Source organism: Shewanella baltica, from assembly GCF_900456975.1.
Taxonomy (GTDB): domain Bacteria; phylum Pseudomonadota; class Gammaproteobacteria; order Enterobacterales; family Shewanellaceae; genus Shewanella; species Shewanella baltica.
In genome coordinates this window covers 4,151,380-4,209,050 of record NZ_UGYM01000002.1, presented here as the reverse complement: position 1 = coordinate 4,209,050, position 57,671 = coordinate 4,151,380, and the positions used below count along the sequence as shown (strand labels likewise).

Genomic DNA, 57,671 nt, shown 5'->3' with positions numbered 1-57,671 from the left:
TGCATATGACTCGGACGCAGCCTTACCTGCGAAGGGGCAATAGGATGAATATGTGGCGACTGATATTAACTGAACTTAAGGCCATTATTAGCGATAAAGCGATCGCAGTGACCTTGTTTGGTGGTGTGCTGTTTTATTCGATTTTATATCCTTTACCTTATCTGAACCAAGTGCCGACCGAGCAACAACTGATCGTGGTAGATTTAGATCATTCCTCCCTAAGCCGCCAGTTGATCCGCCATGCTGACGCCAGTGCAAAAATCCAAGTCATAGGCCAAGTGGGTTCGATTACCGAGGCGAAGCGTTTTATTGAGACGCGCAAGGCCCACGGCTTACTGGTGATCCCAGAAGGTTTCCGCCGCGACTTAATGCTGGGTAAGGGAGTGACGTTAAGTTATGGCGGTGACGCCAGTTATTTCCTGATTTACTCCGCGGTTGTCGAAGGCTTAGTGAGCGCGGGTATGGACGCGGGCAAGCAAGTGCAATTGATTGGCATGTTGGCCCAAGGCACAAACCCTAAACAGGCTGAGCAGAGTGTCAACTCGATTCACCTCAATAGCGTGCCTGCCTTTAACCCAAGCCTAGGTTATACGCCCTATGTAGTACCTGGACTATTTTTGCTGATCTTGCATCAAACCTTGCTCATAGGCACAGGTATTTTAGGGGCAGGGCAATGGCGCCAGAAAGGCTATTGGCAGCAGGTCTCGCCCGTACAACTTTTATGTGGGCGAATACTCGCCTTCATATTGATTTATCTCTTCTTTACTAGTTTTTACGTCGGCTATTGTTATCACTGGTATCACGTCAGCATTCAGGCAAGTCTGGGTGTTGTCGCGTTATGGTTGTTGCCTTTTTTATTGGCTACCGCCGCCGCTGGGGTCGCCATGAGCACTTTGTTTACCCGCCGCGATTTACCGACCCAAGTATTGTTGTTGATTTCAATGCCGATTCTATTCGTGTCAGGTTTTGTCTGGCCGATAGCACTGATCCCCGAACCGTTAGTATTAGGTTCGCAGTTTATTCCTGCCGTACCCGCAATTATGGGCATGCTAGAACTCAATCAAATGGGCGCAAGTTGGGCAAGTGTGATGCCCAAGTGGCTACAACTCTGGGGCTTATTTGCCGTCTTTTTTGGCTTAGCGATCTTGGGTATTAAGCGCAGAGCGAGATTGTTGGCTGAAGTGGGTTAGTATTTTCTGGCTCATCAATTAAACATCATTCTCTCAGATACTTAATGGCGGCATGCATCCCACATGCGCGCCTTCAGGGTTAAAAATTAATATCTCATCACGCTTTCAAAATCGCGTTAGTCCCCCATCGTTACCTCTTTTATTCAGTTAACTTAATGCTCTCATCGCGCAGATAGCCAGCAAAGTGTCCTTGTTGGGTTGTCTTCTTGCGGGTTTTGGGGGAGAATGCGCGCCGAAAAAATGGCCGAGGTACTCAGTATCTCGGTTATTTTTATTTAGAGAGTATGCGTTTTAAAACAATTGAGGCCGGTAAACATCCGGAAATGATATGAGGTTCGGCTGAACCTATTTTAATGAGGACAAATCAATGGGGCTGTTGTGCACCGAATTTTCGGTCATTGCCGTAAATCAAGTTGTTGAGTTAGCCATTAAGCCTAAAGTGCTGATGGTGAGTCACATGCCAGAACCAATTGCAGATGCATGGTTAGCTGTTCACCCCTGTGCAATGGGGGCGTGCTCATGAGTCAACACAAACCGGGTTTGAAGCAGACCCTCAATTTATGGCAAGTGGTAGTGATGGGGCTCGCCTATCTCACACCTATGGCTGTTTTTGACACCTTTGGTATTGTTTCTGAGATTACCTCTGGCCATGTGGCTACGTCTTATCTATTCGCGCTGGCGGGAGTTTTGTTTACCGCATTCAGTTATGGCCACTTAGTGTGTAAATATCCCTACGCAGGATCAGCCTACACTTACGCCCAGAAAACCTTTAGTCCGAATGTCGGTTTTATGGTGGGCTGGTCGTCGCTACTTGATTATATGTTTATGCCAATGATCAACATGTTGCTGGCAAAAATCTATTTAACTGCCATGTTCCCCACTGTTGAACCTTGGATCTTCATTTTTGCACTCGTGACCATAATGACCCTGCTCAATCTTAAAGGGATTGATCTGGTGGCTAACTTTAATGGGGTGATAGTATTTGTGCAAATCGCCATTATCCTCGTGTTTATTGCATTAATGGCCTATAGCATTTCCCTTGGTGAAGGCGAAGGTGCGATTGCAAGCGTGCGACCATTTTATGCCGAGAATATGGCGATTGTGCCGTTATTTACTGGCGCCACTATTCTGTGTTTTTCCTTCCTCGGCTTTGACGGTTTGAGTTCGCTGACCGAAGAAACGAAGGATGCGCAGCGTGTTATTCCGCGGGCGATTGTGTTGACCGCCTTTATTGGTGGGGTGATTTTTGTCGGCGTGTCTTATTTCCTTCAGCTTTATTTTCCCGATATTTCCCGCTTCCAGGAGCTTGATGCGGTATTACCCGAAATCGCACTCTACGTTGGAGGAAACCTATTCCAGTCCATCGTATTAGTGGCGACTACAGTGGCGGTGTTGGCATCCGGTATGGCTGCCCATGCTGGGGTTGCACGGATTTTGTATGTGATGGGACGGGACAACATGCTGCCACGTAAAGGGTTTGCTTATATCCACCCTAAGTGGCGCACCCCTGCATTTAATGTTTTGTTGGTGGGGGCACTAGCGCTGTCTGCGGTATCATTTGATTTGGAAATGGCCTTAGCCTTAGTTAACTTTGGCGCCTTAGTGGCGTTCACCTTCGTGAACTTAGCCGTCATTGTGCAGTTTTATGTGAGGGAGCGACGTAATCAATCCTTTAAGGATCACCTGCAATACTTAGTATTGCCCCTGTGTGGCGCTGGCACTATTGGGGTACTTTGGGCGAACTTAGAGCCACAGTCTTTAGAATTGGGATTGATTTGGGCTGCAGTGGGAGCCTTATATCTAGCCCTGCGTAGCTTACGTTTACGCCGAACTGTAGAGTTACACAATTAGTTGCAGCATAGGATTGTAGAGTCGCAGCTATTGCTAACAACTGACAACGGTTTGATTGAGGCATCATAGTCTTCTAATAAAACGTCCAATTGAAAAGACCCGCATTCGCGGGTCTTTTCAGTTTGCTTAATCGAGTTTTAAAGCGATGGCACAGTGAAACCTAAGTTGTCAGTGACCACATTTTTAGGGGTTGTGACTTTCAGCGATACACTGGCGTTGGCCGATGCTGTAAATTTCAGCGGCGAACCTAGACTGCCTTTCGCATAAACAGTATTGGGCACTTCGAAGGTTTTAGGCGCTCCAGCACAATCGACGCAAAGTTCGATACTTGTGTTAGCAGGCATGATTTGATTCGCACTGTCGTGGACATAAACGACAAACTCAGAGCTAGCACCAACGGCGACAGGTTTGATGTCATTCACACTCGGCAATAACACACCGTCTTGCATCACACTGATATAAGCCTGTGAGCCTGACATGCTCATTACTAAGGCTTTGCGGATATAGGTTTTATTGGCTTGGCCTTTGCCGCAGAGTGCGCTTTCGCATTGTGGACCGTTAAATTTACCATCGGCAAAACTATATTCTTTTGCTTGAGTATTCCAAAATGGTTCGGCTGAATTCCTAATGCCATCTTCATTGTCATCCCTAAACGCATCACCTAGATCACTAAAACCACTAGGAAGATAGGCTTCGATGTCCATACCATTGCCTGTGCATTTTTTTGCAACGCCTGAATTTGTTAAACAAGCCAAGTCAGTCACGGGCGTGCCATTGATGTCTTTACTGATATCGGCATCATCAAAGATGTTATTGCCATTGGTATCGAAGAAGGTTTCGTGACCTAAGGCATAAGCGAGAATCGTGATGCGGTGATCGGGTACGCGTGCCGTTTGTGAAGTCCAAACAACGCTACAAGTCCCATTTTTAGTTAAACATGGAGAGGTTATGCTACCACCTTCTGTCGTGAAGTTGACAGCAGTATCATCGGGTGCTGGATTGCCAAAACTATCGGAGGCTCGAATGGTGATCGTTGCGGTTTCACCATTAAAGTCACCCGCTTCTGGATTGAATACTGTCGTTGATAGGCTAAACCCAAGCTGTTGCGGCAAGCCGGTATTGACTGTGAGTTGCTCTGACTGGCTAGTGATGACTTCTTTAGTATCAGTATCCACCGCAGTAGCGACCACGCGCACAGGTGTGGGGACAGTGCCGGATAATACGCGCACACTGGCGATACCTTGGGAGTTAGTCAGGCTTTGCGCATTCGCAGTGCCATTAGCAAAACTTAAACCACCAACCACAGTGTCTAAGGTAAAGCTGACTTCTTGCTGCGCTGCGGGTTGGCCATTGGCGCTGGTGACTTTGAAGCTGACTAAAGAGGATTCGCTTGCACCAGTGCCGCCCGCACCTTTAATGCGAATTTGTGCTGGCTCTGCTGACTCAAAACTTAAGCTGGCAAGCGTTTGGCGTTGCAGTGTGAACGGGAAATTTGCCGTTAGCGTCTGATTGCCTGCTACTGTCGTGGCGATGATTTGGTCGCTACGTTCACTGTTGCCACTGCAACTTGTGTCTTGGAAGGTTGAGCTCGCATTACCCGATAAGGTCGTAACTGGGGTATCGAGTGTCGCACTATTACTGCTGGTGCAATCTGAGCTAAAGCTGATGGAAGAGGGGGTTTGCACTCGGGTAATAGTACCGTCATTGGCCTCTAAGACTAAACTTGCGGTCACCCCAAAGCTGCCGCCTGCGCTGATCTTATATGCGCCATTGGCATCGGCGGTTAAGGTGCTCGCCAGTTTACCTTCAGTAAAGACAGCGCCATTGAATGAGCCGAGTTTCAGCGTACCTTCTTGATTGACGGCATCTTTACTCAAAACTTCATACAGACTGCTGGTTTGCAACGATTGACCTTGATAGTCCACTGTTACTGTGAGGGAGTTTGCCCCTAACTCAGTTGCACTTGGCGTATAGGGCACCTGCGCAATACCTTGGGTGTTGGTCAGCGCACTTGCAGGATTCAGCGCTGCAGAACCTGCGGCGAACGTCACTTTCGCGCCTTCGATGCCGTTGCTTTCACTATCGAGCAATATGGCTTGCAGTTGTACCGACTCATCGACTTTGAAGCGAGTCACTAAGGCTGAGCTATTTAAAATACTGGCGCTGAGTTTAGGAACGGCAGGAGAGGTACCATCGCTAACAACTAAAAACTCAAAATTGCGGGTAGCTGTTAGCGCCGTTGTGGAATCATTTGGGGTTGTCGTTGCAGTAATTATCCCTGCATTGACAAGTAAATCAGGATTACTAACGATAATAATGGCTTCACCGTTATTGTCTGTTAGTTTGCTATTAGGTGTTAATACACCAAGGTCTGTCGTAAAGTCGACTTTCTGCTTGCTCACTGTAGCTGAGCCTTTCTTTAACTTCGCGACTGCGCAAAAACCTGTGTCTTTAGGGAAACTTTGGAGTGAAGTAACACTGCCGCATTCAGAACCCGATAAGGTCTTAAAGTCGATAGACAGTTTATAGATACCGTCAGTGGCATCTGTGCCACCGTTATCTTCGTCCGCAGGGCCGTTACAGGCCCCGAGTCCAAATAGTCCAATAAAAAGCAAAGCTAGGCTACATAACGTTTTGCTAAGTCGCATAAGCAACATCCTTGTGGGGCTGAAGTTAATTAGTCTTGGATTTCGCTGCGTAGATATTTAAACAGCTCTTTAGATGATTTTGATTCTGGACCTTTGGCCAGTTCTTTGGTCGCTTGACGCACCAAAGTACGCAGTTTTTGTCTGTCTAATTGCGGATAATGCTCAACTAAGGTTTGAATTTCAGCATCACCTTGGCTGAGTAAGCGTTCACGCATTTTTTCGAACATCTGCAACTTCGCAGTTTCGTTGTTGTTTTTATTCAACACGATAGCGAGTGAAGCCTTAATAGGCTCGATATCAAAATTACGCATCAATTTGCCGATATACTGCATGTGGCGACGATACGCCTCAGTATTAACCTTGATTTTGCGTGTTTGCAGGATAGCGTCGTACAAAAACTCATCCAGCTCGATTTTATCTAGCTGAGTCTTGCTCAGTGAAACAAGCTCCATACCGACTTTTTGCACGGCTTCGCTATCACGCTTGTCCGTTGTTTTACTGCTGACATAATCTTCATCTATGTCGTAGGGCTGTTTAAAATGTTCTGAATCACCAACAATCTTCATATAGATAAAACCTCAAGTAAATAACTGGCTAATAATAACATCTCCAGCCAAAAATCGCCTAGGTGAATGTGTTGAAACAAAGACCAGAGCCCTTTTGCACCTTAGCCTAGTATTGAGCTGCGACTCAATGTTACGCTAATAATTAATGTGAATGGGATTTGTGTTTGTTATGCTAGCGTCATTGCCGACAACGAAAGAGTAGCTTTGTGTCTTTGAACAGAATCGATAGTGAATTGGGCGCGCTGAAAGATGCGGTGGCCGTGGCGCTGGAATATGCCAACAAATTAGGAACGAACGCTGCCGAAGTGGCGATCAGTAAACAACAAGGTTTGTCGGTTTCTACCCGTTTAAAAGAAGTTGAAACCGTTGAATTTAATAAAGATGGTGCCTTAGGCATTACGGTTTACCGCGATGGTTGCAAGGGCAGTTCATCAACGTCGGATTTAAGTCCAGAGGCCATCGCCTTAGCGGTGAAAGCGGCTGACGATATTGCCCGTTACACTTCGCCCGATCCTTTCAGTGGTCTTGCCGATAAAGCCTTGATGGCAACTCAGATCCGCGATCTTCAGCTGTATTATCCACAAGATATTTCCCCCGATGAGTTAGCCCAACTGGCGATCCGCGCCGAAACTGCGGCACTCGATGCCGATCCGCGCATTAATAATTCCGACGGCGCCAGTGCCAATGCCCACACTGCGGTTAAAGTGTATGGCAACAGCCACGGTTTCTTAAACGGGTATTGCAGCTCGCGTTATAGCTTAAGTTGCAGCGTGATCGGTGAAGATAGCGAAGGCAATATGCAACGGGATTACGATTACACTATCGCCCGTAAATTCAGCGAGATGCTTGCGCCTGAAACCGTCGGTTTAAAAACAGCCGAGAAGACAGTCAGTCGCCTCGGTGCGCGTAAGATTGCGACAACGCGTTTACCTATTTTATTGGCTCCAGATATCGCCACAGGGTTAATCGGCCACTTTATCGGTGCTATCAGCGGCGGCAGTTTATACCGTAAATCCAGTTTCTTATTGGATTCGATCAACACCCAAATCTTCCCCGATTGGTTCAATATTGAAGAACAGCCGCATTTACTGGGCGCACTGGCGAGCGCGAACTACGACAGCGAAGGCGTGTCGACTCAAGATAGACGTATCATCGATCGCGGCATGTTAGAAACCTATTTGCTGACCAGCTACTCGGCGCGCAAGTTAGGCTTAACCAACACGGGTCATGCGGGCGGTATCTATAACTGGACCCTTGGCCACACAGGCCAAACCTTCGACGAATTGGTAAAAGACATGGGCACAGGTTTGATTGTGACCGAAGTTATGGGCCAAGGTGTGAACATGGTAACGGGCGATTATTCCCGTGGTGCGGCAGGTTTCTACGTTGAAAACGGTGAGATCCAATATCCAGTGGAAGAGATCACTATCGCGGGTAACTTAAAAGAGATGTTCCGTGGCGTGCAAGCCGTGAGTAAGGATTTTGATTTGCGCTCATCGATTCGTACCGGCGGCATCTTGTTATCTGAAATGAAGATTGCGGGTAACTAATCCATAGTCTCACTCATTCAGCCGTGCTGCATAGCGCTTAAGTCGTCTCAGCGTTTTAGTGCCAGTGCTTTAGCGTCAGTAACATGAATATGGTTTGAGCATAAAAAAGGGCAAGCGATTAATCACTTAATCTGCTTGCCCTTTTTGTTTAACGCGCCGATTAGGGCTATTCGCCCTAATCAGCGGTATCGTCACAAATCCATGCCGTTAAAAATCAGTCGTTAAAACGCATAGCTTGCGCTGAGTTCGAACGAGCGACCTGCACCGGCAATCTGCTTAAAGCCATTGGTATTATCGGCCTTAAATTCCGCTACACTCACACCGCCTAGTGGCAGCTCATAGTAGCTGTCGAATAGGTTATTCACCGCGAAGGTGACAGTCAGATCCTGCCATTTCATGCTGCTGTTTAAGTTAAGCAAGGAGTAGCTATCGGTTTCATTTTCAAGGCGGCGGTCATCCACGCGATCTTTGGTCGCAACCCATTGCCATGAAAGACTATTTTCCCAGTTACCGAGTTGATGTTGCAGTGCCAGCTCGGTTTGCAGCGGCTTGATTTGATATAAAGGCTCATTGCCTTCATCTCGCTCACCACGGGTCACATTTACTTTGCCTAACACTTGCCATTTACCTGTGCTGGTTTCGGCAAACTGATAGAGCGCATTAAAACGTGCACCATAGAGATTGGCATCTAAGTTAGTGAATTGAAGAATATTGCGTTTGCCATCAGCTGAGCTAGTGCGACTGAAGCTACCAATCACTTCGGCATCGATATAGTCAGTCACCGCTGTGTACCAAGCTGTGGTCGAGACTTGCCAGCTATCACCGTTATATTTGTAGGCTGCGCTCAGGGTGTGGGCAGTTTCTGGCTTTAGATCTGGATTACCCACATAACCATTACCATCGCCATACCAACCTATCATAGTGGTTGCCATAGTGCCGCGGCCCCAACTGTAACGCTCGTACAGATTCGGTGCACGATTCTTGCGGGCTAAACCAAACTCAAGTTGTTGATTGGTCGATAATTGATAGCGAGCCAGTAAAGTGGCGTCAATCAGATCATCATTACGCTCTGTGTCCATCTCGTTAAAGGCCTGCGCCGCAGCGGCATCCATATTCGGCATGCCCATCATTGGCGCTCCTATCATAGAGCTAGGGCTATAAGCTTGGACTTCACCGGTATTGGTGGTGACATACTCAAAGCGAACACCCGCCGATAACCACCAGCTTGGACTCAAATCTTGCTGCCATTCGCCATAAACGGCGGCGCGACGACGTTCGCCATCATTGATGTTGATGTAATCATTCGGCGCCATCATAGTGCCTGGCACCGCAGGCCACACATCGTCGAGGTGGTAGCTATAGAATTCTTGGCCGACCAGTAAGGTACTGTCATCGCCCATTGGCAAGCGCCAGTGCAGTTGATAGCTGTAGTCATCGCCTTCTGTGTTCATCGGCATCTTGCCGGTTTTTTCTGGGGTGAAAAAGCCCATCTCGTGTTTCACGCCGTGCCAATTGAATTGGGCGCTGAACTCGCCGTCATCGTCGAGTTTAAGTTGATAATGGGCGAGGGCACCGTAACTCTTGTTATCCGTCATATCCATGTATTGGTTAGCAAAACCTTGAAATGGAATATTCTGATGGGTCAGTTTGATGGCGACTTGTTGAGTCTCATCGCGCCATGCGGCGGTCAATGCATGGTTTTGTGCGCGGTACAGGGTATCGATGACTTTATCGCCATTGCCATCTTTATAGCTGTTGGCATCTTCATAGGCGCCTTGATAGCTTAGGCTGATATTTTTGCTGGCAACTGTGGCATTGGTGCCCAGTAGCAAGGTATCACTCACGCTGCGGTATCCCGTTGAGATATCGCCGTTATTCCACTTGATGCTATCGCTTTCGCCAAATTTAGGATTAAGGCTGCTGACTTTGATCACACCCGCGATATTGTCGCCACCCGCGCTGACTGGCGATACACCCGCAATCACTTCGGCTGTGGTGACTTGATTGGCGGAAATATAGGACAGCGGTGGATTCATTTGATTGGCGCAGGAAGCTGTAATGTCCGCACCATCAACTAACACTTTAATGCGATCGCCCATCATGCCATTGAGAATAGGCAGAGCTGATACGCCACCCGCTTCGGAGAAATCTACTCCTTGTCCTTTCAGCAGGTTTTCAGCCGAACCTAGCGTGTTGCGGTTTTCGGTCTGTTGGCCGTGGACTTCTAAGCGTTCAATATTGGCTAATTCGCTGTCATCGGCCATTGCCTGTGGCGCTAGCGATAAGCCCATGGCGATTGCGAGGGATGAGGAAATTACTGAAGTTTTAAACGGGTGAGATAAATACGCAGAATTTGCAGCCATCTTATTGTCTTCCATTCACTTGGATTAATTGCGCTGCATTATAAAGAGCATCTATGAGTGACAGGTGCGGCATATTGTCGCAGAGGGCAACAAAGCGGGTTAAAAACAGAATTGAGCTTGAGCAGAAGGTAAATTCCTCGCACTTGAATCACTTAGGCCATGATTTTCTTTGACTCTTTAAACATTGTGCTCATCAATCATCGATAAGCACATCAATGGAATCCTGCTTTATCGGCCGTTAGAGGAGGCGTGAGTTTTTAAGACTTGAGCTAACCAAAATACTTGCTATACAGCCGCTGAGTTTCGCCTTGGGAATCCATGGCAGCGAGTGCTTTGGCAAACTGGAAAGCTTTAGAATCAGGCGCTAACACTGTGGGATTATTGTCTGGGCTGATGGGGTTTTCGGCGCGATAGTTAGGGTTGTGCCTACCGCGGTAGTGGCGGCTTTTTTTAGAGAAGCCGAGGTACATTTCCTGCGCTGATTGGCAGCAGTTATAGTGGAGTTTGAACTGAGTGGGGTCGCGATCGTTAAGGTAATAATGCAGTGTGGTTTGATCGTAGATGAAAAAATCCCCTTGGTTAGTAAGCAAATAATCCAAGGCTTTAGACACATTGAGTTCAGGCGGTTTACGTACTTGTATTTTGTCCGGCAGGCCGCCAAAGTCGTAACTGCCGGGGGCGATTAAGAGGGTCATCTTGTTGTTGACCAACTGCTCAATCGAGCGAATATCGGCGGCCCCCGCACGGCTAATGCCTATGGCGCGTTCTGAAAGTCCATTAGGGATAAAATGCGCGTATTTAGCCCGATCTTCGGTGAAGTTAAGCCCGGGATAAAAGTCGATATTGCCGAGCTTGAGATCCCGCAGTATGCGTAATTTAGGTGCGCGCACTACATTGAGTTTGCAGCCAATCTTGTCCGCTGCCGCTTGATAAAGGTCGTGATAAAATCCCGTGTTATTGGGCTCATCTTCAATAAAAGGTAAGCGTTCGCTGGTGCGATACCCCATGGTAATCACGCAGGCGTCTGAACTGGAAAAGGCATTGGCGAGCGGGGCTTGAAGCGTCATCAGCAAGAGCAGTGCGCCGAGCCAAGGTTGAGCGACTAAGGTGGATTTCAAATTGATCTCCTTATCTGTCGATTACAAAGTGTAACCTGAGTGCCAATAAAGGTTATGGCAAAATCCGTAAACTAATCTTAAAATTCATTAACTAAATCTTATTGATTATTAAGCTTAATATATTATTTTTGTTTGAATAATCTATCATACTTTCCTACTAGTCAACGCCATTTTTTATGTTGGAGTGCACAAACTCTGTACATCTGATTTGATTGCGTTATAGTTTGCGCTGTTAGGCCATGGGCTTAACTTTCATTAAGCAGTGAGGCATAAAATGACTAAGCAAAAACCGCAAAATATGACCTTAGAACACGAAAGTGGCCGAGGCACCATTACCGACAACGCACTTAAAGCGTTAGTGACGAGTCCCCTGTTTAGGACCCGCACCGAGAAAGCCAAAAAGGGCAAAGGGTCATATGACCGTAAGGCACAAAACCGAAAGGGGCATCAGCACAAGGGCGATGCCCCTTTTGACTTTCTACGTCTGAGCTTTTGTTAATCTGTTGTTTCCCCTGTTTTAGCCTGCTTGCTTTAGTCCCTCGTTAGTCCTGCCCGTTACTGCTACTTCGCCAGCCTCAACATCCGTCTTTACGCTTAAATCAGCCTTATTGTCGATAGTCGCTTTCCTTCTGAGAGCTTAGCTTGGAATGAATTGGTACTTTTACCCTGAGCGAGTATGGTGAACGCTTAGAGGGTTTTAGCGAAGGAGATGCGCATGGCACAGCAATATCGAATCGAACACGACACTATGGGTGAGATAAAAGTCCCCGCAGACTGTTATTGGGGCGCGCAAACCGAGCGTTCACGGCAGCACTTTCGTATCGGTGTCGAAGCGTCAATGCCGATTGAAGTGATCCATGCATTTGGTTATCTCAAAAAGGCCGCCGCCATCACCAATCAACAACTCGGCACTTTGACTCAAGCTAAAGCCCAACTGATTGCCCAAGTGTGCGATGAGCTGATTGCGGGCGAACTCGATACGCAATTTCCCTTGGTGATTTGGCAAACGGGCTCGGGCACGCAAACCAATATGAACGTCAATGAGGTGATCGCCTATCGCGGCCATGTGCTCTCAGGTGGGCAACTCACCGATGCGGTTAAATGTTTACATCCCAATGACGATGTTAATCGCTCGCAATCTTCCAACGATACTTTTCCCACCGCCATGCACATTGCCGCCTATCGTCAAGCCGTTGAGCTGGTTTTGCCCTGCATGAAGTCACTACAGCAGAGCTTGCAGCACAAGGCCGAGGAGTTTGCGCACCTAGTTAAAATCGGCCGCACGCATTTTATGGATGCGACACCGTTAACCTTAGGCCAAGAGTTTTCGGGTTACGCCGCGCAATTAAGTCATGGTATCGAAGGCATTGAGCACAGTCTCAAGCGGGTGGCCGAGTTAGCCTTAGGTGCGACCGCCGTGGGCACTGGGCTGAATACGCATAAGGATTACGCCGTTAAGGTGGCGGACAATATCGCAAAGCTCACAGGCTTGCCCTTAGTGACGGCGCCGAATAAGTTTGCCGCCCTTGCTGCCCACGATGAATTAGTCGCCCTGTCGGCGGCCTATAAAGTGGCGGCGGTCAGTTTAATGAAGATCGCAAATGATATTAGGATGTTAGGTTCTGGCCCGCGCTGCGGCATCGCTGAGTTATTCCTGCCTGAAAATGAACCGGGTTCGTCGATCATGCCGGGCAAAGTCAACCCGACTCAGGTTGAGGCCATGACTATGGTGTGCGCGCAAGTCATGGGCAATGATGTCGCCGTTAGCATTGGCGGCAGCAATGGTCAGTTTGAGCTCAATGTATTTAAGCCAATGATCATCGCCAATGTGCTGCAATCGGGGCGCTTATTGGGGGATGCTTGTCAGTCGTTTAACGATCACTGCGTGGTCGGCATAGTGGCGAACGAGCCGCAGATAGCTAAGCATGTGGAAAACTCACTCATGCTAGTGACGGCGCTGAATCAACATATCGGTTATGAAAAGGCCGCTAAGATCGCCAAAAAAGCCCATAGCGAACACAAGACACTGCGCCAAGCGGCATTAGAACTTGAGTTTGTCACGGCAGAAGAGTTCGAGCTTTGGGTCGATGCCAATAAGATGTTAGGGCCAGATGCTTAATGCTTAATTCATAACGTCTCAGCCTAGCTGCTGATAAATGAGCGGAAATGAGGCGGGCAATGAATTAAGATTGTGAGCCAAGATAATGAAAAGAAACAGTGTGATGAGATAGTGAGAAGAAATAGTGTGATGAGATAGTGAGGTGAAACAGTGGAGTAAGAATGCTGAAGCATTCGCAGTGTTAATGCTTACGAAATGTTAAAAACAAAAAGCGAACCAGAGGTTCGCTTTTTGAGTCATAGCCTGTCCTGTATCAGAACGGCTTAGTCTTGGGTGTCAGCGTCTACTACTTCAGCCCACAGATCGTGTTCGTCTGAATGGGTGATGCGAGCACGAACCAACATGCCTGGTTCCAGCTCAGTTTCACCATTGATAAACACCATACCGTCGATTTCTGGTGCATCGGCGAAGCTGCGGCCAATGGCGCCTTCTTCGTCAACATCGTCAATCAGAATGTCTAAGGTACGGCCAACGAAACGGGCTAAACGCTCGGCGCTGATCTCGGCTTGGACTTCCATAAATCTGTGGTATCTGTCTTCTTTAACATCTTCGCTGATAAGCTCGGTGATGGTGTTGGCGACAGCGCCATCGACTTCTGAATACTTAAAGCAACCGACGCGATCAAGACGTGCTTCTTTTAAGAAATCGAGCAGGATTTGGAAATCCTCTTCGGTTTCACCTGGGAAGCCGACGATGAAGGTTGAGCGGATCACTAGATCGGGGCAGATTTCACGCCAGCGTTGAATCGCTTCTAACTGACGGTCAACACGGCCTGGACGCTTCATCATCTTCAGGATACGTGGGCTTGCATGCTGCATTGGAATATCCAAATACGGCAGGATCAAACCTTCGGCCATCAGTGGGATCAAATCGTCAACCCATGGGTATGGATAGATATAATGCAGACGCACCCAAGCGCCCATTTTACCCAGTTGGCGCGCTAGGCTAGTAATGTCTTGCTTGACTGGCATACCGTTCCAAAAATCGGTACGACCGCCTTTGTCTTTGCCGTAGGCCGAGGTATCTTGGCTGACGACTAAAATTTCTTGTACGCCTGATTCCACTAAACGCTTAGCTTCATCTAAGATGCTGCCCGCTGGGCGGCTGTCGAGATCGCCACGTAGTGAAGGAATAATGCAGAAAGTACAACGGTTGTCGCAACCTTCTGAAATCTTTAAATAAGCGTAATGCTTAGGCGTTAACTTAACCCCAGTTTGTGGGATTAATGACGTGAAAGGGTTGTGTTCTGGCTTAGGCACATATTTGTGAACGTGCTTCAACACGGCTTCATAGCTGTGTGGGCCAGTGATTTCTAACACATCTGGATGTACTTCGCGGATTTGGTTTTCTTTGGCGCCAAGGCAGCCAGTTACGATCACTTTGCCGTTTTCTTCTAAGGCTTCACGCACAGCGTCCAGAGATTCTTCAACCGCAGCATCGATAAAGCCGCAGGTGTTGACGATAACCAGATCGGCATTGGCGTAGCTGTTAGTCACTTCGTAGCCGTCGATGCGTAACTGAGTCAGAATACGCTCTGAATCCACGAGGTTTTTTGGGCAGCCCAAAGACACAAAACCGATGCGATTCCCAGTGGTAACAGCATTAGTGCTTGCTGCTTCTAATGTTTTTACTGGGATATCAAGCGTGGTCGTTTGCTTGGGTTTAAAAGTTTCAACTGTCATGGTTTCTCGCTGAGGTTAGAGCAGCCTTAAAAAAGTTGGCGGATTATACCTGATGTGGTTAAAAGGTACAGTAGCTTTGGCTGAAAAGTGTACAACTGGGGCGCTGAATATGCCAGTTAACCCTAAGGCCTATTTTGAGTGTGGATATAGAAATATCCGCTAGAGATCCGCAGCCGAACTCATAGAGATAAAAAGAGCTAAATATTTTTCAGAAAAATTAACCCTTTTTAAAATCCGCCGCGTTTATAGCGAGCAAGAGACAGTTTGTTGATGCTGTTACATATTGGTACAGGTATTGGCACTTTTTACTGATAGCCTAAGCGCTAAATAAGCGACACAGTCGTGTTAGCCGTCTCGTTTTGAATATGCGTTCTATTTGAAGTGGTTTAGCTATAAGCACATTATTTTGGAGTAAGTTATGAAAAATTCTCTTTTAGCGGTATTGGTAGCGGGTGGTCTTTTTTCGAGTGCGTTTATGGCACCAGCAGTACTCGCCGCGGAGGTCGATTTCCCCCACATTGAAACCATGGGTGTCAGCCAAATCCAAGTCGAGCCCGATATGGCGGATGTGAATGTGGAAGTGGTCGTGACCGAAAAAACCGCTAAAGCCGCCAAAGATAATTCCGATGCCGCCGTGGCTAAGTTTATCGCCCGTCTCACCGCAGCGGGTGTGACTAAAGATCAGATCCAGAGCGCGAATTTAAATCTTCAACCGCAATACGTCTATGTGCAGGATAAAGCGCCAGAGCTGACGGGTTATACTGCCAGTCGCCAAATTACCGTGACGGTAACAGACTTAAGCCGCTTGAATGCTATTTTAGATTCTGCCTTAGAAGAGGGCATGAATCGGGTCAATAACATCGCCCTTAAGTCGAGCAAAGAAGCTGAATACGTCGCCAAAGCACGTCAAGCCGCGATTGTGGATGCCAAACAAAAAGCCGAATCTTTGGCTAAAGGCTTTGGTGAAAATCTCGGTAAGATTTGGCAGATCCGTTATTACGATCAACGCCCTGTGCAACCTGTCATGTTGCGTATGAGCGCTAAAGCCGATGCCATGGGCGCCGCCGAGAGTTATCAATATGGTCAAGTGAGCATAGAAGATAGAGTTGAAGTGATTTATAAACTGAAGTAAATCAGTCAGAGGCATATGGTGATGGATGAAGCTCCTATTGGGATTCATCCATTTTTTTATGCCGTTTACAATCGTTTTATATTTTTGGAAATAGCATTCTTCACTCTATATGTGATGGATTTTATTAGGATGATGAACAGTAAAAACTGGCAAATTTAAGTATTTATCCTCACACTAGTAAGGTGATGTTAAGGAGGCCGTTTATGGATTTCCCCGCTCGAATAAAGCAGCAAACATGCATGGATTGCTTAAGTGGTAAGTCATTAGGATTTGAAATTCGCATGGCATTTCAACCTATCATTCATTGGCCCAGCCGTGAGATTAGCGGTTATGAAGCCCTTGTTAGAGGTCCCGAAGGTGAAGGGGCCGCGTGGGTGTTTGCGCGAATTAACGATAGCAACAAGTACTATTTTGATCAGGCTTGCCGGGTTAAAGCGATAGAAACCGCTTCAAAGTTGGGACTCGATAAGATGCTCAGTATCAACTTTCTGCCCAATGCTGTGTATAACCCTGAAACCTGTATTCGCGCGACGATTGAAGCCGCCGACATGTATGGGTTTGATATCCACAAAATTATGTTCGAAGTGACAGAGGGTGAGCAAATTGTCGATCGGGCGAAATTAGTCCGCATCTTCGAGAGTTATGCTAAGCGTGGTTTTATCACCGCAATCGATGATTTTGGCAGTGGTTTTGCTGATTTAAGTTGGTTGGATGCCCTGCGTCCCCGAGTGCTAAAACTCGACATGACCTTGATCCGTGATATCGATGCCGATAAAGAAAAACAGCTGGCGGTGGATGAAATACTGCGTATTTGCCTAGAGCTTAATACCAGAGTTTTGGCCGAAGGCGTTGAAACCGAAGGTGAACTGAATTATCTCGCTGGAATTGGGATTGAGTATTTTCAGGGTTATTACTTTGCTAAACCTAAGCTCGAACATTTAAGCACCTATGAAGAGCTGAACTTTCATGCACCATAGCCGCGCTCGTTCAACATCTTAAACTACTTGGTTATTCTTCTGCTTTGTGCGTTTACCATCGAATCTAAAATATTTAATTAACAGACACTTGCCTGCACGTTAAGTGCGGCGAGTGTGTCTGTGCCTGTCAGTAAAAACGACAAACGCGATGATGGCTTAGTTTCAATTGGGGCGGATATTTGAATCGCCGCTCTTACCCTTGCGGGGTTAGCGCCGCTAAAAGGTGGTGATATCGACACATCTGACTAAGCTTACTCTGACTCAAACAAAGGAGGTGTTATGAAACAATTTACAGCTTTAACCCTATTGGTATCTTGTTCCCTGCTGCTTGCTAGCCCAGTATTTGCCCACGGTGAAATCGGTGAACCCTCGGATGGCGCCAAGGGAATGGCGGGTGCCATGGGCACCATAGAATTTAAACCCTCAGATTGGCAAGAGAATAAACAGAGCTGGTGGAAGGACAGTGATGGTGTTGCACCCGGTGTTGCAGGTTGCCATGTCGGCACCGATGCACAAGGTGTGCCTAATGGCAGAATGTTTGGCGAGGCGTGTTTGCCCGATGGCTTATTAGTCGAATCCAATCCCGGCAAAGATGTGATACACGGTCACAGTGACGACTTAGGTCATCCTGATACCTTTGACTGTAATGCTTGGTGTGTTGGCGAAGGCAAAACTGCGGGTATGTGTGAAGTGGCCGCTGCGCCGCCTTGCGAGCAATCCGCGAGATGCGCCTGCAAGTAGTTAATTGCGAGTGTGAGCTCGATGTGTGTTGTGAGTTCACTGCGATTTCATTTCTTTAGCTAACATATTCTTCTGCTGGTGATTATTGAGCTTAGCGCCTCTCCTACCCAACATACTTATTTGAATCCTTGAGTGCATAATTGGCCGCTTTAGCTTTAGCCGTACTGAGCTGTGGGGCAATTGTTTGTTTCTGATATCGGCTAACTGATATATCATGCGCCACCTAGAATTGCCCTTGTTACCTATTCGCTACTATGTCTTCCAACGCGCTCTATACCGATTTATCCGGCTATTACGATTTAATGTGTTCTGATATTAACTACCAGCAACAGAGTGCGAGCATTCATCGTCTGCATCAGTTCCTTGGCAATAACGGTAAACAACACCTTGATTTAGCTTGTGGTACGGGTCCGCATGTGCGGCATTTTATCGATCTTGGTTATCAATGCAGTGGCCTCGATATCAATCAGCCGATGCTCGACATGGCCATGCGCCGTTGTCCCGAAGCCCAGTTTAACCTGCAAGATATGACAGCATTCTATTTAGAAGAGCGCGTCGACTTGATCACCTGTTTTTTATATTCCATTCATTACAGTGCTTGTATCGAACGGCTTAAAAGTTGTATCGCCAGTGTGCACAGTGCGCTCAATGACGGCGGACTGTTTTGTTTTAACACGGTCGATAAACACAGAATCGATAACACTGCCTCGGTTAAGCATTTTGCCGAGTTTGATGGTAGCCATTTCGCCTTTGAATCCGGCTGGCATTACAGTGGTCAAGGCGAGAAACAATCCTTAAAGTTGAGTATTGCCAAAAGCAGTCTGCCGTTTACTGAGGTGTGAGCTTCGCCTTTACCAGTCTCTGATATGAAAGGTTTAGGCTCGCTGGAAGCGGGGTTACACGCCGCAGGTTTGCAGGACGTTGGCTTACAAGAACTACACAGCATTGAGCAATGGCAAGATCAACATGCCATGGTCGCGACTAGCTTCACAGAACTGCAGGAACTGTTAGCACCCTATTTTGAAGTACATGTTTTCGAACATGATTATGAAAGAATCGTCCCGTGGGATTTAGCATCCGGCAACGCGCTGTTTGTCTGCGTGAAGATTTGACCTTCTGTTGAAGGTTGGGCAATTGGGCAATCGTCTTCGAACTTCGTTTGAATTTTCATTCTTTTAACAAGAAAGTCAAAGTCGTTGGGCTCCATCCGTGATTATTCATTAAGCGCAGACCAAAAGGGGAGAAGTACCTGTTCTCCTTTTGGCTTATTTGTAAAATATGGCCGGCATTCTCAACGGATTTGAAAGCCTCTTTTACTCATGGCCAAAGGGGCTATGGCTTTCGAAGTCCTCGATTTACATCCATGTAAAATACTCCTGTTCGGCAATCCTCGTCTCGCTCACAAGCCAGAAAAACACCGATTTTTATTTATCTTGTGGCAACTCTGAGGGAAGGTGTATTTCTGGGTGCCAAGTACCGATGTTTAAATATGTTAGATATAAGAGCCTTACTTGCCCGATCATTTTGTACCCTTCAGCAAACCGCATTTAAACTAGCCAAAAGCGGGATTGGATCACGAAATCAAACCATCGCCAATGAAAGGGACAAAAGTCCGTTTCTTAGCCTTGATTATTGAGTATTTTTATTATCTCGATGTTTAACGGATAAAAAGGATCGCTATATGGACATTATTTCATGGTTTAGTATCAATAATACCTTTGTTAATATTCCTCTGGGCAGTGGCTATGCCATGTCATGGATTGAGATGGTTGGCACTGTATTTGGTTTATTGTGTATTTGGTGTGCAAGCAAAGAGAAAACGATTAACTATTTTTTTGGTTTAATTAATGTGACTTTGTTTGCAATCATCTTTTACCAAATCCAACTATATGGATTATTAATTCTGCAATTATTCTTTTTTGTCGCCAATATCTACGGTTGGTATGCGTGGACTCGTCCCAATACTATTGATGGCGAATCACTACAAGTGCGTTGGCTATCTAAACAAAAACTGCTCATTACTGGCGTAGTGAGTATTGTCGCTATTTGTTTGATGACTATCTTCATTGACCCTTTCTTTGCAGCGTTAGCTAAAATCGCCACTAACACACTCAACGCCTTCGGCAATGATATCGTCCTTAAACCTTTAGATCCTGATGCCTTCCCGTTTTGGGATGCCACAATGACTGTATTGTCAGTGGTCGCGCAAATTCTCATGACCCGCAAGTATGTTGAAAACTGGATTCTGTGGGTTGTGATAAACGTGATTAGTGTTGGTGTGTATGCTGCACAAGGTGTTTACGCCATGTCTATCGAATACGCAATTCTGCTATTCATCGCATTGAATGGCACGCGAGTATGGATGGCAACTGCAAAGTCTAACCAAGCCAAATCCTCAAAGCAGGCGGTGCTATGAACCTACAACCACACATTGGCGTCAGTGCTGACGATATAGCTTCTAGAGTGATTGTGTGTGGTGATCCTGCTCGTGCAGCGCGTATCGCGGGTTGGTGTGAAAACGGCAAACAAGTTGCCAGTAATCGTGAGTTTCAGTTATTTAATGCACGATTTAACGGTATAGATGTCACGATTTGTAGTACAGGCATAGGCGCTGCTTCAATGCTGATCGCATTAGAGGAGCTTAAACAGTGCGGAGTTACTACCATCATTCGTGTTGGATCTGCAGGAGCGTTGCAACACAATATTGGCCTAGGAGAATTGATTATTGCCGAAGGGGCCGTTCGTGACGAAGGGGGCTCCTTGAGCTATCTTCCTGCATCCTATCCTGCTGTAGCCGATCATGCCTTAGTTGCGGCCTTACTTAGTGCAGCTAAGCAACTTCAAAGTAAATATTACTTAGGCTTAGTGCGTTCCCATGACAGTTTTTATACCGACCAAGAGACGGAAATTTGTGAGTTTTGGCACCAGCGTGGTGTACTCGCTGCTGACATGGAAACCTCTGCACTGTTAACGGTCGGGCGTTTCCGTGGTTTGCAGGTTGCATCCATTCTTAATAACGTTGTTCTATTTGAGCAGGAAGTTAAAGAAGGTATTGGTCAGTTTAAACAAGTTAACGGCAGTATGATTGAGGGGGAAAAGCGTTCAGCAATGATTGCGTTGCAAGCGCTAACAAGCCATAGGAGTTAACTTCAACAATCGTAGTCAATGGCGCGCTACTCTATCGATGGAATCTATTTTATGTGCCTCGAATGAGTGGACGCGTTATTGCTGCGGCATGTAAAGTGATGCCATCACAATGATTGGTCACAACAAATGCAGATCGAGCCAAACCCTAATACTCGCTTTTATCCATTCCTTAAAGCACACAGTGAGCAATTTCGGCAGAAATTAATGCACTGTGCAGTCGCTACTCGTCACCTCATCAAAGGTTCTGCTCTGCTAACCCAAGGGCAAGTTGTAGACCATTTATACCTAGTGCCTCACGGCCGAGTCTCTATGAATATTACTGTCGCTAGTGGTAAGCGTTTTCAGCTTGGTGAGGTGCAGTGTACTGAACAAATCTTTGGTGAAATGGAGTTTTTAAATCAAAATCTTTGTCAGTGGAGTGTAGTCGCTGAACAAGATATTGATGTAACGGCTATTTCCGTGGCAAAACTGACGAGATCTTTACAGGCTCATCCTGAAATGGCGATGTTTTTTGCCAGTGCTTTAGCTGATGATTATCAAGACTCCATGGATATCTATACCCAACGATTATTACGGCCCATAGTGTATAACATTGCCTATGATCTATGGATACGAGATAGCAATACTGTTGTCCTTGGTGGTTTTGCTAAAATCGACCCTGAAGCTGAACGTTTTGGTACTATTAGCCGCGTTTATCGACGAGCAGTGAAAGAGTTAGTTGTTCGTGGCTTAGTCCGGAAACAAGGGGCACATTTGGAAATTTTAGATCGCCAAGGTTTAAAAGCCTTTCTTGATGACAGTAGCCATAATGATTTGTAGTCAGATTATATGTGCCTGTGAGTGTGGTAAAACGAATTTATATTAGTAAATAAGTTAGACAATAATTTTGATAACGTTACTTCGCGATAATTATTCCCATAATAGATAATGCTTAATTTTTCTAAGTTAAGTTAGGCTAAGTTAATTTTAGCCGTATCGTTTAAGTCCTATTTATAAAGGAAAATGTATTTTCCTTTAGCCTGTTTCATCATCCATGATATCTCAATGGCATTCTTATTCGAGCACTTCGACTACTTCGCAGGGGAAGATGCATTGCTTGAATTTAGGTGTTGTTAGCTCCCAAAAACAAAATGAGTCTTGGGTGCTCTGTCTTTTCAATTCTCTTTTCATACTTTTGTGATGATGGCTGGCGGCTGATTTCGTGCTTCAATGTACGGTAAAGCGAACGCTATTATTGATGGAATGACTGGCAGCATGGAGAGTTGATATGAAGCAACTAGCAGAGAACCTGTGGATTTTTGATGGTGAAGCCGTACCATTTTTTACCTTGCCCTATACCACACGGATGACAGTGATCCGTTTGAATAATGGCGCTTTGTGGGTACATAGCCCAATTAAACTCACCTCTGAAGTTCAAGCACTGGTCGAAGCGTTAGGCGAAGTTCGTTATCTTATTGCGCCTAACCACTTGCATCACTTGTTTTTAAAGGACTGGCAGCAAGGTTATCCGCAGGCCCAAAGCTTTGGCACTGCAGAAGTTCAAACAAAGCGGCCAGATCTTCACTTTGACGGGCTGTTCACCGCTCAATTTCATGCCATGTGGGCGACTGATATTGACCAAATATTATTTACGGGCTCTCATTTCATGCAGGAATGTGTGTTCCTTCATAAAGCATCGCGTACTTTGATTGTGACGGATCTTATCGAGAACTTTTCACCCGAATCTTTTAATGCCTTGCAGCGGTTATTGGCTCGCGGAGCGGGAATACTCGCTCCAAACGGTAAAATGCCCTTAGATTGGCGCTTAAGTTTTATGTTTGCTAAGACACAAGCGCGCAGTCATATTGATAAAATATTAGCTTGGGAGCCAAAAGCCATCATCATGGCCCATGGTCTTATTATCGAGAATGATGCAACGGCATTTTTGGAAAAATCATTTTCTTGGGTAAATAGGGAAGGATAATATTATTATTTTCCCCAATATCATTTTAGCGTTTAAACCGCTATACATTATCAGCGAATAAAAGGTGGACACTTTATAGTTGAATTCGGGAGTTAACTATCTGCAATATTATTTAAAATTAACCAGAGCGACATGAATGATGACTAATTTGTGAGATGTTGTAGGTTGATGGGATGTAGCTGGTTTGTGAATATATTCCTTATCTATGAAATAGTTACAATGCAATAGGCAATAAATACATTCGCCAGAGGGAGTGCAACTTACAGCTATTAATATATAAGTGATTTTAGCTGTTATTTTAGACGGTTTTTCTTCATTTTAAATTGTCTTAGTTAAGGTATGGCATTGATAGTAATGTTTTTTATTAACTTCCTTAAATCTATTTAGCTTGAGTTCGATAAGTCTGGCATTACTTTTGTAATGTACTTAGCGTATTTAAATAATTAACTAGGAGTACATTATGAAAAATACCATTCTTACTTTGGCCGCCATTATTTCTTTAGCCTCTGTTAGTGTTTACTCTCATGCAGAGAACATGAAAAATAATGATGTCGCAGAAAATGGCATTTATGTTGGTGCTAACTATGGTTATTTAAAAGTCGATGGTAAAGATGACTTCGATGACAATAGCGATGTTATTCAAGGGCTTGTTGGTTATCGCTTCAACCAATATTTAGCTATCGAAGGCGGATACGTCAACTTCGGTGATTATGGTAATAGCTTATCTAATGCAGAAACAGATGGTTATACCGCTGCGCTAAAAGTCTCATATCCCATTGTAAATCGCGTTGAGTTGTACGCTAAAGGTGGGCAACTATGGTATTCCACTGATTATGATGTGTTAGGTTTTTCTGGAAATAAAGATGATGAAGGTGTGTTCGCCGGTGCCGGTGTCGCATTTAAAGTCACAGATCGATTCTTAATTAATGCCGAGTACACTTGGTATGATGCAGGAATTACCGTTGAGAATGTTAGCAACGGTGCAGATACAGACACAGACTTTAAACAAGCCAGTTTAGGTGTTGAATATCGATTCTAATTATTCGTTTTTGATATTTATAATTTAATAATTAATTATCTAGGTGTGACACGCTAAGTGTCACACCTTTTTTATATGATTAATATGTCCCTCATAGTTTTTTATTTTTAAATCAAAGTGGTAGGGCTTACTCCCTGATTCGACTGACGCTATCTCGGCATCTGATAGGCAGGATGCCAGAATGTCGTGAAGTGCATGGATACACGAGAACGACCATGCCTCGCTCACGCAACGAACGCAAATGCCCTGCGGCAACTCCGAGGGGAGGTGAACTTCTGTCACCGCTGTGTTGGCCGCAATCCCAAGAGAGTAATGCATGTCCCACCTTTGCCGTCTAAATTTTATTTTTACTTTTTTGGTTGAAAATGCGACATAGTATATTGAATGCTCTATTCAGCATAAGATAATGTATAAGCACTTAGGAAATGCTTGGTGTACTTGAATGAATCAAAATTAGAGTGCACCATTCACGGATGAAAAACTAATCAGTAGTCTCTAATGTTCTTGATAAGTTAATTTCAGCCAGTTATTAAAAATGTTTTTAATAAATTGAATATGGGATAAATATGACAAGAAAAAAAGAGTCATTAGCAATAGACAAGATTTTTGAGGAAATTAGTGACTTTCTCATTATTGGTTTGACTGGCAGAACGGGTTCAGGTTGTTCAACTTCTGCCAAAATTCTATCTGCTGAAAGCTTAGATTTACCCGATCCTGGACAGTCTCATTTTGTCGGTAATGAGCAGAGGAAATATAGGATTATAAAAAAATATATTGAAAGTAACAGAAAACCATTTGAATGGCTTCAAGTTAGAAAAATTATAACGAGTTATATATTAAAGTTGAATTTCTCGTCATTCTGTATGTTGGTTAGTGATATTTTAAATGTTGAATTAAGTTTGGTTTCTGAAAATCTTGCTGACTTCAAAAGTGAATACATCAAGTCTAGTGATAGAGTTAATTCGTATTTTGAGACGGATGTAAATACAGTTGAGAGCTTAAATGCAGGTAAGTTAGAATGTTATGATATATTTTTTAAATGGTTGCCAGGTTTTTCGAATGAATTGAAATCTAGATTGTTAGGGATACAATCTGGTGGATATACTAAAATATATCAAGTCGTTGGAGATAACATTAGGTCCTCAGGAACTGCTAACATTAAGGAGTTTAATCAAAAATTCATATTTTCTTTCCCAACTATGATAAATAGGATAATAAAATCAGCTCGATATGTATGTAGTATGGATGCTAAACCATGTAATATAGTAGTTGACGCTATTCGTAATCCATATGAAGCCGTTTATCTTAGAGATAGGTATTCTGGATTTTATCTTATGTCAGTAAATACTGATAACGATAATCGTTTGAAATATTTAATGGAAAGTCATAAGTTTACATCAAGTCAAATTAAAGAGTTAGACAGTAAAGAGTATCCTGAAAAGTTGTCTGGTTACAATAAATATATTTCTCAGAATATTCAAAAGTGTATTGAGCTTGCGGATATACACATAAATAATCCTCGTGAAAACCAATTTGGGCATAGTGAGTTAAGGGCTCAGTTGGCTTGGTATGTGGCTTTAATGCTGCATCCTGGTTTAGTCATGCCAACATCAACAGAAAGCTGTATGCAGATAGCATATAGTGTCAAGCAGAACTCGGGATGTATTTCTCGTCAAGTTGGTGCTGTTGTTACCGATGAAAGATATTCAGTTAAAGCCGTTGGGTGGAATAATACGGCAGAAGGTCAGGTTCCATGCTTGTTGAGAAGTGCTGAGGATTTATTAAATGGATTCGATGAGGCCGCTTATAGTAAATATGAAAAGAATAATATTGAATTTAGAGATGTTCTTCATGAAAAATTTAACTTAATTCGTAGATATAGTCATCTCGATGGACGTAATCTATCTTTTTGTTTTAAAGACCTTCAGAATCAAGTTGAACAGAAGAAAAATCAAGTACACACACGTTCTTTGCATGCGGAAGAAAATGCTTTTTTACAGATATCTAAGAATGGCGGGCAAGGAGTTAAAGGAGGTATTTTATTTACAACTGCTAGCCCATGTGAGCTCTGTGCTAAGAAAGCTTATCAATTAGGAATTTCTAAAATTGTATTTATAGACCCATATCCAGGGATTGCAACTCCTCATATTATTTTGTGTGGTGCTCATCCTCCTAAGCTTGAATTATTTAGAGGAGCTTTAGGGAGAGCTTTTTATCAATTATATCAACCTATCATGCCATATAAAGATGAACTTGAAGTCTTACTGGACATAAAAGGTGGGGTTGATAAAAAGGATATAACAATTCGCAGACTCAAGACAGAGGCTGAAATCCTTACTTCAGAGAATGAAAATCTAAAAGAAACAATTATGAAATTACAACTAACGATTAGTAGTGAAAAGTGGCCTTGTTTCCTAAATAGGTTGAACTAAAACCGTAGCCGCAGATCTGATCGGCATCGCCTATCAACTTACCCATCAACCGTGTCAAAACCTCACTATAAAACAACCAACTGGAAGCAATACAACCAAGCCTTAATCAACCGCGGTTCACTTACCTTCTGGATTGATGAGGATGCAATTGCTAAGTGGAAAGCCAAAGTCGAGCAGCCCAAGAAAGGTCGCCCTCGAGTGTTTAGCGACTTGGCCATTACCACTGCGTTGATGGTCAAGCGTATTTTCTCTATGCCACTGCGAGCCTTACAAGGCTTCATCAATTCAGTGTTTAAACTGGGTGACATCCCATTATCTTGCCCGCATTACACCTGCATCAGTAAACGCGCGAAAACGGTCAATATTGCTTTTAAAACCAAGACTCGCGGCGCCATTAAGCACTTAGCTATCGACTCAACAGGCTTGAAGGTCTATGGCGAAGGTGAGTGGAAAGTGAAGAAACATGGTACAGATGGAAAGCGCCGAGTGTGGCGTAAACTGCATATTGCCGTAGATACACATAGCCATGAAATTATTGCCGCAGAACTCAGTTTATCAGGTGTCACAGACGCTGAAGTGATGCCCAATTTACTTAAGCAAACCCATCGAAAAATCCGTAATATCTCGGGTGATGGTGCTTACGACACGAAAGCCTGTCACGAAGCCGTTCGTCGAAAACGCGCTTTAGTGCTCATTCCACCTAGGGAAGGTGCTGCGCTATGGGAACAAGGGCATCCACGAAACTTAGCCGTCAGTTGGCAACAGCTTCATGGCTCAAATAAGCAGTGGAAAAAACGGTATGGTTATCATCGCCGTTCAATCTCAGAAACCGCCATGTACAGGGTAAAACAACTGCTAGGAGGCACGTTGAGCATGCGGAATTATAACGCTCAGGTGGGAGAAACTTACGCGATGATTAGGGCTTTGAACAAGCTTACTGGGCTAGGTATGCCTGAAACCCACTATGTAGCTTGATATTTGAACAATGATGAGAGTTTTGTTCGCTGACTCGATTTAGGAAACAAAGCCGTGAAAAGTAATAAATAAACTTATATTCTATTTTTTGGTCTTAAATTTAGTTCTTTGGTGTTTAACGAGTCACCCATTGTTAAATTTGCAAAGTATATGCTTGTAAAAAGGCATACAGATTACTAGATGGGTTGGCGGGATTAAGCATTGGCATGGAAGTGACCGTTGACGGCATGGATGCCGTCGTCGAGCCCTCATGGATGAGTTCATGGCGTGTCACTGGAATGACAGTGCTTAATTATCAGCGATGTATTGGTTAAGTTTGTGAATGACTTAAACAAAAAGGCGCCTAAGCGCCTTTCTGCTCTTTGGGAAAGGGAAAACTCCTCATCCCACTATGATTTGATTAAACAATCAGATCATACTCTTCCCGTAGGATCTTGATGATATCTGCCTTTGGATTCGCTGGCAGCGGGATTGGAGCGCCAGTCACTTTCTCGGCAACGCCGGTGTAAGTGCGTGACACTTGCATCATGGCCTCAAGTGGCAGGTCATTATCGCGGGCTAGGGCTTCACGCTCTGGCATTCTGTCTTTGTTAAGCAGCACATCTGGATCGGGGAAATGATTCAGCAAGAACTGGCGGAAACCTTCTTTAGAGTTTTCCAAAATCTTGCCATCGCGGTAGGCGGCGCCGTCCCAAATACGTGATGAATCTGGGGTGCCGACTTCATCCATGTAAATCAGTTTTGAGTTGCCATCTTTGTCAGTCACATAACCGAACTCAAACTTAGTGTCGACAAACACTTGGTCAATGTCGGCCAGTGCTTTTGAAATCACTTTAAAGCCATCTTTTAACAGCTTCTCGTACAGGTCGATATCTTCTAACTTTTCAAAGCCAAAGGCTTGGTAATTGGCTTCGATGTCGCTGCGGCTGATGTTCACGTCATCTTGGGCTGGCACGCCTGGGATGCCGGTTAAAATGCCCTTAGTCGATGGGGTGATTAACAGCTCAGGTAGCTGTTGATCTTTTTCTAAGCCTTCTGGCAGTGTGATGCCACAGAATACTCGCTCGCCTTTTGAGTAAGCGCGCCACATTGAGCCTGTGATGTACTGGCGGCAAATAGCTTCGACTTTAATAGGGCGAGCTTTTTGGACTATCCATACGAACGGGTGCGGGATATCCAAAATATGGCTGTCGGCTAGGCCGTTTTCGGCGAACAGTTTAAACCAATGGTTAGATATCGCGTTTAATGCTGCGCCTTTACCGGGAATGCCTTTGAGGCCGCCTTCACCGTGGAAGATACAGTCGAAGGCCGAGATACGGTCGCTGATCACCATGATGGCGAGCGGAGTATCTTCGGGGACGTTATAACCTTTAGTGGTAATTAAACGGCGGCTGTCGGCGTCGGTTAGCCAGTAAACGCTGCGAACCTTGCCGCTGTGGACTGGGCTGTCGGAGCGGATAGGCAAATCGTTATTGATGGCAAGTACGGAATCAGCAAGACTCATGACGAGTATTCCTTAGGATAGAGAGTGTAGGGATAAGGTTTTTATAAGTGTCGGTTTGCAGATGGACTATGGCGTTAGCAACAGCCAGATTTATTGCAACCGCTTTATTATTCGCGCGTGGCTTAGGGCGTAAAGCGTTCAGCCAGTTTGCGGGATTTGATGTTAAATCTTGAACAGCAAAAGTGGTATTTTCGGGCGGAGTTTGAATTGTGTCAGCTGGAGATAATGCAAGGGATGGAACAAACGCAGGGCAAAGTTGGCACCACAGTGAAAGTGGTCTGCGAAAGCGGGCTGGGCCCGTGCCATTTTGCTCGAAAATGCTAACCATTAATCCGAGAGAACCTTGTGCTAGACTGCCGCGAAAAAGTGGCGACATTTTACCTTTATTGACAAAATTTGCCACGGCTATTTGCATTGTTCTTCGTATCGCTCTTGGTATTGCTCTTTACATAGTACTTCGCAGCGACTCTAGTGGCCGCCAGGATTTACCTCGCAATAACGTACTAAAGCGAAACGATGGGTGCCATGTTTGATACAAAAATCGGATATTGAAAGGCTGTATTTTAGCTTGCTGATGTGCGAGCTTATGACGCAGTTGCAGCCCACAAGACCATCAAGCCAAATATCCAATGGAGGGAATATGAGCACAAGTCATCCACATCCAGATAGCGACAGAGAATTGATATTAGAGCGGATTATCGACGCGCCGCCGGAAAAACTGTTCCGCGCGTGGACCGAGCCTGAGCTTCTCAAAATTTGGTTTACGCCAAGACCGTGGACTGTGGCTAGCGCGACCTTAGATGTGCGTGCCGGTGGTTCAAATGTGATTGTGATGCGCAGCCCTGAGGGGCAGGATTTCCCGAATCGCGGCGTGTATCTCGAGGTGGTTGAGAATGAGCGTATCGTATTTACCGATGCCTTTACCGAGGCATGGGTGCCGTCCGACAAGGCCTTTATGACAGCAACCATCACCTTTGAACCTGTGGACGGTAAGACAAAGTACACTGCGCGGGTGCTGCATTGGAATAGCGAAGATAGGCAGAATCATGAGGATATGGGGTTTCATCAGGGTTGGTCTAAGGCGACCGATCAGCTTGAGGAACTCGTCGCGAACATTTAGCCGGTGAGTCTCAAGCCTCGTATCAGAGAGTAAACAATAAGCAGTACCTAGCCCAATTGCCCTGCATTATCATATTGTTGGGGATTGGGCAGGATTAGAGGTGTTATGTCGTCACAGAAAGAAGTGCCAGTGCTTAAACAATCGGTGCTTGCGCCATCGCAACTCGCGCAAAGCGCAGTTTTGCAGGGCAATAGTTTTTTATCAAAACAGTTCAATGGTTTGTCGGAATTAGCCCAAGAGCTACAGGGCATAGAGTTTGAGGATTGCTGCTTTCAAGACTGCCATTTTAGCGAGAGCGTTTTTCGTAAATGTAAGTTTATCGATTGTCGCTTTGTACGCTGCAACTTGAGCTTAGTGAAAGTGCCCCAGTGTCAGTTCAGCGGGGTCGAGTTTGAAGAGTGTAAGTTAGTCGGTATCGATTGGACCCGCGCCGCATGGTCGCGTTTATCCTTTGCCGCGCCCTTTTCCTTTAAGCAATGCATTCTAAACGACTGCTCATTTTTAGGCTTGTCCCTCGATGAAATCATCATCGAAGAGTGTAAGGCCCACGATGTGGATTTTCGCGAGGGCAGCTTTAATCAAGCTAATTTCACCTACACGGATTTTAGTCATAGTCTGTTTGGTCGTAGTCATCTATTGGAGGCGGATTTTAGCGAGGCCTCCAATTACGATATCGACATTTTTAACAATAAAATCAAAGGCGCTAAGTTTAGCCGCGACGAAGCGATTCGCCTGCTCAATTGCCTCGATATAGAGTTAATGGATTAATGCGATTGTAATCAGTTTGGGCCCGCTAGTGCGATGTTCTTATCCTGCTAGGGTTATCGCAATTGATTGAAATGTCAGTTTTCTTCTAAGCCGCCAGTGTCCAAGCTGGCGGCTTTTTTCTGCCTTCTCCGTCGATGTAAAGCCTGTTCCCAATAAGCCTGTTGATCTTATTCACGTATTTCAACGTCAGTCTTAGGTTTTAGTTGCGATAGATCACACCGAGCTTCCCCATGTGGTTTACCACAATATCCGCCTACCTCTTTCGGGATAACAATCTTTGTGGATGAGCAGTGTATTCAGCGGATGCTGGTATATCAGAAGATATGGCGGTGCTGTTTTAATGCTTTTATAACTAAAAAAGTAATCAAATCAGTGAGCAAACCTCTGCTCGATGGCGCCACAAATGGCGACTGACGGGTGGGATGAGCGTGATGGAGGTAACCATGATTGAGCTTAATAGGCGAACCTTTTTAAAGGGAGCGGGAGCGAGCAGCGCCACGTGTGCGTTAGCCAGTCTGCTGCCGGGCAGCTTAGCGGCATTAGAGAATAAGCAGCTAAAGGGCATGGGCAAGGAAATTGCCAGTATTTGTGAAATGTGTTCGACTCGCTGCCCGATTTCGGCGCGGGTGATTGAGGGCAAAAACGTCTTCATTAGTGGCAACAAGGCCGCTAAATCCTTTGGCGGTAAAGTGTGTGCCCGTGGCGGCGCAGGCCATAGTTTATTGTACGATCCACAGCGTATCGTTAAACCGTTAAAGCGGGTCGGCGAACGTGGCGAAGGCAAATGGGCCGAGATCAGTTGGGATGAGGCTTATCAACTCATCGCCGAAAACCTAAATAAAATCAAAAAAGAACATGGCCCAGAGGCAGTGGCATTCTCGTCAAAATCGGGCTCACAAGAAAAGCATTTGTTTCACCTCGCGACCGCCTTTGGTAGTCCCAATACTTTTACCCACGCTTCAACGTGTCCCGGCGGTTATGAAATTGCCGCTAAGGCTATTTTTGGCACTAAGGTCAAACGTGATTTAAGTAACTCTAAATACATCATTAACTTCGGCCATAACCTGTACGAAGGCATTAATATGTCCGAAACCCGCGGCATGATGGCGGCGCAAATGGACAAAGGTGCCAAGCTGGTGGTGTTCGAGCCAAGATTCTCCGTCGTGGCCGATAAAGCCGATGAATGGTACGCCATTCGCCCCGGCACTGACGTTGCCGTCGCCTTGGCGTTATGCCATGTATTGATTGAAGATAATCTTTACGACAAGGCATTTGTCACGCGCTATGTGGAAGGCTTCGAAGCCTTTGCCGCCGAAGTGAAAGCTTATACCCCTGAATGGGCCGAAACCATTTCCGATGTACCTGCCAAAGACATTCGCCGCATCGCCCACGAATATGCGGCAAAAGCGCCCCATGCCGTGGTCGATTTTGGTCACAGAGCCACCTTCACCACCGAAGAGTTTGAGATGCGCCGCGCCCTGTACGCCGCCAACGTCTTGATTGGTAATATTGAGCGCAAGGGGGGGATTTATATCGGCCAGAAACCCGGTGATTACAACAAGCTTGCCGGTGAAGCGGTTGCGCCCGTATTGGCCAAACCCGGCGTGAAAGACATGCCAAAACCAGCAGCGAAACGAATCGATCAGGTGGAAGAACAGTACGCCATGATGTGGACATCGGGCGGCGTCTACCAAACCATTCTCGATGCCACTTTAAGCGCTGTGCCTTACCAGTTACACGGCTGGGTGATGTCACGCACTAATCCAATGCAAACCATGACAGACAGGGCGCGCGTTGTTGAAGCCATGAAAAAGCTCGACTTTATCGCCGTGTGTGATGTGTATATCAGCGAAACCGCCGCCTATGCTGACGTGATTTTACCTGAGTCAACTTATCTTGAACGTGATGAAGAAATTGCCGACAAATCCGGTAAAAATCCCGCCTATTATGTGCGCCAACGAGTCGTTGAAACCTTAGGTGATACTAAGCCTTCTTGGCAGATCTTTAAGGATGTGGGTGTGGCTATGGGCCTTGGCGAGTTCTATCCATGGGAAAACATGGAAACCCTGCAAATGCTGCAGGTGAACCGCGACACTGACCTGCTGCGCCGGATCAAAGACGAAGGTTTTGTGAGCTTCGGTAAGCCAATTATGTTGTGCGAGCCTAAGATGGTTGCCGAGTTTATTAAGGCATACCCCAATGCGCGACCTGCCGATGAAGACGGCACTTACGCCAGTGCACTCACCTTTAAAACCCCGAGTGGCAAGATTGAACTCACCTCCGCGAAAGTGGAAGCCATGGCTCCGGGCCGTGGGGTGATCAAGTTCCGCGAAGTGCATCTTAAAAAAGCAGACGAGCTGTACTTTATCCAAGGCAAAGTGGCGGTGCACACCAATGGCGCCACCCACAATGTGCCTATGTTGGCGAACTTGATGTCGGATAACGCTGTGTGGGTTCACCCCGTCACTGCGGGCAAATTAGGGATCAGCAATGGCGACCCAATCCGCCTCACCAGCAGTGTTGGCACAGAAGAAGGCCATGCCTTAGTCACGCCGGGCATTCGCCAAGATACAGTGTTTGCTTACATGGGCTTTGGTTCTAAAAACAAAGAGTTGGTCAGAGCAACGGGCAAAGGTATCCACTGCGGTAACTTACTGCCGCACGTTACTGCTCCTGTGTGTGGCATGACAGTGCACACCACGGGCGTCACGCTGGCAAAGCGCTAATCGGAGGCTTAAATGAATAAACGATATGTAATGGTGCACGACGAGAACAAGTGCATCGGCTGCCAAGCTTGTAACGTGGCGTGTCGCAGTGAAAATGGCGTACCCGAAGGCGTTACTCGTCTGCAAGTGCGTGTGGAAGGCCCCTTCGGTGAGATGCCCAATCTGCATTTCAAATACCACAGGGTATCTTGCCAGCAATGTGAAGATGCGCCCTGCGTTAAGGTGTGCCCAACGGGCGCGGCCTATGTGGGTGAAGACGGCATTATCTCTATCCATACCGAGAAGTGTGTTGGCTGTATGTACTGTGTGGCAGCGTGCCCTTATAAAGTGCGCTTTATGAACCCAGAAACCAAGGCGGCGGATAAGTGTAACTTCTGTAAAGACAGTCGTTTAGCGCGGGGCGAAGAGCCAGCGTGTGTGACTGTGTGTCCAACCGATGCCTTAGTGTTTGGCGATGCTAATGATCCGCAGAGTGAAGTGGCCATCATGCTCAACACTAAAATTACATACCAAGATAAAACCCATTTGGGCACTAAACCTAGGGTATATCGCGTTCCTACCAAAAGAGGGGGGATTTGATTATGAACAATACTTGGGGCGACATGGCGCAATATGATCCTGTCACTTGGCACTGGGTCATCGCCGTTTACCTGTTTATGGCGGGGTTATCCGCGGGCAGTTTATTGATTGGCATTGGTTTACGCTGGGCGAATAAGGAACTCAGCGCCGGAGCCGAAAGCAGCATTCTTAAGGCGGCCGCCATTATTGGACCTGTGGCGATTAGCTTAGGTTTAGCCTGCTTAGTGTTTGATTTAACCAAACCCTTCCACTTCTGGCTGATCTTAATTCACTATAACTTCCAGTCAGTTATGGCAATCGGGGTGCTGGCGCTGCTGGCGTATTCTCCCTTAGCCTTTGCGTACGCCATTATTGTGCTGCGGGATGACTTACCAAAATGGGGTTTGGGTTTCCTAGCGCCTATCGCTACGTTACTTATGCCATATCGAAAGCTGATTGAAGTATTGTTGTTTGTCCTCGCCATTGGCGTAGGGGCTTACACTGGCTTCTTAATTTCGGCGATGAATGCTTACCCTATGCTCAACACTGCGGTACTGCCTGCGCTGTTTTTAGTGTCGGGTTTATCGGCGGGCGCTGCGGCAAACGCGGTACTGGCACTCTTGCTGTTTAAGACTGACAGCCACGATAAAACCTTAGTCAAGATGCACGGTTTAGAATTGCCTGTGATGGCGATTGAAATCCTGTTCCTGTTCATGTTGTTCTGCGCCTTGTACTTCAAGGGCGGCGCGGCGGCTGCGGCCTTAGCGTCGTTAACCTCTGGGCTATGGGCAAGCGTGTTCTGGATAGGGGTTGTCGGTATCGGCTTTGGTATTCCATTGCTGTTTATGCTGCTACCAGCCGCGACTCGCCACACTAAGGGCGCAATGATCATGGTTGCCTGCGCTAGCTTAACCGGCGTACTCGCCTTAAGACACTTTATTGTGTACGCAGGGCAAAGCTATTTAAGCTGAGTGTAATGGCTTTAGATATTGATAGATAAAGAAAAAGCACTGGCAATGTCAGTGCTTTTTTATTGTTTAAATCTTCAGATGGTTTGCCAGTACAAGTAGGGCGCTTATTGGGGCAATAACTCGATAACCGACTTCACCGTTAGCACTAAGGCGCTGATACTGCACAGGACTAAGGTCGCCATTTTAGTCTTGTCTTTATCGACACTGCCCACCAATCGCCCCGCGACTAAATACCCTAAAAGCACAGAAGGTAGCAACATTAAGGACAGCCACAGGTGCTTCAATTCTAATAAGCCAGTGATCGCCAGAATGACCATAGCTATGGTGGAGCTAAAAATGAAGAAGGCCGACAGGGCGGCGCGAAACTGCGAGGCATCTTTGCCTGACAATAGAATCGCCATCGGCGGGCCACCAATAGCGGCAATATTACCGAAAATCCCCGAGACGACGCCCGCCCCAAAGAGGGTTTTCTTATTCACTGGCAGGCTGAATTTATACAGGCTGAGGATAACCGCGACAGCCACAATGGCGGCGATGGATAACCCGAGTATGGGCTGAGGCGCAAACAGCAACAGACTCGCGCCGATAAAACCACCGGGCACGCGACCTAGGAGTGCATATTGCAAGCCATTGAATTCTAAATGACCACGTTCCCGGAATAAGGTCAGTAGCGAGATGGTAAATCCCATGGCAATAACGGGACCCGGTACGAGCTGCGGATCGACGATATACAGCAAAGGACTGGCGACAACCGCTAGGCCAAACCCAATCAGGCTCTGGGTTAAGGCGCCAAGAAATACAATCAGTGAGGCCAAGGCGAGAGTCTGTGGATCTATCATAGAAAACATAGGATTCCATATAAACAAAAAGGGATCGTTAACGATCCCTATTGATGAGCACTGTGATGTAACTTTGCCAGCGACAAGTCGCTATTCCATGTCTTCCCACTCGATCCCCATCTCGTCCATCAGCAACTTGGCTTCGGCGGGAATGCTGTCTGGGCTATCTTTTGACAGATCTTCATCGTTAGGCAATGGCTGGCCAGTGTAGGCGTGCAAAAATGCCTCACACAACAGCTCGCTGTTGGTGGCGTGACGCAAATTATTGACCTGACGACGAGTTCGTTCGTCCGTAAGGACCTTAAGCACTTTGAGCGGAATAGACACAGTAATTTTTTTTACTTGTTCATTCTTCTTGCCATGTTCAGCATAGGGGCTGATGTATTCCCCATTCCATTCAGTCATTGACTCACCTGTTATAACGCTAAATTCGGGGCAGATTTTAAACCCTTACAAAGAACAGTCAAATTATTGCTACTATTTCTTTGTGATTGCAAACAGATTTCTTTATGTTCAGACGTCTAAACGTCTTCACGCCTATTGACGATGGCCTTGGGCTTAGGTACATTTAGACGTCCAGACATCTCTATCAGTCTACCGAATTTAGGAGTCCACCCATGGCAGAGCGTCAATTAGCCACACTGGCAGTGCGTCAGGGTATCGAAAGCGATACTCAATATGGCGCAGTTGTGCCACCGATTTATTTGTCGACTAATTACGCCTTCGATGGTCATAAAAATCCCCGCGAATTCGATTACAGTCGTTCAGGCAACCCAACACGCTGTATTTTAGGCGAAGCATTAGCGCAATTAGAAAAGGGCGCCACTGGCATAGTGACCTGCACTGGCATGGCGGCCATCACCCTAGTGACCACTTTGCTCGGCCCCGATGATCTATTGGTGGTGCCCCACGATTGTTACGGCGGTTCTTACCGTTTATTTACTAATTTGGCGAAGAAAGGCCAGTTTAAGCTGATTGTGGTTGATCAAACCGACAGCCAAGCGTTAACCGCAGCGATCGCGCAAAATCCTAAGATGGTGTGGCTCGAAACCCCGTCTAACCCGCTATTGCGTGTGGTGGATATCGAGGCTATTGCTAAGGCAAGCCATGAGGTCGGCGCGCTAGTCGTGGTCGATAACACTTTTTTATCGCCGATATTGCAACAACCCCTATTGTTAGGCGCGGATATCGTTATCCACTCCACCACTAAATACATCAATGGTCACAGTGATGTGGTTGGCGGCGCTGTGGTTGCCAAAGATGCACAAATTGGCGAAAGCTTACATTGGTGGTCGAACACGTTAGGCTTAACGGGATCGGCTTTTGATAGTTACTTAACCCTGCGCGGCCTACGTACGTTAGCGGTGCGAATTCGTGAACATCAAGCCAATGCCCAGCGTATTGTTGAGGTATTGACGCAAAGCCCTGTGGTGAGCAAAGTTTATTACCCCGGTCTTGCGGATCACCCTGGTCACACCATTGCAGCCAAGCAACAAAAAGGCTTTGGCGCTATGCTGAGTTTTGAGCTCAAGGGCGGCGAGGCCGAAGTCGTGGCCTTTTTAGGTGCACTCAGCTTATTTAGCGTGGCGGAAAGTTTAGGTGGCGTTGAAAGTTTAGTGGCCGTGCCCGCAACTATGACCCACAGAGCCATGGAGCCGCAGGCGCGTTTTGAGGCAGGCATTAAAGACACCCTATTGCGTCTATCGGTGGGTATTGAAGATGCCGCCGATTTAGTTGCAGATATTCAAGCAGGATTAGCCGCCGTTGCGGCTTGTCAGTAGAGGAATAATAGATGGCACGTTGTCACTTACATAAATTTGGTGGCTCCAGTTTAGCGGATGCCGATTGTTATCGCCGAGTCGCCCATATCCTGTTAACCCATGGTCATAGCGATGATCTTGTGGTGGTCTCTGCGGCGGGTAAGAGCACGAATTTCCTGTATAAATTATTAGCGCTGCGCGACGCGGGTCAGTTGTGGCAAGAAGAATTACAAGTGCTGACCAGCTATCAACAGGGGTTGGTAGAGCAGTTATTGTCGAACGAACAAGCCCGCGATCTGCGTGAGCGTTTGGCGACAGATCAGGCGCAGCTCATCAGTTTATTGTCCCTCGACGAACGCAACGAATACCAAGTTAACCATGTGGTGAGCTTTGGCGAGCGTTGGTCGGCGCGCCTGATGGCGGCGCTGCTGCGCGAATCTGGTGTGGCGGCAAGCCATGTGGATGCCTGTTCAATTTTAGTGGCCGATGAAGCCGCCGTGCCACAAATTCGGGTGCAGGAATCCCGCGCAAAAGTACAAGCGCTGTTGGCCGCCCATCCAAATGAACGACTAGTGATCACTGGCTTTATCTGCGCTAACGAGCGCGGCGATACCTTATTACTCGGTCGTAATGGTTCCGATTTTAGTGCTAGCTTGATTGCTAGCCTTGCCGATATTGAGCGCGTGACCATTTGGACCGATGTGGAAGGGGTGTTCAACGCCGATCCGAATAAGATCAACGATGCTAAATTATTGAAAAGCATGTCACTTGCCGAAGCCGACCGCTTAGCGCGTTTAGGCTCGCCGGTATTGCATTCGCGCACTTTGCAGCCTCTGTTTAATACCGAAGTGAGTTTAGCGGTGCGCTCAAGTTATGCATCACACACCGACTTTACCTTGATTGCGCCCCACAGTTCGTCGGCGAGCGCGCCTGTGGTGACTAACCTCAATGCAGTCGTGCTGTTCGGCTTTAAGCTTACGGGCGAATTAACAAGCCTATTAGATTCGTTGATCGCCGCAGGCTTAAGGCCATTGGCCCATTGGACCTCTGCCCATCAAAGGGTTGAGCTTGCCTATACCGCTGAAAATCAAAAACAAGTACAAAGATTACTCGATGCCGAGGCAGAAGCATTAGGGATCAGCGATCAGCAGATCAACACAGATCTCGGCCTAGTGGCGTTAGTGAGTGCCGATGCCGAACATTATCGTCGCAGCTTTGCTCGTTTATTAAGTCGTGACGCTAAACCTTTGTTTAGTGGCGACTTAAGTTTAGTGACGCTGGTGCCTCAGTCGCAAGTGAATCTGTTGACGCAAAAGGTTCATCGTCGTTGCGCTGGCCCGCGTAAACGCATAGGTGTCTTGCTACTCGGTGTGGGCAACATAGGTGAGGCATGGGTCGATTTGTTTAAGTCGGTGTCGCCATCACTGGACCATGAACTCGAAGCTAGCGTTGAGTTAGTCGGCTTAGTCAGTTCGAGTAAAGCCTTGATTAAATCCACAGGCATTAATCTTGCCGCGTGGCAGACTGAGTTTAATACCGAGGCTACACCTTGGCAGTACGAGCACTTGTTCGAGCAATTAGAACGGGTTAACTGCGATGAGCTGGTGGCCTTAGATATCAGTGCCAGCGCCAGTTTGACGCTGCAATATCCAGAGCTGTTCGAGCGCGGCATCCATGTGGTGAGCGCGAATAAACTCGCTGGTTCGGGACCACTGCCTTTTTACCGTGAGTTAAAGCAGCAATTGGGTAATCGTCGTTTATTTTGGCGCTATAACGCCAGTTGCGGCGCAGGTTTGCCTATCCAACATGCGTTAAATGATCTGCGTAACAGCGGTGATAGCGTTGAAGCCGTGGGCGGGATTTTCTCTGGCACCTTGTGTTGGTTATTTGAAAAATACGATACCAGCAAGCCTTTCTCTGAATTAGTGATTGAAGCCAGGGGCTTAGGGATTACTGAGCCCGATCCCCGTGACGATCTCTCCGGCCGTGATATGCAGCGTAAACTGCTCATTTTGGCCCGTGAAATTGGCCTTGAAATCGAGCTCGAAGATATTGAGCTGCGCTCACTCGTGCCAGCCGCTTTGGCGGATATTCCCTTAGATCAATTTCTTGCCCGCATTGCCGAGTTAGATGCCGATCTGCTGCAACAATACGGTGCGGCGGCGGAGCAAAATAAGGTGCTCAGATACGTGGCATCCTTAGATAACAGCGGCCCAGAGCTTAAAGCTGAAGTCGGTTTGCAGTGGATTGATGCCCATCATCCCTACGCTAATTTGACCCCCGGCGATAACGTGTTTGTGATCCGCAGCGTCTTCTATCAAGGCAATCCGTTGATCATCCGTGGACCGGGCGCCGGACGCGAAGTGACAGCGGCGGCGGTGCAGTCGGATCTGACGCAGATCTGTCGCGATCTCTTGCAAGAGTAGACTGAAATTCAGCAGCTTAAAGGACTCATTCGAGTCCTTTTTATTGGCTAGAATAAATCTATCGAATTAACTGAGATTAAATGCGGTTTATGGGTATTTTTTGGCTTGACTTACATCTCAGTTTCTCTAGTATATGGACATATAGACGTCCAAACGTCCATTTGAACTAATTCATAATAGCAAAGAGTAGCGCCAAGGGCGGTTGAGGAAATACACATGGCTTTTCATCACGCACAACATTCACAATCGCTGAACCAGAGCTTGTCTGAGCTTAATGGCGATATTAATGTTTCTTTTGAGTTTTTTCCGCCATCGACCCCCGAAATGGAACAGATCCTGTGGAACTCTATTCGTCGTTTAGAGCCACTTAATCCTAAGTTTGTCTCTGTGACCTATGGCGCTAACTCAGGTGTGCGCGACCGCACCCACGGCGTGATTGAGCGTATTCAACAGGAAACCGACCTTGTTGCCGCGCCGCACTTAACCTTAGTGGATGCTAGTGATGAAGAGCTATTAGAACTGGCTAAGCATTATTGGAAATCGGGCATTCGTGACATAGTGGCACTGCGGGGCGATTTACCTGCGGGCAGCCCTAAGCCCACTCGTTTTGCGGTAGATTTAGTGCGTTTACTGCGCTCTGTGGCCGACTTTGATATTTCCGTTGCAGCCTATCCAGAAGTGCATCCCGATGCGAGCAATGCACAGGCTGATTTGATCAACCTTAAGCGTAAGATTGATGCGGGCGCTAGCCGTGCCATTACCCAGTTTTTCTTCGATGTGGAATCTTACCTGCGTTTTCGTGACCGCTGCGTTGCCGCCGGTATCGACGTTGAAATCGTGCCAGGTATCTTACCTGTGACTAACTTTACCCAGTTAAAACGTTTCGCGGGCATGACCAATGTGTCGTTACCGGGCTGGCTACACAAGCAATTCGATGGTTTAGAAAACGATGCCGGTACACGCCAATTGGTGGGTGCAAACGTGGCAATCGACATGGTGAAAGTACTGTCCCGCGAAGGCGTAAAGGATTTCCACTTCTACACTCTAAACCGCGCCGAATTAACCTACGCCATTTGCCATACGTTAGGTGTGCGCCCTAAATAAAACATCAACAACATAAACCAATAAAAACGCCGCAGATAATGCGGCGTTTTGCTTTGTGTCAGTGGTGTAGGTATTAGATCCTAAACTGTGCCAGTAGCACTTGCAGGCGAGCCGCAAGCTGGGCAAGTTCGTCGCCCGCCCGCGCAGTGTGCACCGCACTATTGGTTGTCGACGTGGCAATATCGTTGATGTTATTGATATTTTTGTTAATTTCTGCGGAAACAGCACATTGCTCATTTGCCGCGCTGGCGATTTGGATGTTCATCTGGCTAATGGTCGAAACCGCTTGGGTGATGGCCACGAGTTCTTCACCCGCTTGATTAACTTGGGCAACACAGCTTTGAGTAGTGCGTGAACTGGTTTCCATCGCCGAAACGGTAGATTTGGCTTTAAGCTGTAGCGCTTCAATCATTTTTTGAATTTCTGTGGTTGAAGCTTGAGTGCGAGTCGCAAGGGTGCGAACTTCATCGGCTACGACGGCGAATCCTCGTCCTTGCTCTCCGGCTCTGGCGGCCTCAATTGCGGCATTAAGCGCCAGCAAGTTGGTCTGTTCGGTAATATTGCGGATCACAACTAATACAGAATCAATTTCGGCAGTATTACGTTCGAGTTCATTAATGGCATTGGCGGCAGCGGCGATTTCTTCCGCTAATACAGCAATCGTCGCGACGACTTTTTGCACTACGAGTTTGCCTTGTTCGGTTGACTCATTGGCGTGATTGGCTGCATCTGCGGCATCGGTCGCATTGTGGGCAACCTCTTGAACAGTGGCGGCCATTTCATTCATTGCGGTGGCGACTTGTTCGGTTTCAAGATTCTGACGATTGGCCATCGATTGAGTTTCGTGGGTAATGCCCGACATTTCTTCCGCTGAGGTTGCGAGTAAACTCGTGGCATCAGACACTTGAGTCACAGTGTGGTGGATTTTCTCCACAAAACGGTTAAATGCCTGCGCTAACTCGGCAATTTCATCCTTACTCGTTATAGTAATTCGACGGGTTAAATCGCCTTCGCCTTCGGCGATGTCATTCATGGCTTGGGTTGTTTCTGCTATCGGGCGGGTAATGCCTTTAGCAATAAACCAAGCAATGGCAGTGCCGATTAACATTGCAGCGAAACCGATGAGAATCAACTTGAGGCGAATATCCGCCATAACTTGCTCTGAATGGCTTCTGTCCATCGCAATATCCAGTACCCCAAAGACTTGTCCCGAGTAATCTTTTATAGCGTGGCGATACAAAGCGAAGGTTTTGCCCTCTAAGCTAATAGTGCGAATCACTTCATTGCCTTGCATCACGCTATTGAGCTCATTTATGGCCTGAATATCGGGCGTGAACGTGGCGCCAAATGCTTTAAAATCCGCGCCATTGGGCAACAATAGTGCGATTTCAGCTTGATAAGCATCTTTAAAACTGTCGAAGAAAGGTTGTCCAAATGACATACCAAATTCCACTGAGCCTGTGTGTTGGCCTTGATAACCCATGGGCACTAAACCGCGAATCCCTAAACCTTCAACACCATATTCCAAACCGTTTAAGGGCTGTTTTGTGGTGTTGGTTTCCACAATGGTTTTACGAATGGCAGTGAGATCATCACCGAATTTTTCGGGGCGATGTAATCGTAAAAAAGAGGTTGCCGGCGGCGTATGAAACTGAAATTGTTGTACGTCGAAATCTTGCTTAAGCTTGGCAAACAGCGGCAGAGTACGGTCTTTGAGTGCGGGGCGATCCCGTTCGGCGAAGTTACTTTGGATCTCTGGCGTCAGTGAAACTATCGTTGCCATGGCCTGTGCGAGTTTACCGGATGAGGCTATGTTGGCTACCGCAGTTTCGTACAGTTTATGCAGTTCTCTTTGCTCAGATTCTTTCACCTGACTGCTGAATTCCGACAGGACTAGCAGCATGATAAAGCTCATCATGGCCAACAGTAATAGACATATCCCAACCACAATCCTCGTACTAATTTTTAAATTCACCAAAGCCAACCTCCCAGTTCACTTCATCAGTCTGATTTATCTTTTTAATATTATAGAGATACGGCTGATTATATTTGAGATGGCGCCAGCCTTTTGGATTATTTGTTTCCCAATGCGACATTTTTGCGCCATAGGACACAGAAAATTTTTTATATGAGCACATTTACTTAGCCTGCTAACTAAGTATAATGCTTAGCACGCTAACTAAGTGGGTGAGCAAGATGCAAAAAGAATTAGAGCGATTGAAAGAGTTATCACTGGCGGAGCATTTAGGCCGTCTGCATCGATTGTGGCGTACCGTGGCCGATGTCGAACTGGCGCCTTTGGGATTAACCCATCCCCGTTGGACGGCATTGTGGAAATTACTGCGTTTAGGCGACAGCGTGAGCCAGAAAGTGTTGGCCGATGCCTTAGAAATTGAATTGGCTTCGTTAATGCGCACCTTAGGGCAATTAGAAGAGCAAGGTTTAGTCGAGCGTCATTGCTGCGACAAAGATAAGCGCGCAAGGATTGTGACGCTAACGCCTGCGGGATTGGATGTATTAAAGCAAATGGAAGCGCGGATAATTCAGGTCCGCCGTGAGTTATTAGCTGGGATCAGTGCCAGCGAGCTCAGCGAATTTGAACGCATTATTAGCCTGATTAGTGACAACGCCAGCGCCAAATTGGCCAAGGCAACAGCAACCATTTTGTGAGAAAGAAGATGACACCGGATCAACAGTTTGCCCGTTTAGTAAAATTTGCCATGTTCGGCTTTGTGATGGTTTTTGGCTATTTTATGCTTGCCGATACTATGATGCCATTAACGCCGCAAGCTATGGCCACACGTGTGGTGACTAAAGTGACACCGCAGATCAGCGGCAAAATTCAGACCATAGCCGTGACGAACAACCAAGCGGTTGCCAAGGGCGATTTGCTGTTTCAAGTCGATCCTGCGCCCTATGAGTTAGCGGTATCGCAAGCTAAATTGGCCTTAGAGCAAGCCCGCCAAGACAATGCCGAGTTAGATGCCTCGCTGCTTGCCGCGAAGGCCGACGTCAATGCCAACAAAACCACCTCACAACAGAAACGCAGCGAAGCTAAGCGCCTTGATGCCCTGTATGCCACCCATGGTGTATCGCAGCAGCAAAGGGATCAGGCCGATAGTGATGCCGCCGCCGCGGAAGCTAATTTGCTCGCCGCCAATGCGCGTTTAGAAAAACTTAAGGTGAGCCGTGGCAGTTATGGCGAAGAGAATCTTAAGGTGCGTCAGGCACAAAACCATCTAGCCCAAGCTGAGCTCAATTTGTCTTACACCCAAATCCATGCCGATCAGGACGGGATAGTAACTAACCTGCAGTTAGAAGTCGGGAGTTTTGCGACCGTGGGGCAACCTCTGTTAGCCGTGGTATCGGATAAGATTGATATTATTGCTGATTTTCGTGAAAAGAGTCTGCGTGGCGTCAATGCTTCATCGACCGCTTTGATTGCGTTCGATGGCGAACCCGGCCGTTTATATCGGGCGACGGTGAGCAGTGTCGATGCGGGCGTGAGTGCGGGGCAATTCGATGCCAATGGCCGTTTAGCGGCGCCGCAGGAGTCTGACCGTTGGGTGCGTGATGCCCAAAGATTGAGACTGCATTTGGAGTTAGATGGGATGGCGATGAACAGCTTGCCAGCCGGTGCGCGCGCGACCGTGCAACTGCTGCCCGAGAATAGCCTGTTTAGTCTGCTGGCTAAAGTGCAGATTAAAGTCATTAGCCTGCTGCACTATATTTATTAGCCTATTTACTCGCCTATCTACTCGCACTAATTGCTGTTGACGGGCGAGTGACTCGCGGTTGGTGTGTGTTTGCCGTGAGTCGCTTGAGTGAACGCTTCAAAGCAACATAAGTGTGAATGCAGTATAAGCCAGCTAAACATCCCCAATTTTACGTATCGATAGAACAAGGCGACGAGCATGTTACTACGCCATAGCCCATTGACGGCCAACGATTTACGCCAGTGTTTACGGATTGCGACTGGCGCGACCATAGGTTTTACCCTGTGTAAAATGTTTGGTTGGAGCAATGGGGTCTTCTTCACTGTGACGCCCATGTTATTACTCGGACTCGTGCCTGTGATGAATGGCCACGCCATGCGCCAGTTATTGGCCTCATCTGCCATGGCGGGGTTAGAGGTTGGACTGCTCGGTGGTTTCTTTGGCAGCCATCCCGGCCTGATGACGCCCATTGTCTTTCTGTTATTTCTATACCGTTTTGCGGCCATGTCCCGCGGCAGTTTATTCCTCTTTGGCGCCAATGGAGTGCTCAGCCTCAGCATCATGCTGCACTTTGCTAGCTATCCCAATACTAACTTGAATGACTTAGTTTTCAGTAACTTTTGGGCGACAGCACTGTCGGTCGTTATTGCCTATGCTATGACGGCACTCTGGCCCGATGTGGAACCAAGGGCGGCTTACAAGCCTGGACCTAAGGCGCCACATCGAATGCGCCACGAAGCATTACTCGGCGCGACCATAGCGACGGCATCGTTTCTGGTATTCCAAATATTTGATCTGCGGGATTCTATGTCGGCTCAGGCGACCACCTTGTTACTCCTGTTTCCTATGCATTGGAATGGCGCACTCGACTATGCCCGTAAGCGCGCTATAGGTACTTTGCTGGGCGTGTCGTTTGGGGTCGTTGTGCAGTTGGTACTCTATGACTGGTCAGGACTATTGATATTAATCGTCCCTTTGCTATGGATTGGCTTGATGATCTTTAGCCAAGCCCATGTACGAGAGGCAAGTGGCTCTGGCGTGGGTTTTGGCGCCATGACAACTTTAGGCATTCTGTTTGGTCAGTATCTGACCCCAGGCAATGATTTAATCTTTAGCGCCTTATATCGAGTGAGCAGCATTCTCACCGCCATCGTCGGCACGCTACTCCTGTGTTATTTGATACATAAGTTATTGAATTGTTTTGAATCGACGCGATTTGGTTATTGATTCTGGCTACTCGGGCTTGAAGACTTGCAGCTTACCCTTTCAAAGAGTAAGGTAAATTTATCCCATTTGGATTGAACGATAAATGAGCCTTAATGAACGCTAAGGCTCATTTATTGGCTGTTTTAAAAATGAGCGGCTGATTTAAAAATGGGTTCAGTGTATGAGTAGCTACATAAATAACAATAACCACCTATGCTTTAGAGCTTAACTCTCTTCAAGGATAGAACATGAAGATTAAAACATTCGTCATAGGCTTAACGCTATGCAGCGGCTATGCGGCCGCCTCCGTTGCGCCTTCTGGCAAACAATTGATGGAAATTATCCCCCAACCGGCACAGTTATGTGTGTCTTGTCATGGGGTAGAAGGTGAGGGCGTTGAACCAATCGGCCCTCGATTAGCGGGATTATCTAAACAATATATCTCGACCCAATTACAGCATTTCCAAGCGGGTGTGCGCCAAAATGCGACCATGATGCCGATGGCAATGACGCTGCAAGGTGATGGTATTGAGCAAGTGGCAAACTACTTTTCTGCAAAGCCTGCCAATGAGGTCAAGCCCGTTATCCGCGGTGAACAGGTGGTTTTCAATGACGATACCGCCCGCTTAGCCTACCAAGGTGATTGGTCACGTGGTTTACCTGCCTGCGTGACCTGCCATGGTCCTTCGGGGTTAGGTGGCGGCTTATTTCCCCGTTTAGCCGGTCAGCAAGCGAGTTATATTAAAACTCAATTACTGGCATGGCAGTCGGGAACGCGCAAAGGTGATGTCGATGGCATGATGGCGAACGTGGCTAATAAGCTTACCGCCGCTGAGGTTGATGCCTTAGCGAACTACTTTGCTAATTTGAAATAAGGAGCCGGCCATGAAATATTCCGCAATGTTATTACTGGCCGCGATGGGGTCGTTAACCGTGCAGGCGCAAGCCGAATCGGATCCGGTGCAAGAGCGCCCAGATAAACAAGCCCCGCTGCCTTCTTTCCCTAAGATACCGGATCAAACCTATCTCGTCCCTAGACCTTTGAGTGCCATTCCTGAAGGCGCCTTTGGTGATAAAGTGCGTTTGGGTTATCAACTGTTTGTGAATACCCAACAGCTGCGTGATAAGTATGTGGGCAACGAGCTTAACTGCACCAACTGCCATATGGATGCGGGCCGCAAAGCCAACGCTTCACCCCTATGGGGCGCGTATTTTGCTTATCCGGCGTATCGCAAAAAAGACAATAAGGTCAGTAGCTTTGAAGAGCGCATTCAGGGCTGCTTTAACTATTCGATGAATGGTAAAGCCCCTGCATCGGCAAGCCCTGAGCTAGTAGCGCTATCTGCCTATGCCTATTGGTTAGGCATGGGTGGTTTGATGGACGAAGCTAATATTAGTGGCCCAGTCCCTGAGCTTAGCGATGCCGAGTTAGTCAAAGGTGCTAAACGGGAAGACTTCCCGCTACCTGAGATATTAGCCAAGGCGATGACAGTTGAGCAGCGTGCCAACTTGCCGGGTCGTGGTTATCCTGAGATCCCAAAACCCGAAGAAGCCTATTCACCTGAACGTGGTAAAGAGGTCTATGTCGCCCATTGCCAAACTTGCCACAGTGTTGATGGCCAAGGTCAAGCGATTGCTGGCGTTTATGCGCTGCCACCGCTGTGGGGGCCTAAGAGTTACAACTGGGGGGCGGGAATGCACAGGGTCAATACTGCCGCATTCTTCATCCATGAAAACATGCCTTTTGGTAAGAGTATGCAGTTGACTAACCAACAGGCTTGGGACGTTGCAGCTTATATCAACTCCCACGAGCGTCCACAGGACCCGCGTAGCAAAGGTGATGTGAAGCAGGCGCAGGAGAAATACCACAATGACAGCGATTACTATGGTGTCACGGTCGATGGCAAAGTGTTAGGCACTGAGTCCTATCCGATTTTTCCTAAGAAGTCTTAGTTGAGCCGCTTTGATTCAGTGCTCGTGTGATGTTATAAAGCGAGTGAATAAGTTAGACAGAAAAGCCAGCAAGCATTTAGCTTTGCTGGCTTTTTTATTAATAAGTTTTCGAGTTTAGGCTTGTCATGGCATTGGCTCGTCGACTCGCAGCCAGTCCATCCTTGGATGCTCGACCGCCCGTCTGATGTGAAAGGATTCACAAATGCCGTGATGGCATGGATGCCAAAAAGCGGCCATGGGGCGGACGGTCGTCTCGCAAATCACCATGACTCACCTTTCGGACATCAGTGTTAACTGTCGCTTTAAAAGCATACGGAGATTTTCGCTATAAGTGACTTATTCACTATCTCAAATGTGCAAAACGTATTGAGGGAGTCGAACCCTCGATACGTTTTCTAAGAAGCTGATTTACGTTGGTTTTTGGTCAAAGGAAACAAACTCTTGTTACACCTTACTGTATTTCTTTGGTGAGGGGAAATCTCGAGCGTTCTAACCTCAAGCACTGTTAAACATGCAGGTATCATGGGTAATTTAGATACCGCCTTCAAAGCGAGCCTATAAAGGTATCGTTTTTTGCTTGGTTTTTTTATGCAATCAAATGAATTTATTGCTCTTTCACTTTTCCTAATACTATTTACCACGCTAAAACGCTTCTCGGTAAATAAAGTCTCGATTTTTCTGGATGAAAAATATTGATAGTCCGCTGAGGATGATGCTAACTTATTGGCATAATTAAGTTATTTACTCGGTCATTTCCGAGTTAGGTTTTATTAGAAGAGTGGGTAATACATTGTTAGTTGCCATGGGGAGGTTCGAGCATGATTCAAAGCGAGAAGGATTTTATTGATTGGATTGACGGACAATTGATTGAGGACATTCCCGCTCAAATTGTTGCCTTCAATATCAATATATATGAATCTCCTTTCATTATTGAAATAGTTGGTTCCAGTGAGTTCGCCCCTGAAGATGAAGATTGGGCGTGCAACGAAGACTGGCTTCCTAAAAACCGATTAATTTCAGTTTCTAGTGCTCTCTTCGGAAATTCATGGGAAGAAGCTCAGGAGAATATTCTTGCAATGGCGAAGCGGTATCTTCAATCCCACTCAAAAAACGCTCACAAGCTAAAATCTGCAAAGGCTTTTGCGGTTGGATTCGTTGACGGCAATCTTAGCTATGTATAGTAAGCAACTAACAAGCAAAGGCACCATCGCTCTGCGGGCAGGACTGCTTCGCCACTGCTTTGGGCGTTAAATTCCATGGATACTTTAGAGAGACTTGCAGAGAAAAATAAAGCTCAAGAAAAACATAGACGCAATGAGTACTTTCTTACAACTGTCATGATGTTAGTTTTATCTCCTTCTTTTTTTGGCATTGCCATTGATGTTGGCCTGATTGAATCTTCGGTAAACTTCAACCTTTGGCTATATGGCTTAGGTGCGCTTTGTTTTGGGTTACCTTTAGCTGCAATGGGCGATTTACTGCTTTTTACGCGTTGGTTAAAGCTACTAGGGTTGATTGCCGCTGAATGTTGGTTTGTTTACTTTTGGGCTTTTCAAATGCAATCTTGGTTAGCTTTCATTCCCCTAGGACCAGTATTTATTTGCCTGCAAATACAAATGCCAAGGATCAAACAACAAGATAAGTGTAAGCAAAATATCATTTAACAAGTTAAAACATTCAGCTAACTATTTACTTCCTTTATTCAGCTTACGGATTAATGACAAAACGCATTCGCCATGTATGCATCTGCGAACGCACTTGCTCTAACGCAGGAATGCGGCTCTCTGAGCAAAATGAATACACCCAAATATCATTTAAGTTAGATAACTTGATGAATATAACCAATTGAAGGATAAGAAACACCTAGGTGTTAATTTGCACGCTGAATTGACATGAGCACCTTGCTTCATTGAATAATCTATCTCGCGCTTATTGAAAAACCATTATGATCTCCGCGCTATAACAACTTATCTTGCAATAAGGATTACCGTGTCTAAGCCATCGGAACAACCTAAGTTAGAAGCTGCGCAAATTTGCCCTTTGTGCAAAGGCGCGAATCAATGTGCGGTGATTGTTGGTAAGGGCATTGAGGATTGTTGGTGTGCGCAGCAGGTGTTCCCGCCTTTGGCTGCCTTGCAAGCGCAAGCATCAGATTCGCTGCAAGGGGCAATCAGCCCCATTTTACCGTCTGCCGATGCGTGTATTTGCCAAACCTGTCTTAGCCAACTCAAGCAGAGTTTAAGTCAGGGGCAGATTACAATGCAGGATGAAAAAAGCCCATCGAGTGTGAGCGATGGGCTAGGTTATGAGGTGAAATAGCGGGCTGAAGTAATGAGCTATCGATTTATGGTGTAATCCAGTTGCACGCTAGTTTGTGCTTCCACGGCTATACCATTTTCAAACTTGGGTGCGTAACGCCATTTCTCTAAGGTTTCAATACTCTCTTTTTCAAATAAAGCACCCCCCTTAGAAGCTAAAATTTCAGGATTTTTGACGAAGCCATGCTCATCGATAGTAAATTTAAGCTGAACCCAGCCATTTTTACCTCGCTGCGCATAGGACATTGGATAGTCTGGTAGAGTACGGAAAATAGGTTGTTGTTCCTGCGTGTCGGCCCAAGGGCGCATTTTGCCGATAGCAATACAGTGAGCGGTGGATGCGTCACGCTTTCCTTGGCGCTCATACAGTTCGACTAAATACGCATGGGCACTCAAGGCATAGGGGTGACTAAAATTGAGTGCGTCGAATTGTTTAACCACTTCCAGCAGTAAAGGTTCGGCTTTACCATCGTGTTTTTCCACAAATTCAACAGCTCCAACAACATAGGTTGCCTTGACTCTGTCTATGGCGTTCTCTGGCAAAATCTCTTTATAAATATCATAGGCATCGAAGGCATAGCGTCTTACGCTATTGGTGTATAGCTGGGTATGAGATAAGCGGTTGAAGGCTGCCATTTTTACATCGGCGATCAGTTTCTTTTTATCGGATTTTTCAGCAATTGCGATTGCAGTAAGAAAATCCTCTTTCGCATCTTTGGCTTCGACTGCGGTTTGTGCAGCACCCAGTAAGGGATCGATAAGCTCAAGCGCTTTTTTGCCATAATGAACTTTATAGTTAGCCAGAGCGAGCTGATACAACTCATTCGCCTTAGCCGTTTTGGGCAAATTCTTTTCTGTAAATGGGTAAGGGGCGACTTGCTTCTCTATCGCGCTGGCCCAATTCAAGGCGAGGTTAGCTAAGTCGACACTGTCTTTGGCATATTGAGCTTCGCCGAGTTGGAAAGCGATTTTTGCGCTCGCTTCAATCTTAGCTGCATCGCCTTTTTCTACGGCGGCTTGATAGTCACTATAGGCTTTGGTAAAGCTATTTTCTGAGGCGTGCACGCTAAGAGATGTGCCTAAAGTGAGGGCAAGAAGACAGGCGATCGGCAACATTTTTCCGTGCGACATTCTATATATCCTTATTATTGATGAATTTAGATGATACATAGATGTGCATTATGGGACAAGTCGGTTTGGCTTTTGTTAATGATGCTGGGGAGTGCTGATAACTGAGTACTGATAACTGAGAATTGAGAGTTGAGATTAAAAATAAGCGAGCCCAGTTGAAACCGAGTTCGCTTATTTATCAGTGCTTTGTCGCTTTATTAGCCGCAAGTGCTTTTACTCGCCACCATCACTTCGCAGTGAAAGTCACGGCAAATTGCCCGAGTGCGCCGTATTCAAAGTCACAAACCTGCGCCAATGGCAGATCGAGGACGCCAGCGTAGGAGCCTGTGATCACATATTGCCCTTGAGTTAAGCTAATGCCTTGGGCGGATAAAAAGTTCACTAACCAGTAGAGTCCCGCTTTAGGGAAACCATTAGGATGAATGGCAGATTTTTGCAGTGTTTCGGCATTGTGAATGTTAACGCTGAGTTCGAAATGGCTGGTCTCTAAACCGGCTAGCGGATTTAGCACTGGCCCTAACCATAATCCTTGATTGACTAAGCCATCGGCGAGGGCATCGAAATGCGTCGCTTCACTGGGCGTATGGTAGCGGCTTTTGATCAATTCCAAGGCTAAGCGAGTGTGGCCTAAGGCCGCGTCGATTTCAGCCTCTGTGTAAGGCGTGGTTCTTGGCGGTAAATCGCGAGCAATCTCGAAGGCGAGTTCAGGTTCGACGCGGGCCAGTCCTTTAGTCGATGGATAGAGCGGGCAAGTGGCCGATTGCTGATACACATCATTTTGATAAATAGGCGCTACGACGGTTTTTTCCGCCGAGGGTAATAGGCATTTCCACGCCGCGATAGGATTATTGTTAGCCTTATAGATTGCAGCCACGGTTTGCTGAATGGCGAAGGCCTGTTCGAAGCTCGTTGGCCTCAGCTCTGGGATCAGTAAATCGCCGCAGGTGCCTGCGGCGCGGCGCTCGGCGAGTTCCTTCGCTGCGGCATGAATCTGCATTTGAACTGGTTCGAGCGTGGCGGTAGATGACATTAACTTTCCTATTTAAAGAGTGAGCCTAGAAAGACGTGGCGTAGAAACAGTGTGGCAGAGAAGCCATTTTATCGGCCAAATATACTCGGTTATTGCCATCGCTGGAAATGCCAATGTTGGCTTTCGGGGTAAATCTGCTGCAAGTGAATCAAGAGTGCGGCTAATATTCCAATCATCGTAAGATGCTGATACTTGCCCCACATAAGTGTCAGCTAAAGTATCCATGCTAACGCGAATGTTTCCATTATGTGCTGCTAGATATTGTGCTGACTCAGTGCCAGAATGACGCTCCATTTGCGGTCTCTACTGGACATCTCCGTGAACCTTAGCCATAACGCCCCTCAGGCAAATAATCATGCTCAACTCGGGCTGATCTTCATCTCAGTTGCGATTGTATTTTGGGGTATGTTACCCATAGCCTTGAAGCTTTCGGGGGCTTTTATCGATCCTGTCACTTTGACTTGGTTTCGTTTTTTGGTCGCGCTTGTGGTCAGCATACTGATCCAATGGAGCGCGGGCAGCCTTAAGCAATTTGCGGCGCTCAATGCCAAAGTCTGGTTAAGGTTAGTGCTTGCGGGCGTGTTTTTGATGCTCAATTATGTGTCTTTTGTTTATTCTCTCGATTATCTCGCGCCGGGCGCTGCCCAGTTGAATTTCCAGACTTCGCCCTTTTTCCTCGCCTTCGGTGGCGTGCTGTTTTTTAAGGAACGGCTGAATGCGGTGCAGCTCAGTTGTTTTGCGACACTGGCCTTAGGCATGTTGATGTTTTTCCATCCGTATTTGGATTTATCTGGCGCCAATAATCATCAGGTTTGGATTGGGGTAATGATTATTCAGTTCTCGGCGTTGTCGTGGACTAGCTATGCCTTGTTGCAAAAATCATTATTGAATCGTTTATCGCCCGCGAACGTGCTTTTAGTGATCTATGGCTTAGGTATTTTCGTAATGGCTCCCTTTAGCGACTTTAGTCAGTTTGCCAGTATGGACAGCTTCGAGTGGCAGATTGCGCTGTTTTGCGCTGCCAATACCTTGATCGCCTATGGCTGTTTTGGGCAGTCGATGAAGTACTGGCCGACGGCACAGGTGAGCGCCATGTTGGCCCTAACGCCAGTATTTAGCTTTAGCGCCACTGCTTTGGTAGTGAGCATTGGCTGGTGGCCAGAAGTCTTCCATGCCGATGAATTAGATGGATTATCTCTGCTGGGGATTGGCGTCATTATTGTGTCTGTGATGGTGGTACAATTACTGCCTCTGTATCGTAATCGTCAGGCGAAGCGTTTGCAGATTGTCTAAGGCGTACATTTTCACCTAATGGGAAAGGCCAGTGATCACTAGACTCAGCGATTTAAAACTTAAGGATATCCGTGGGGTCATCTTCGATCTCGACGGCACCTTAGCGCATTCTAATCCGGATTTTGCTGGTCTGCGGCGTGAGTTGGGGATTCATTCTGGCACGGATATCTTGGCCCATGTCGATAGCCTGAGTGCGGGTGAAGCACAGGCTCAGGCGCTAGAAATCGTCCATGAGTACGAGAGACAAAGCTCACTTAAGGCCAGTTGGATTGATGGCGCGCGTGAGCTTATCGAATGCCTACGGGCTAAGTCGCTGCCCTTGGCTATTTTGACCCGCAATATGCCGGAAGCGGCGCAAATCACTATCGATAAGCTCGGTATCGATATCGAACTAGTATTAACGCGTTACGACGCGCAGCCTAAGCCGCATCCTGAAGGTATTCATCTTATTTGCCAGCAGTGGCAACTCGCCCCTGCAGATATCTTATATGTGGGCGATTATTTGTTTGATCTGCAAACCGCGCGTAATGCGGGTAGCCGCTGCGCATTATATTGCCCTGAAATTATTCCTGATTATGCCCACGACGCCGACATGCTTGTGGCTTGCTACCATAGCTTTATCGAAGCGTGGACAGTGGGTGACTAGGCATTGTTTGGGGCTGCATCTTGCTTATCTTGCTTCAGTCCCAAGCGTACACTATCCAATAAGGCAATCAGCCAGCAGAGGATAAATCCGTACATCAGCTTGTCTGCACCATCCCGAATGGTTGCCGTGGTTTGTTTGGTCACTTCGGCCGCAATTACGCCCATATCCAGCGGCAAAACGCCAGTTTGAATATCCAGCGAGATAAGCTGCGCCACTTGCATGACTTGTTGCAGCAACAGACCGAGACTCAGTATTGCCAGCACAAAAAACACTAGGGCACTGCGTTTATGTTGCAGATAAAAATGGCCACTGCCAGGGGCGACGAAGGCGGATAATAGTCCAGCGGTAAGGGCTTTTTTCATGGGGAAACTCTCAAAGGGAACGCTTAGCGTTTGGATGACATTGTTAAGCGAATAAGCATTAGAGTCAATCTTGAGCCATGGCTGCTCGTTAAGGAGTCTGTTTTTGTCGATATTGCGTCTTTGCGCTGCCTATTTGTCGTTTATTTATTAACATCAGTCTACACAGAGCGTATTCTTCCACTGCTTGCATGGCTGCTTCTGGAGGAAAAGGAATAAAAATGCAGATTTCTTTAAAGAAACGTGTTCAAGGGTTTACCTTAATTGAATTGGTCGTCGTGATCATTATTTTAGGCATTTTGGCTGTTATCGCCGCGCCTAAATTTATGAACTTGCAAAGAGATGCCAAAGTGAATGCCGTAAAAGGGTATTTGGGGCAGATGCAAGATATGACCAAGATGCTGCATATGAAAGCACAAATCGTCAACACCACTGGCGACGATGTTACTATCGCGACCCAATACGGTGATTATCAGTTCTATGCAGGTTTTCCTGAAACTAAGAGTGAATCTACGTCACCTAATTTGTATTTCTTAGAGACTTTTATGGATTTAGGCGTGCCTAAACAACAGACTAAAGATAATACTAAAAGGCAGGCTGATTACGGCGATATACAAGCATTTGAAGATAATGACTATTCGCGGTTGGGTTATGGAACGGGAGATTTAACTGCCGGCCAGTGCTATGCCGAATATCACCATACCTCAACTGGACACTCGTTTTTATTCGAGACCGATGGATGCTAGTTTTAGCTGTTAGCAAACTCGTTATCTGAGGCCTGTATTAGTGTTGTGAATGGTCGTAGGCTCTCTTTGTTAGAGACAGATTACTGATTTCAAGCCAACAAAAAAGGAGCCTAGGCTCCTTTTTTAGTCTCTAGCTTAAGCTAGATTAGTCTTCACGTGGTTTACGTGGCTTACGCTCACCGGCAGGCTTGTCTGCACGTGGTTTGCGGTCAGCAAATGGCTTGTCACCAGTAGAGGCAGCGCGTGGCTTACGGTCACCAGCTGGGCGGTCACCCGTTGGACGATCACCACGTGGTTTACGGTCACCAGCAGGACGGTCTGAACGAGCACTACGGCCTGAATCAACAAATACTTGATCGCCAGCTTCGCGGATGTTCAATGGCTTGCCACAAACACGTACTTTACGTAGGTGCTGTAACACGTCTTTTGGCATGCCGTCTGGCAGGTCAACAGTGGTCACTGCATCATAAAGTTGGATTGCGCCAATGTAACGGCTGTCGATGTTAGCTTCGTTCGCGATAGCGCCAACGATGTTACCCACACCAACACCATTCTCACGACCTACGTCGATCACGTAACGGCACATTTTCAAATCTGGGTTGTCTTTCAACGCTTCAGCTGAGCCTAAGCTTGCTGGCATTGGACGCGGTTCGCGACTTCTGCGTTCACCACGCTCACCACCACGGTCATTACGATCACTTCCGCGGTCGCTACGTTCAGTGCGCTCACTGCGTTCATCACGAACACGTTCTTGAATGGCTGGCAATTGCAAAGGACGTTCTTGCTGAACTTGCTGTAATAATGCAGCGGCTAGCAGATCAGTATCGACTTCTAACTGTTGGCATAATTGAGCAACAGCTTCTTTCATAAAATCTAAATCGCCGTTGATTGTTTCAGCCAATTGCTCACCTAAGCGAGACAGACGACGTTCTGCAACAGTCTCTGGGCTTGGGATTTTCATTGGTGAAATGCGGCTGTTCGTTGAACGCTCGATAGTGCGCAGCATGCGCATTTCACGGCTAGTTACAAACAGGATCGCCATACCAGTACGGCCAGCACGGCCTGTACGGCCAATACGGTGTACATAAGCTTCGGCATCATACGGAATATCGTAGTTTACAACGTGACCGATACGCTCAACGTCAAGACCACGGGCCGCAACGTCAGTCGCGATCAGAATGTCTAACTTGCCACGTTTCAGTTGGTCAACTGCACGCTCACGGGCTTGCTGGTTCATGTCACCGTGTAGTGGTGATGAAGCATAACCGCGGGCTTCTAACTTCTCAGCTAACTCAACACATGAGTTACGAGTACGCACGAATATGATTACACCTTCAGTGTTTTCAACTTCTAATACACGTACTAAGGCTTCAAGTTTGTTGTGTTGTGATACTTGTACGAAACGCTGTTCGATTGACTCAACCGTCGTTTGGCTTGATTCGATACGAACATGTACAGGATTACGTAAGTGCTGGTTAGCAACACGCTTAATTTGCTCTGGCATAGTGGCAGAGAATAACGCCAGTTGGCGTTCGCTTGGCGTGTGCTCAAGGATCCATTCGATATCATCGATGAAGCCCATTTTTAACATTTCATCGGCTTCATCTAGCACTAAAGCTTGTAATGAGTCGAGTTTCAAGGTGCCGCGACGCATATGGTCCATAACACGACCTGGCGTACCAACGATAACTTGTGGGCCGCGTTTCAGGGCATTCAACTGTTGTTGCATGCTTTGGCCGCCGTAAATAGGAAGAACGTGGAAATTCTTCATAAATTTGGCATAGCTACTGAACGCTTCGGCAACCTGCACGGCTAATTCACGTGTTGGTGCTAATACTAAAATTTGCGGTGTAGTTTGGCTGGTAACTTTGTTTAATAGTGGTAACGCGAAGGCGCCAGTTTTACCTGTACCTGTTTGCGCTTGACCTAAAATATCTTTGCCAGCCATAAGTGGATCGATACTGGCTGATTGGATTGGCGTTGGTTTTTCATAACCTAGCTCGT

The 57,671-nt window shown here is 46.7% G+C and carries 51 protein-coding genes and 1 pseudogene (2 of these 52 only partly in view); 37 read left to right on the top strand and 15 right to left on the bottom strand.

Annotated features, from left to right (window positions below; genetic code table 11):
* From DYH48_RS18795 to DYH48_RS18785, 4 genes are all read left to right on the top strand, one after another.
* On the top strand, positions 1–43 hold the 3' end of the coding sequence (locus DYH48_RS18795; protein ID WP_172481251.1) for an ABC transporter permease. It extends 1,175 nt beyond the left edge of the window; only the last 43 of its 1,218 coding nucleotides appear in the window; its start codon lies off the left edge, out of view; the stop codon is at positions 41–43.
* A 1-nt stretch (position 44) separates the two neighbouring features.
* Complete coding sequence (locus DYH48_RS18790; protein ID WP_115335615.1) at positions 45–1,190, top strand: ABC transporter permease; 1,146 nt, start codon at positions 45–47, stop codon at positions 1,188–1,190.
* A gap of 367 nt (positions 1,191–1,557) precedes the next feature.
* On the top strand, positions 1,558–1,713 hold the full coding sequence (locus tag DYH48_RS23765) for a hypothetical protein (RefSeq protein WP_172481214.1): 156 nt from the start codon (positions 1,558–1,560) through the stop codon (positions 1,711–1,713).
* Positions 1,710–3,041, top strand: coding sequence for an APC family permease (locus tag DYH48_RS18785; protein WP_115335614.1), 1,332 nt, complete (start codon positions 1,710–1,712; stop codon positions 3,039–3,041). Before DYH48_RS23765 ends, DYH48_RS18785 begins: the two co-directional genes overlap by 4 nt.
* A gap of 137 nt (positions 3,042–3,178) precedes the next feature.
* Here DYH48_RS18785 and DYH48_RS18780 read toward each other — a convergent pair whose 3' ends face one another.
* On the bottom strand, positions 3,179–5,689 hold the full coding sequence (locus tag DYH48_RS18780; protein ID WP_115335613.1) for an Ig-like domain-containing protein: 2,511 nt from the start codon (positions 5,687–5,689) through the stop codon (positions 3,179–3,181).
* Between the two features lie 29 nt (positions 5,690–5,718).
* Positions 5,719–6,255 (bottom strand): ribosome biogenesis factor YjgA, encoded by a 537-nt coding sequence (yjgA, locus tag DYH48_RS18775; RefSeq protein ID WP_006083240.1) that lies wholly within the window; start codon positions 6,253–6,255, stop codon positions 5,719–5,721.
* A gap of 206 nt (positions 6,256–6,461) precedes the next feature.
* Between yjgA and pmbA the strand changes: the two genes are divergently transcribed.
* Entirely contained in the window at positions 6,462–7,805 is a 1,344-nt protein-coding gene (gene pmbA / locus DYH48_RS18770; protein ID WP_115335612.1) for a metalloprotease PmbA, read from the top strand.
* A 221-nt stretch (positions 7,806–8,026) separates the two neighbouring features.
* On the opposite strand, the gene DYH48_RS18765 is transcribed toward pmbA, so the two are convergent.
* Positions 8,027–10,168 carry a TonB-dependent receptor gene (locus DYH48_RS18765; protein ID WP_115335611.1) on the bottom strand — a complete coding sequence of 714 codons (2,142 nt, stop codon included), beginning with the start codon at positions 10,166–10,168 and terminating at the stop codon, positions 8,027–8,029.
* 269 nt (positions 10,169–10,437) lie between these two features.
* Positions 10,438–11,286 carry a substrate-binding periplasmic protein gene (locus DYH48_RS18760; RefSeq protein WP_115335610.1) on the bottom strand — a complete coding sequence of 283 codons (849 nt, stop codon included), beginning with the start codon at positions 11,284–11,286 and terminating at the stop codon, positions 10,438–10,440.
* 274 nt (positions 11,287–11,560) lie between these two features.
* Between DYH48_RS18760 and DYH48_RS18755 the strand changes: the two genes are divergently transcribed.
* Positions 11,561–11,785, top strand: a complete 225-nt coding sequence (locus DYH48_RS18755; RefSeq protein ID WP_006083236.1) for a ribosome alternative rescue factor ArfA — start codon at positions 11,561–11,563, stop codon at positions 11,783–11,785.
* Positions 11,786–12,001: 216 nt separating this feature from the next.
* Positions 12,002–13,405 carry a class II fumarate hydratase gene (fumC, locus tag DYH48_RS18750; protein ID WP_115335609.1) on the top strand — a complete coding sequence of 468 codons (1,404 nt, stop codon included), beginning with the start codon at positions 12,002–12,004 and terminating at the stop codon, positions 13,403–13,405.
* Between the two features lie 263 nt (positions 13,406–13,668).
* On the opposite strand, the gene rimO is transcribed toward fumC, so the two are convergent.
* Positions 13,669–15,087: a 30S ribosomal protein S12 methylthiotransferase RimO gene (gene rimO, locus DYH48_RS18745; RefSeq protein ID WP_115335608.1), complete on the bottom strand. Its 1,419-nt coding sequence runs from the start codon at positions 15,085–15,087 to the stop codon at positions 13,669–13,671.
* Between the two features lie 418 nt (positions 15,088–15,505).
* Between rimO and DYH48_RS18740 the strand changes: the two genes are divergently transcribed.
* Entirely contained in the window at positions 15,506–16,219 is a 714-nt protein-coding gene (locus tag DYH48_RS18740) for an oxidative stress defense protein (RefSeq protein WP_115335607.1), read from the top strand.
* A 203-nt stretch (positions 16,220–16,422) separates the two neighbouring features.
* Positions 16,423–17,196, top strand: coding sequence for an EAL domain-containing protein (locus DYH48_RS18735; RefSeq protein WP_115335606.1), 774 nt, complete (start codon positions 16,423–16,425; stop codon positions 17,194–17,196).
* A gap of 77 nt (positions 17,197–17,273) precedes the next feature.
* Here the strand turns inward: DYH48_RS18735 and DYH48_RS23760 are convergent, their stop codons facing one another.
* Complete coding sequence (locus DYH48_RS23760) at positions 17,274–17,435, bottom strand: hypothetical protein (protein ID WP_157600308.1); 162 nt, start codon at positions 17,433–17,435, stop codon at positions 17,274–17,276.
* Between the two features lie 40 nt (positions 17,436–17,475).
* Here DYH48_RS23760 and DYH48_RS18730 point away from each other — a divergent pair, with 40 nt between their 5' ends.
* From DYH48_RS18730 to DYH48_RS18680, 9 genes and pseudogenes are all read left to right on the top strand, one after another.
* Positions 17,476–17,937, top strand: a complete 462-nt coding sequence (locus tag DYH48_RS18730) for a hypothetical protein (RefSeq protein WP_006087020.1) — start codon at positions 17,476–17,478, stop codon at positions 17,935–17,937.
* A 254-nt stretch (positions 17,938–18,191) separates the two neighbouring features.
* Positions 18,192–19,049, top strand: a pseudogene (locus tag DYH48_RS18720) (class I SAM-dependent DNA methyltransferase).
* Positions 19,050–19,618: 569 nt separating this feature from the next.
* Positions 19,619–20,353 carry a nicotinamide riboside transporter PnuC gene (gene pnuC, locus DYH48_RS18715; RefSeq protein ID WP_006083229.1) on the top strand — a complete coding sequence of 245 codons (735 nt, stop codon included), beginning with the start codon at positions 19,619–19,621 and terminating at the stop codon, positions 20,351–20,353.
* Positions 20,350–21,084: a nucleoside phosphorylase gene (locus tag DYH48_RS18710; protein ID WP_115335604.1), complete on the top strand. Its 735-nt coding sequence runs from the start codon at positions 20,350–20,352 to the stop codon at positions 21,082–21,084. The genes pnuC and DYH48_RS18710 overlap by 4 nt, the downstream gene beginning before the upstream one ends.
* 126 nt (positions 21,085–21,210) lie before the next feature.
* A complete protein-coding gene (locus DYH48_RS18705; RefSeq protein WP_006083227.1) occupies positions 21,211–21,903 on the top strand; it encodes a Crp/Fnr family transcriptional regulator in 693 nt (230 codons plus the stop codon).
* Between the two features lie 448 nt (positions 21,904–22,351).
* Positions 22,352–23,047: a DUF4336 domain-containing protein gene (locus DYH48_RS18700; protein WP_115335603.1), complete on the top strand. Its 696-nt coding sequence runs from the start codon at positions 22,352–22,354 to the stop codon at positions 23,045–23,047.
* 460 nt (positions 23,048–23,507) lie between these two features.
* On the top strand, positions 23,508–24,086 hold the full coding sequence (locus DYH48_RS18695; protein WP_115335602.1) for a porin family protein: 579 nt from the start codon (positions 23,508–23,510) through the stop codon (positions 24,084–24,086).
* Positions 24,087–24,652: 566 nt separating this feature from the next.
* Positions 24,653–26,518, top strand: a complete 1,866-nt coding sequence (locus DYH48_RS18690; RefSeq protein WP_115335601.1) for a cytidine/deoxycytidylate deaminase family protein — start codon at positions 24,653–24,655, stop codon at positions 26,516–26,518.
* A gap of 51 nt (positions 26,519–26,569) precedes the next feature.
* Positions 26,570–27,493, top strand: coding sequence for an IS5 family transposase (locus DYH48_RS18680; protein WP_012088175.1), 924 nt, complete (start codon positions 26,570–26,572; stop codon positions 27,491–27,493).
* Positions 27,494–27,893: 400 nt separating this feature from the next.
* Here DYH48_RS18680 and DYH48_RS18675 read toward each other — a convergent pair whose 3' ends face one another.
* Together DYH48_RS18675 and DYH48_RS24135 are read right to left on the bottom strand one after the other, a co-directional pair.
* Positions 27,894–28,997, bottom strand: coding sequence for a phosphoribosylaminoimidazolesuccinocarboxamide synthase (locus DYH48_RS18675; protein ID WP_115335600.1), 1,104 nt, complete (start codon positions 28,995–28,997; stop codon positions 27,894–27,896).
* Positions 28,984–29,412, bottom strand: a complete 429-nt coding sequence (locus DYH48_RS24135; protein ID WP_115335599.1) for a hypothetical protein — start codon at positions 29,410–29,412, stop codon at positions 28,984–28,986. Before DYH48_RS24135 ends, DYH48_RS18675 begins: the two co-directional genes overlap by 14 nt.
* 225 nt (positions 29,413–29,637) lie before the next feature.
* Between DYH48_RS24135 and DYH48_RS18665 the strand changes: the two genes are divergently transcribed.
* The 5 genes from DYH48_RS18665 to nrfD all read left to right on the top strand — a co-directional run bounded on the left by DYH48_RS18665 (position 29,638) and on the right by nrfD (position 35,140).
* Positions 29,638–30,117, top strand: a complete 480-nt coding sequence (locus DYH48_RS18665) for an SRPBCC family protein (protein WP_115335598.1) — start codon at positions 29,638–29,640, stop codon at positions 30,115–30,117.
* Between the two features lie 105 nt (positions 30,118–30,222).
* Positions 30,223–30,885 (top strand): pentapeptide repeat-containing protein, encoded by a 663-nt coding sequence (locus DYH48_RS18660; RefSeq protein ID WP_012196610.1) that lies wholly within the window; start codon positions 30,223–30,225, stop codon positions 30,883–30,885.
* A gap of 443 nt (positions 30,886–31,328) precedes the next feature.
* Positions 31,329–33,611: a thiosulfate reductase PhsA gene (phsA, locus tag DYH48_RS18655; RefSeq protein WP_115335597.1), complete on the top strand. Its 2,283-nt coding sequence runs from the start codon at positions 31,329–31,331 to the stop codon at positions 33,609–33,611.
* Positions 33,612–33,623: 12 nt separating this feature from the next.
* Positions 33,624–34,190 carry a 4Fe-4S dicluster domain-containing protein gene (locus DYH48_RS18650; protein WP_113940053.1) on the top strand — a complete coding sequence of 189 codons (567 nt, stop codon included), beginning with the start codon at positions 33,624–33,626 and terminating at the stop codon, positions 34,188–34,190.
* A gap of 2 nt (positions 34,191–34,192) precedes the next feature.
* The gene (gene nrfD / locus DYH48_RS18645; RefSeq protein WP_115335596.1) at positions 34,193–35,140 is read left to right on the top strand and encodes an NrfD/PsrC family molybdoenzyme membrane anchor subunit; all 948 of its coding nucleotides are present in this window, start codon (positions 34,193–34,195) and stop codon (positions 35,138–35,140) included.
* Between the two features lie 104 nt (positions 35,141–35,244).
* On the opposite strand, the gene DYH48_RS18640 is transcribed toward nrfD, so the two are convergent.
* Positions 35,245–35,988 carry a sulfite exporter TauE/SafE family protein gene (locus tag DYH48_RS18640; RefSeq protein ID WP_006087004.1) on the bottom strand — a complete coding sequence of 248 codons (744 nt, stop codon included), beginning with the start codon at positions 35,986–35,988 and terminating at the stop codon, positions 35,245–35,247.
* Positions 35,989–36,069: 81 nt separating this feature from the next.
* Positions 36,070–36,384: a met regulon transcriptional regulator MetJ gene (gene metJ / locus DYH48_RS18635; protein WP_006083215.1), complete on the bottom strand. Its 315-nt coding sequence runs from the start codon at positions 36,382–36,384 to the stop codon at positions 36,070–36,072.
* Positions 36,385–36,596: 212 nt separating this feature from the next.
* On the opposite strand from metJ, the gene metB reads away from it, so the two are divergent.
* The 3 genes from metB to metF all read left to right on the top strand — a co-directional run bounded on the left by metB (position 36,597) and on the right by metF (position 41,269).
* Positions 36,597–37,760: a cystathionine gamma-synthase gene (metB, locus tag DYH48_RS18630; protein ID WP_115335595.1), complete on the top strand. Its 1,164-nt coding sequence runs from the start codon at positions 36,597–36,599 to the stop codon at positions 37,758–37,760.
* Between the two features lie 11 nt (positions 37,761–37,771).
* Positions 37,772–40,165 carry a bifunctional aspartate kinase/homoserine dehydrogenase II gene (locus DYH48_RS18625; RefSeq protein ID WP_115335594.1) on the top strand — a complete coding sequence of 798 codons (2,394 nt, stop codon included), beginning with the start codon at positions 37,772–37,774 and terminating at the stop codon, positions 40,163–40,165.
* A gap of 216 nt (positions 40,166–40,381) precedes the next feature.
* Complete coding sequence (metF, locus tag DYH48_RS18620; RefSeq protein WP_006083212.1) at positions 40,382–41,269, top strand: methylenetetrahydrofolate reductase; 888 nt, start codon at positions 40,382–40,384, stop codon at positions 41,267–41,269.
* 73 nt (positions 41,270–41,342) lie between these two features.
* On the opposite strand, the gene DYH48_RS18615 is transcribed toward metF, so the two are convergent.
* Positions 41,343–43,244, bottom strand: coding sequence for a methyl-accepting chemotaxis protein (locus DYH48_RS18615; protein ID WP_172481213.1), 1,902 nt, complete (start codon positions 43,242–43,244; stop codon positions 41,343–41,345).
* A 221-nt stretch (positions 43,245–43,465) separates the two neighbouring features.
* Between DYH48_RS18615 and slyA the strand changes: the two genes are divergently transcribed.
* The 8 genes from slyA (at position 43,466) to DYH48_RS18570 (ending at position 50,463) form a co-directional block, all read left to right on the top strand.
* Positions 43,466–43,939, top strand: a complete 474-nt coding sequence (gene slyA / locus DYH48_RS18605) for a transcriptional regulator SlyA (protein ID WP_006083211.1) — start codon at positions 43,466–43,468, stop codon at positions 43,937–43,939.
* Between the two features lie 8 nt (positions 43,940–43,947).
* The gene (locus DYH48_RS18600) at positions 43,948–45,006 is read left to right on the top strand and encodes an HlyD family secretion protein (protein WP_011847896.1); all 1,059 of its coding nucleotides are present in this window, start codon (positions 43,948–43,950) and stop codon (positions 45,004–45,006) included.
* A 177-nt stretch (positions 45,007–45,183) separates the two neighbouring features.
* On the top strand, positions 45,184–46,212 hold the full coding sequence (locus DYH48_RS18595) for a DUF2955 domain-containing protein (RefSeq protein ID WP_115335591.1): 1,029 nt from the start codon (positions 45,184–45,186) through the stop codon (positions 46,210–46,212).
* Positions 46,213–46,439: 227 nt separating this feature from the next.
* Positions 46,440–47,066, top strand: coding sequence for a c-type cytochrome (locus DYH48_RS18590; RefSeq protein ID WP_006086998.1), 627 nt, complete (start codon positions 46,440–46,442; stop codon positions 47,064–47,066).
* 10 nt (positions 47,067–47,076) lie between these two features.
* On the top strand, positions 47,077–48,144 hold the full coding sequence (locus DYH48_RS18585) for a c-type cytochrome (RefSeq protein ID WP_115335590.1): 1,068 nt from the start codon (positions 47,077–47,079) through the stop codon (positions 48,142–48,144).
* Positions 48,145–48,962: 818 nt separating this feature from the next.
* The gene (locus DYH48_RS18580) at positions 48,963–49,325 is read left to right on the top strand and encodes a hypothetical protein (RefSeq protein ID WP_115335589.1); all 363 of its coding nucleotides are present in this window, start codon (positions 48,963–48,965) and stop codon (positions 49,323–49,325) included.
* A gap of 75 nt (positions 49,326–49,400) precedes the next feature.
* Complete coding sequence (locus DYH48_RS18575; RefSeq protein WP_115335588.1) at positions 49,401–49,808, top strand: hypothetical protein; 408 nt, start codon at positions 49,401–49,403, stop codon at positions 49,806–49,808.
* Positions 49,809–50,133: 325 nt separating this feature from the next.
* Entirely contained in the window at positions 50,134–50,463 is a 330-nt protein-coding gene (locus DYH48_RS18570) for a cysteine-rich CWC family protein (protein ID WP_115335587.1), read from the top strand.
* Positions 50,464–50,480: 17 nt separating this feature from the next.
* Here DYH48_RS18570 and DYH48_RS18565 read toward each other — a convergent pair whose 3' ends face one another.
* Positions 50,481–51,593 carry an energy transducer TonB gene (locus tag DYH48_RS18565; RefSeq protein ID WP_115335586.1) on the bottom strand — a complete coding sequence of 371 codons (1,113 nt, stop codon included), beginning with the start codon at positions 51,591–51,593 and terminating at the stop codon, positions 50,481–50,483.
* Positions 51,594–51,819: 226 nt separating this feature from the next.
* Positions 51,820–52,623, bottom strand: coding sequence for a hydratase (locus tag DYH48_RS18560; protein ID WP_115335585.1), 804 nt, complete (start codon positions 52,621–52,623; stop codon positions 51,820–51,822).
* Between the two features lie 318 nt (positions 52,624–52,941).
* Between DYH48_RS18560 and DYH48_RS18550 the strand changes: the two genes are divergently transcribed.
* Positions 52,942–53,916, top strand: a complete 975-nt coding sequence (locus tag DYH48_RS18550; RefSeq protein ID WP_115335584.1) for a DMT family transporter — start codon at positions 52,942–52,944, stop codon at positions 53,914–53,916.
* Between the two features lie 31 nt (positions 53,917–53,947).
* Positions 53,948–54,562, top strand: coding sequence for an HAD family hydrolase (locus tag DYH48_RS18545; protein ID WP_115335583.1), 615 nt, complete (start codon positions 53,948–53,950; stop codon positions 54,560–54,562).
* On the opposite strand, the gene DYH48_RS18540 is transcribed toward DYH48_RS18545, so the two are convergent.
* Positions 54,559–54,924 carry a DUF6677 family protein gene (locus DYH48_RS18540; protein WP_011847890.1) on the bottom strand — a complete coding sequence of 122 codons (366 nt, stop codon included), beginning with the start codon at positions 54,922–54,924 and terminating at the stop codon, positions 54,559–54,561. The genes DYH48_RS18545 and DYH48_RS18540 overlap by 4 nt on opposite strands.
* A gap of 218 nt (positions 54,925–55,142) precedes the next feature.
* Here DYH48_RS18540 and DYH48_RS18530 point away from each other — a divergent pair, with 218 nt between their 5' ends.
* Complete coding sequence (locus DYH48_RS18530; protein ID WP_071938669.1) at positions 55,143–55,667, top strand: type II secretion system protein; 525 nt, start codon at positions 55,143–55,145, stop codon at positions 55,665–55,667.
* Between the two features lie 145 nt (positions 55,668–55,812).
* Here DYH48_RS18530 and DYH48_RS18525 read toward each other — a convergent pair whose 3' ends face one another.
* On the bottom strand, positions 55,813–57,671 hold the 3' portion of the coding sequence (locus DYH48_RS18525; RefSeq protein WP_011847889.1) for a DEAD/DEAH box helicase. It continues 64 nt past the right edge of the window; the window shows 1,859 of its 1,923 coding nt (coding positions 65–1,923); the start codon falls outside the window, past its right edge; the stop codon is at positions 55,813–55,815.

Excerpts from the sequence above, each read along its gene's own strand:
- DYH48_RS18575 (WP_115335588.1), top strand. The coding sequence starts at position 49,401 with ATGGATACTTTAGAGAGACTTGCAGAGAAAAATAAAGCTCAAGAAAAA.
- phsA (WP_115335597.1), top strand. The coding sequence starts at position 31,329 with ATGATTGAGCTTAATAGGCGAACCTTTTTAAAGGGAGCGGGAGCGAGC.
- DYH48_RS18600 (WP_011847896.1), top strand. The coding sequence starts at position 43,948 with ATGACACCGGATCAACAGTTTGCCCGTTTAGTAAAATTTGCCATGTTC.
- DYH48_RS18580 (WP_115335589.1), top strand. The coding sequence starts at position 48,963 with ATGATTCAAAGCGAGAAGGATTTTATTGATTGGATTGACGGACAATTG.
- DYH48_RS18735 (WP_115335606.1), top strand. The coding sequence starts at position 16,423 with ATGGATTTCCCCGCTCGAATAAAGCAGCAAACATGCATGGATTGCTTA.
- DYH48_RS18625 (WP_115335594.1), top strand. The coding sequence starts at position 37,772 with ATGGCACGTTGTCACTTACATAAATTTGGTGGCTCCAGTTTAGCGGAT.
- slyA (WP_006083211.1), top strand. The coding sequence starts at position 43,466 with ATGCAAAAAGAATTAGAGCGATTGAAAGAGTTATCACTGGCGGAGCAT.
- DYH48_RS18565 (WP_115335586.1), bottom strand. The coding sequence starts at position 51,593 with ATGTCGCACGGAAAAATGTTGCCGATCGCCTGTCTTCTTGCCCTCACT.
- rimO (WP_115335608.1), bottom strand. The coding sequence starts at position 15,087 with ATGACAGTTGAAACTTTTAAACCCAAGCAAACGACCACGCTTGATATC.
- DYH48_RS18650 (WP_113940053.1), top strand. The coding sequence starts at position 33,624 with ATGAATAAACGATATGTAATGGTGCACGACGAGAACAAGTGCATCGGC.
- metB (WP_115335595.1), top strand. The coding sequence starts at position 36,597 with ATGGCAGAGCGTCAATTAGCCACACTGGCAGTGCGTCAGGGTATCGAA.
- DYH48_RS18740 (WP_115335607.1), top strand. The coding sequence starts at position 15,506 with ATGAAAAATTCTCTTTTAGCGGTATTGGTAGCGGGTGGTCTTTTTTCG.
- fumC (WP_115335609.1), top strand. The coding sequence starts at position 12,002 with ATGGCACAGCAATATCGAATCGAACACGACACTATGGGTGAGATAAAA.
- DYH48_RS18780 (WP_115335613.1), bottom strand. The coding sequence starts at position 5,689 with ATGCGACTTAGCAAAACGTTATGTAGCCTAGCTTTGCTTTTTATTGGA.
- yjgA (WP_006083240.1), bottom strand. The coding sequence starts at position 6,255 with ATGAAGATTGTTGGTGATTCAGAACATTTTAAACAGCCCTACGACATA.
- DYH48_RS18785 (WP_115335614.1), top strand. The coding sequence starts at position 1,710 with ATGAGTCAACACAAACCGGGTTTGAAGCAGACCCTCAATTTATGGCAA.
- DYH48_RS18595 (WP_115335591.1), top strand. The coding sequence starts at position 45,184 with ATGTTACTACGCCATAGCCCATTGACGGCCAACGATTTACGCCAGTGT.
- DYH48_RS23765 (WP_172481214.1), top strand. The coding sequence starts at position 1,558 with ATGGGGCTGTTGTGCACCGAATTTTCGGTCATTGCCGTAAATCAAGTT.
- DYH48_RS18695 (WP_115335602.1), top strand. The coding sequence starts at position 23,508 with ATGAAAAATACCATTCTTACTTTGGCCGCCATTATTTCTTTAGCCTCT.
- DYH48_RS18705 (WP_006083227.1), top strand. The coding sequence starts at position 21,211 with ATGCAGATCGAGCCAAACCCTAATACTCGCTTTTATCCATTCCTTAAA.
- DYH48_RS18540 (WP_011847890.1), bottom strand. The coding sequence starts at position 54,924 with ATGAAAAAAGCCCTTACCGCTGGACTATTATCCGCCTTCGTCGCCCCT.
- DYH48_RS18585 (WP_115335590.1), top strand. The coding sequence starts at position 47,077 with ATGAAATATTCCGCAATGTTATTACTGGCCGCGATGGGGTCGTTAACC.
- DYH48_RS18765 (WP_115335611.1), bottom strand. The coding sequence starts at position 10,168 with ATGGCTGCAAATTCTGCGTATTTATCTCACCCGTTTAAAACTTCAGTA.
- metJ (WP_006083215.1), bottom strand. The coding sequence starts at position 36,384 with ATGACTGAATGGAATGGGGAATACATCAGCCCCTATGCTGAACATGGC.
- nrfD (WP_115335596.1), top strand. The coding sequence starts at position 34,193 with ATGAACAATACTTGGGGCGACATGGCGCAATATGATCCTGTCACTTGG.
- DYH48_RS18755 (WP_006083236.1), top strand. The coding sequence starts at position 11,561 with ATGACTAAGCAAAAACCGCAAAATATGACCTTAGAACACGAAAGTGGC.
- DYH48_RS18710 (WP_115335604.1), top strand. The coding sequence starts at position 20,350 with ATGAACCTACAACCACACATTGGCGTCAGTGCTGACGATATAGCTTCT.
- metF (WP_006083212.1), top strand. The coding sequence starts at position 40,382 with ATGGCTTTTCATCACGCACAACATTCACAATCGCTGAACCAGAGCTTG.
- DYH48_RS18590 (WP_006086998.1), top strand. The coding sequence starts at position 46,440 with ATGAAGATTAAAACATTCGTCATAGGCTTAACGCTATGCAGCGGCTAT.
- DYH48_RS18790 (WP_115335615.1), top strand. The coding sequence starts at position 45 with ATGAATATGTGGCGACTGATATTAACTGAACTTAAGGCCATTATTAGC.
- DYH48_RS18660 (WP_012196610.1), top strand. The coding sequence starts at position 30,223 with ATGTCGTCACAGAAAGAAGTGCCAGTGCTTAAACAATCGGTGCTTGCG.
- DYH48_RS18530 (WP_071938669.1), top strand. The coding sequence starts at position 55,143 with ATGCAGATTTCTTTAAAGAAACGTGTTCAAGGGTTTACCTTAATTGAA.
- DYH48_RS24135 (WP_115335599.1), bottom strand. The coding sequence starts at position 29,412 with ATGCAAATAGCCGTGGCAAATTTTGTCAATAAAGGTAAAATGTCGCCA.
- DYH48_RS18640 (WP_006087004.1), bottom strand. The coding sequence starts at position 35,988 with ATGTTTTCTATGATAGATCCACAGACTCTCGCCTTGGCCTCACTGATT.
- DYH48_RS18665 (WP_115335598.1), top strand. The coding sequence starts at position 29,638 with ATGAGCACAAGTCATCCACATCCAGATAGCGACAGAGAATTGATATTA.
- DYH48_RS18560 (WP_115335585.1), bottom strand. The coding sequence starts at position 52,623 with ATGTCATCTACCGCCACGCTCGAACCAGTTCAAATGCAGATTCATGCC.
- DYH48_RS18675 (WP_115335600.1), bottom strand. The coding sequence starts at position 28,997 with ATGAGTCTTGCTGATTCCGTACTTGCCATCAATAACGATTTGCCTATC.
- pnuC (WP_006083229.1), top strand. The coding sequence starts at position 19,619 with ATGGACATTATTTCATGGTTTAGTATCAATAATACCTTTGTTAATATT.
- DYH48_RS18730 (WP_006087020.1), top strand. The coding sequence starts at position 17,476 with ATGAAACAATTTACAGCTTTAACCCTATTGGTATCTTGTTCCCTGCTG.
- DYH48_RS18700 (WP_115335603.1), top strand. The coding sequence starts at position 22,352 with ATGAAGCAACTAGCAGAGAACCTGTGGATTTTTGATGGTGAAGCCGTA.
- DYH48_RS18690 (WP_115335601.1), top strand. The coding sequence starts at position 24,653 with ATGACAAGAAAAAAAGAGTCATTAGCAATAGACAAGATTTTTGAGGAA.